The following is a 47,412-nucleotide window of genomic DNA, read 5'->3' as shown; positions in this document are numbered from 1 at the left end:
TCAAGAGGATTTTGAGTTATTTCAGTTTCGGTTTCCATCACACACGCGAGGGCTGCTTAGCCTAAGAATATCAATAATTTTTTGCTCTTCTTGATTGCAAAAAACAAAATCTCATGGTATACTTATCTCATAAAACTTTACCAGAAGAGGAAGTAAATCATGGCAAAAGTACATATTGAAAATCCCCCTGCAATCATGGAGTTCTTGAAATCTGATCTTATTCTGGAGGATCTTTCTTCATGGAGTTGGCCAAAGCAGAATGACAGTACCAATGGAGTAACTAATCTCAGTTATAGAGAATTTATGCAGTTTTTGCGCAACCTTGAAAAAGAGAAATTAAAGAAAAATCCTCCTAAGAGTAAAGATGAAAAAAAATTTGAAGGCATAGGTGGTCTTTTTCGTATTCGCTGGAATCTCAATAAACCATATAATTTTTCTTTGCGCACTGCAATTGTTACTGTCGCATATGGGCTCAAAGGCAATATAGCTGATAAAATGAAAATAGAAAGTTACCCTAATGATATTTTGTATATAGGAAAATCCCGAGATGTAAGAAAGCGAATAGATAGAATGTTTTCCTCTCAAAAAGGGGCTAATCTGGTTACGAGAAAACTTACAGCCTTGCTTAGCCGCAAACAACCAGGCGAACAGCCCGATAATGTAAGATTTGATAAATTGAAAGAGGTTATGCCTGAAATTATTTTCGACTTTGTGCTAGAGGAACATCCCGTCAAACGTGACTTCATGAAAGCGTATGCAGTAAGCAACGAAAAGCCTTGCTTAAACATTGGACTGGAACATTAGGATCGCAAATAGTTTCAGGTTCCCTGAAGAATTTTACGAAATATGCCCGTTCTCTACCGAGGTACCACAGCCACGCCCGGAAAGGCATCCGGAAGTACCACCGAGTACCATTGGAAATCATTTGGAATTATATGGAACAGAGTTTCATTGCACAAAAACTTGATATCCACCTGTTGCTTCCTGAAATTCACAACACATTCAGTATTCTCATCCGGGCAAAGTACCATCAAGTACCATTGAAATATATTCATCGGTACCGTTTGAAGTTAGTTACGAATGCTACCGGAAGTTTGCTTCAGGCGGGAGAGGTCGTTTTTACGCCCGGATTTAGATACCCTTCTGTTTTTCTCCCGGGTACCAATTTTACGCCCGGAAACGCCCTTTGAGGTACCACTGAGTACCACTCGAAAATTTCTCATCCCCCTGTTTTCGGCTTTCTCCTGCTGCGGAGATGTCGGAACGTTACCGCGCTTTCCGCCGTTTTTTCCCCTCAGTGACTTTGACTGGAAAAGGGTTCTTCCCCGGTTTGAGCCGTGATTTGCTTCAAAACCGGCTTTGAAAATCTGAATAGCATGGAAAAAGATCGACCTTAGCCTTATCGTTTTGTCTCATCACGCGCAAACCCGGGAGGCAAAATGTCGATCACATTGCTTCAAAAAAACAGAAAGTCCGTGGATTTCAACATAACCGAAGGATTCAACAACAAGATTCGATGGCTCATTCGCCTGGCATATGGCTTTCGAGACCTATTTTATCTCAAATTGAAGATATTTCAGCTACCCTCAATTCAACCTCAGAAAGAGCTATGATTTATGGCTCAAAACGGAGAAGTGGTAAAAAAATGGCTCCGGCAGCTGGATTCGAACCAGCGACCAAGTGGTTAACAGCCACCTACTCTACCGCTGAGCTATGCCGGAGCGTTTCAATGTTTCATAAAATAACCCGCTTCTCCGAAAACGCAAATCAAAATTGAAAAAAAATCCCTTTTTTTCCTGATTTTTGAACTCAGACTGCCGGAGGAGGCCGGCCCATCCGTCATGTTTCGCCTCCTGAATCGAAAAAAAAGAAAAATTCCAACCTCCGGGGGTGAAAAAAAACAAATCCGGTGTATATTATTCCAATTTCCCGTTTCTAAAACAGTAACTTCGCAAGGAGAACCAACATGAGTTGTCCGTATCAGTGCTCGCACGAAGTCGAGCAGATGTGCCGCGTCGCCAAAGGCGTCAAACACGGCCCGGCCCCGATTCCCGAAGAAGGGAAGTGGGTCAAATCCAAGCAGATCACCGATATTTCCGGCCTGACCCACGGCGTGGGCTGGTGCGCCCCCCAGCAGGGCGCCTGCAAACTTACGCTCAATGTCAAGGACGGCGTCATTCAGGAAGCTCTCGTCGAAACTCTCGGCTGCTCCGGCATGACCCACTCCGCCGCCATGGCGTCGGAAATCCTCCCCGGCAAGACCATTCTTGAGGCTCTGAATTCCGACCTCGTCTGCGACGCCATTAACGTCGCCATGCGCGAACTCTTCAAGCAGATCGTCTACGGCCGCACTCAGACCGCCTTCAGCGAGGGCGGTCTGCCCATCGGCGCCGGCCTTGAAGACCTCGGCAAAGGACTCCGCTCCCAGGTCGGTACCATGTTCTCCACCCTCGAAAAGGGACCGCGTTACCTCGAAATGGCCGAAGGCTATGTCCTCGAACTCGGACTCGATGAAAACAGCGAGATCATCGGCTACAAGTTCGTCCACCTCGGCAAAATGATGGAAGCCATCCGCAAGGGCGTCGAACCCGCCGAGGCATTCAAGTCCAATGTCAAGAGCTACGGCCGTTTCGACGAGGCCGTCAAGAAAATCGACCCGCGCAAAGAATAAGGAGTTCATGACAATGAGCGTGAAATTTGAAGGATACGAGCGCCGGATCGGGAAAATCGAGAAAGCGCTGAAAGAGTACGGCCTCGAATCTCTCGAAGCCGCCCGCGACCTCTGCCTCTCCAAGGGCGTCGATGTCGACAAAATCGTCCGCGGCGTCCAGCCGATCGCGTTTGAAAACGCCGTCTGGGCCTACACCCTCGGCGCCGCCATCGCCATCAAGAAGGGATCCAAAGATGCGGCTGAAGCCGCCGAGAACATCGGAATCGGACTTCAGGCATTCTGCATCCCCGGCTCCGTCGCGGATTCCCGCCAGGTCGGCATCGGCCACGGCAACCTCGCCGCGATGCTGCTGCGCGAAGAGACCAAGTGCTTCTGCTTCCTCGCCGGTCACGAGTCGTTCGCTGCGGCCGAGGGCGCGATCGGCATCGCCAAAACCGCCAACAAGGTCCGCAAGGAGCCGCTCCGCGTCATCCTGAACGGCCTCGGCAAGGATGCCGCCTACATCATCAGCCGCATCAACGGTTTCACCTACGTTGAGACCGAGTATGACTACTTCACCGGCGAGCTGAAGGTTGTGGAGGAGAAAGCGTTCTCCAACGGCCCGAAGGCGGCGGTCAAGTGCTACGGCGCCGACGACGTTTCCGAAGGCGTCGCGATCATGATCAAAGAGGGCGTCGATGTTTCCATCACCGGAAACTCCACGAATCCGACCCGCTTCCAGCATCCGGTCGCCGGCACCTACAAGAAGTGGGCGATCGAGAACGGCCGCAAATACTTCAGCGTCGCCTCCGGCGGCGGCACCGGCCGTACGCTGCATCCGGACAACATGGCTGCCGGGCCGGCCTCCTACGGCATGACCGACACGATGGGCCGTATGCATGGCGACGCGCAGTTCGCCGGTTCTTCCAGCGTTCCGGCGCACGTCGAAATGATGGGTCTCATCGGCATGGGCAACAACCCGATGGTCGGTGCTTCTGTCGCCGTCGCGGTGGCGGTTTCCCAGGCGAAGTAAGATCTTTCGCTGCAAAAAGCTGCGTCCCGTTGAAATATTGACGGGGCGCTTTTTTTATGTCGATCATGCGTCAAGCGGGGAGCGATTGCAGCATCCGGATAACGTGGTGGGCAGTTTGTGGCGGGATCGTCACACTCCGCGTCCGTGATCGCATCCGGAGAGAACGGGGCTGGAGAAGTTCGATGTCTGTTCTCCGCCCCGTTCCGAGCGGGAAAGCTACTGGCGCGTCAGGATCATAATCGGCCACAGATGCGGCTGATAATCGCAGTGCTGCCCCTGAACCACCGAACTCGAAAGCCCCTTCTTTCCCGAAGCCAGTTTCGGATCATCGCGGTCATGCAGAAAGATGGCGAATCCGGCCAGGGTTCCTTCGGTGAGTTTCAACGGTTCCAGATACCGTTGCGGGAAGATCATCGTGTAGCGGTAACCTTCCGCCGTTTTCCGGAAAGTGCATTTGACGTTGCGCATCGCCTCTTCCTTCGACGGCATGTTCAGCGCTCCCATCAGCTGCATCGTCGGTTCGCGGAGCCGCCAGACGGAACCGGAACCGTCCGCGCCGTCGACGGCCTGGCCGAAGTCGTACCGGTAATCGTCGAGGTCATAGCCCCGTGTATCCTTGAGCAGTGCGTTGGCGCCGGTGTCGAAGTAAAGTTCCGCGCAGCCGTCGAGCAGGTAGAGTACGTCGCGACGGCCGTTTTTGAACGCTTCGGGATAGAACTGGAACTTATCGTCCTTCGCGTCGATCATCACGTAAAAGTTCTTCTCGTCCCATGCGGCGCGGAAGGTCGCTTCGAGGTCGCCGGGGTGGCCGTGCGGAATGTTCTGCAGGGAAAACTGCACATAGCGACTGGTCAGCGGGATTGCCGGAATGGCGTTCCACTCCGGTGCATCCGGATTTTCCGGCAGCGGCCGGGCGGTGCAGGGCACTCGGAAGAAGGTGATTTTCCACTCCAGTTCAACCGATTCCCCGTCCGGTGCGGTCAGGCGGATCGGTTTGTTCCAGTGATACATCTTTCCGAACTCCGTGGCAGATTCTTTCGGCAGGCGAAACGAACTTTCTCCCGGAGGAAGCGTGACATCGCGTCTCCAGCTGCCGATCTGCACCCGAAGTTGGCGGGACTGTGTGGAACGGTTCGTGAGCGTCAGCGTCAACCCGCCCGACGCATCCGGAAAGACCGAGGCGCGAACCGCGTCGGCGAGGCGGCTCAACCCCGCTTCCCGGAAGCCTTCCAGAATCGATTCCGGCTTGCCGATCAGAAAGAGCGGCGCGGGGGAGAGACGAATCTTCACCGAGCCGTCCGGAGCAGATTCCGGAGTGCGGACGTTGTTCATGAGGTCGCGGAATTCCGGCAGCTCCGGGAAGCGGCACGCGAGTTCCGGGCCGCGCACCAGTCCCGACTCAACGTTCTGAATGGTGCACCAGACCGCTGCGACCGCCGTCCCGTCCGGATAGTCAAAGAGATAGCCCCGCATTCCGGCCGGGAGCGGCAGATCGGCGCGGAATTTCGCCTTGTCCAGCAGATGACCGAGCGTGTTGACTGCCGCAGGGGCCGACATCATGTCAAGATTGGCGCCCAGAAACATATCGTCGGAAATCCAGCAGTTCGCGTGTTTGACCTGTTCATATTTGGAAGCGATGATGTAAAGCCGCGTCAGCCATGCCGCCTGCAGGAATTCCGTGAGCCCGAAGTCATAGCTCGGACGCAGGCCGCGGAAGTTGTCCGCCCACAGCCCGGCGTTCCAGGCGGAGCAGCGGAAGTTTTTGGCGTTGAAGCACTCCGTGAAATAGATCGGCGTTTTTTCATCATATCCGTACCGTTTCATGGTGCTGACCAGATGGGAGACGGCAGCATCGAGTTCCCCCCAATTGTTCGTCCCATCCAGCAGATGATAGGGATGAATCGAGACAGCGTCCCACTTCACCTTGCCCTGCGTGCTGCGCAGATATCCTTCGATCTCCCGGTATCCGCGCAGCTGAGTGTAGCCGGCCGCGCCGGTATCGGGCATGAGCTTCACTTCGGGGCGGGCCCGTTTCGCTCCGCGGGCGAACGCGGTGAGCACCTTCGCCCATTCGTCGAACTGACCGGATTTGATGAGCGGGGAGTGGGACTCGGTTTCATTGGAGAAGGCCCATACGTCGCTGGTGCGGTTGTTTTTCACGGCTTCATAGGCCAGCGATTCGACTTCCTTCTCGATTTCCGGCGTGATTTTGTTTGCGCGGATGATCTCCCAGACCCGTTTGTATTTTTCCGGCGAGAACACCTGCGAGCTGTTGTCCAGCATCGCGCCGTAGCAGTGGAAGCCCGCCCGGATCGGCAGCCAGGCGCCGGGCTCGCGCTGATCGAAACCGCCGTAGGTGTAGGCGCCGAAGCCGCAGCGGGTCAGCTGCTTCATGAACTCCTCCGCCCGGATATGGCGGAAATTGATGGATGTTCCCAGCAGATCCCGGTTCGAGTGTTTCCCGGAGAGCGGTTCAAGGATCGACATGCGAAAGTAATCCGTGAGGACCGGCCGCCCGGCAGGATGATACTCCGCCTGCAGGACAAAGACCCCTTTGCCGATCACGGCTCCGTCCAGATCGAGCGACAGAGTTTCTCTGCCTTCCTGATCCAGCGTGAAGGAGCGCTCCGCCTTCCAGACTGTTTCCCGGTAATAGTTGAACAGCTTGAACGTGATGGTCCCGGTGAGTCCCGGCATTCCGGTGAGTTCGAATCTTCCGTCGATCGCGTTCCCCGCGTCAAGGTTGTTGTCCGGGGCGGCGGTTGAGAGCCACCCTTCGACCGGCGGCGCTTCGAATTCACCGGCAGTGCGCCCTTCTTCGAGCTGGATGTTGTCGATCAGCGCTTCACTGCCGTCTTCGGGCATGCCGATCAGCAGACCGATGCCGGAGTTGTCGGAGCGGAATCTTATCTCATATCGTTTCCATTCGGTGGTCAGGATTTTTGTCGCTCCTGGATTTTGCTTATAATGATTGTGGGTGTTGTAGATTGCGCCCCAGATGCCGGAGGTGACTCCGACGTAGAGCTTTTCGCCTCCTTTTTCGCCTTTTGCATAATAGCTGATGGTATAATCCGTTCCGGATTTCAGCGGAAGCGGCATGGAGCGCAGCCAGGAACCCTGCGGCTGCACGGTTCCGTTGATTCGCAACGCACGTTTCCCGAAAGGGGTCTCGCTGCTGATCGTGTACCGGCAGGGATCGCCCGCGGTGTAGTGGTTGAACGGCGGTGGCGAGATGCTTCCCCAGTAACGCAAACCCTGTTCAAAACCGGGATTCGGAAGGCGGTTCCTCCCGGGAAGGTTCGGAACGTGCATGGCGTCTTCCCCGTAGAAATCGATTCCCCCGGTCGGAGGGCAGGCGGCTTTCCGGGAGACGGCGGATCTGCCGAAATCGATCAGCAGCGAACCCTGCGTTGCCCTGCGGTCGGAGAAAAACTCCAGCTTGACCGCACGCATCCGGTAAAGGCCGTTGAAATTCGTTCTCAACATCTCGCTGACATGCGTGTCGATTCCCGGGGTTTCGATTACGAAGGATTGTTGCGGCGTATCCGGTGCGTAAACGGTTTTTCTGCTGCGCAGGCGATAACTGATGGTGCGGTTCGGCGCTTTTTCCAGCTCTTCGGCCGAATATTTGCGCAATGGAGTCCGGTCGAATTCAATCCCGTATTTCAGATGGCATTCGGAAGCCCAGGTGGTCTCGAACTGCGGATACAGCAGGAAATCGGGCAGTTGATCCGCCTCTTTCCGGGAAATACCTGCATCCCAGAAGAGTTCGATTTTACCGTTTTTCTCTTTCAATATCCATTGAAACGTTGCGCTTCTGCCGTCCGGCAGTTTCCACGGCCGGGAGCCGGAGATCGTATTGGCCGCAGGATCGATCCGGATTGTAAACGGAGTATTGTTGAAGGGAAAACCGTAACTGCCCCTGTAGTGACCTTGAAACAACAGAGATCCCACATGCTCGGAATCGATGTAGATGCGGATGGTTCGATCATCGGCTTCTTTGCGCATGAAAATGCCGATTTGTTTGTTTCCTGCCTGAAATTCCCCGCGAAACAGGTCATGGCTGCCGTCTTTGAACGTTTCTGTATGCAACTCCGGTTTCAGCGAGACGATTTCCGCCTTCTGCTCAAACGGCGGTTCCCAGTCGGGCAGGGGGGCGGCCGATGTTTCGCTGCAAAGGTGACAGAGTATTGCGATTGTTACAGGCAGTAGTTTGCGAACCATGTTATTCCTCTTCTTAAAAATCCATGAGCGTGAAATAATCTTTGACGAACCGGACAAAATTGGCTCTTGCCGCATTCAACTCTGTGCCACTCTGGCTTTTCGCATGACCGTCCGCATATGCGATATTGGCACGGCCGGAATGAATCAGGTGGATCACGCCTTCGTCTCCTTCAAAATCAAAGTTAGGCCGTCCCATTCCCGGAGTGGAGGAGGTTGGCGGGCAGACCGTATCTCCAACCAGCGGCAGTTCGGAGAGCAGTTTCATGCGCTTGGTTGAGTGCAGGTGCGTCCGGTAGGAATCCGCGATGACCGCAAAATCTCCGAAGCCGCGCGGATTGGTCTGCGACAGAGATTTGCCGTAGTCCTTGAGGACCCCGTAGACATTTCTCATGACCGATGCGGAGGCATTTCCGAATGGAGCCTTCAGACCGAACGGTTTTCCGGCATCGTACTGGTTGGAGGGACATCGCAGGAGTTTGACGGGAAGATAGCGCGCGCCGGTCAAATTCACTGTACTGTCGCATTGATAATCTCCACCCGTGAGAACCTCCATCCAGTACGCGGTCGCATGGTTGTTGGAGGCAACGGAAAAAACCATGAATTCATCGCTGTCGTTCGCATATTGCTGCTGTGCCAGCGCAATCTGCTTTACCTGGTTCAGACAGCTGGTTGATCTCGCTTTCTCGCGGGCATGATTCAAGGCGGGCAACAGCATGCTTGCCAATATTGCGATGATCGCAATCACCACGAGGAGCTCGATCAAGGTAAACGCCGCTTTGACCGTTGCATGGCTGTGGGAGGCGGGGGGCGTGTCCGCCGCCCCCCGCACCCCCTGCGTCCGGCAAGGTGCCGGTGCCGCGTACGGGGCGGAGCCGGACGTGGCCGCGGTCGGCCGGCGCGAGGGGAAAGAGCCGCAAAAACGCGAACAGCTCTTCCCGCTTTTCTGCGGAAAGACCCATTCGCGTTTTTGCTCCACTTCGCCGCTTGCCGAGCGGAGACTTTGTTGCGGGGCGATGACTGGCCGATGGGGAGTTTGATGGTTGTTCGGTACGGGGAGAGACGCGGCTGCCATAGCCGCTTTCTCTCCCCCGAACCCCTCTCTTGACTGCCCGGTGCAGACAAGGAAAGAATGGTATATTTGACAAATTTTCACAACAGGAAATTCTATTTGTGTAAATCTAACTGTTTGCATTGCAACGTTGCTGAGCGGGCGGGAGGGGACTGCTGCCTTTTTTTTGCTTCGTGTCGAACGGAGACCTCTTGCGGGAATTGAGATTGTTTTCATGTTTCATCTCTCCTATTTGACTGGTTAACTATATATATAGCTACTTTAATTATACTATAAGACAGGAGGATTGTCAAGGAGAACAGCAAAAAAAAAATGTTTTTTGTATCAAAATGTTCAAAAACGGGAAAAGGCTCCATTCAGCCAGTCATCATACGGGGAAACGGGATTGGAAAGAAAACGGGATTTTTTTCTGATCCATCCGGAATGCGGTCTCTTCTTCTGAGGCCTGATAGAAACAATAATTCTCCAGCAGCAGGCTCAGTTGATGAATCTGCTCCGCATTGAACAGAAACAGAGGCGTGTAGGTGAACGCATCCGGAGTCGGAAACAGGCTGTCCCATCGACCGTCCCGGTTCCAGCAGTAATCGGTCGGCGCAATGTCTTTCCGGGGAGAGATCATGCCGGTCATCGAACAGAATTCGAGTTGAAACGGGCGCGAGAGCAGGATTTTCATAAGTTTCCAGACCCGTTCGCGTTCGTTGAGCGTCAGATCGTGGCGCAGAAACGCCTTGAGGCAGTCAAAGCCGATGTTGCAGATTTTCCGGCCGTCCGGCATGTGGTAGGGAAGAAATGCGAATTCCGGAATCCGTTTCTCCGGATGGGCGGGACTGAAGTTCTGCAGAATGATCCAGGAGGGGAGATTCAGGTGAAACAAGGCCCCCCCAAGGAAAAAGTTCTCCGGGGAATCCTCCGGGATGTTGCGCAACTCCCGGACGATTTCGAAGAAACGGTGTCCCCCCTCGGACTGGAAAAGCGGAGCTCTGCCGTGAAAAAGTTCCTCCGAATAGGAGATCTGCGACAACAGCACATCGGCAGTATGGGGAAATAACGTTGCAAGCTGCGGCTGAATGGTGCAGTTGCACAGCATTTTATGATGCTTCCGGGTCTGGTCGCGCAACTCCTTCCAGCGTTCCAGCGGGTTGCCGAGCGTCTCAAGCGAGAGCCCGAGCTCGCGGAGAAGCCGGACATTCACCCCCATCTGCTTGGAGATTCCGACAAATGGCAGCGCACAACCGTAGTTGCGGACGGTCACTGGCTGCAGTTCCTGGAGAATCGTTTGATATCCTTCAAATTGCATCAGTTGCGCCGGCAGCATTTCACAGATGCTGTCCTGGTTTGGCAGGACGGAAAGCGCGGCCTTGTAGTTTGCCTGTCGCTCCCGTCGCACGGAGGGGAGCCCCAGATCGTCCACTTCCGCAAATTCAAAATCCAGATGCAGTTCCGCGCCGCCGGTATGTTTTTTCAGCAGTTTCGCCAGCTTAGGAAAGGGCAGTGTGGAAGATTTGAAGTTGATCAGCACGGTCAGAGGATGGCCGCCGGAGATGTAAGTCCCCGTCCCGTTGCGGATCTCGACAAGTCCCTCCGCCGCAAGTTTTTTCAGAGAGGTGGAGACCGTGAGATAACTCAGGCTGAATCGATCTGCCAGCTCCAGATAGCCGGGCAGCCGGGAGCCGGGGCGGAATGTGCCGTCGGCGAGCTTCTCCCGGAGATAGGATCGAATTCTGTCTACTGCTTTCATTGGCGCGTTCCGTGTGTTGCAGATTTTGATTCCGCTGTAAAATATAGACGATTTCGCCGCAATTGCAAGTTGTCGAAATATCCGCGCTCTCCCGGTCGGGGAGGCCGCAGGGACGTCGATGTGGATGATGATTCAGGCGAGGAGGTGGGCGCCGCAAATGAATGCGGCTGATTTTTCCGGAATTTCGCCGGAACGGAGGTTGCAATCAGTGGAAACGGGATTATCTTAACGGGAAAGTTGACGATTGTCACTGGTGCGCGGTTCCGCGTATCGGGATCACGTCGAAGATCATAACCTCAGGAAAGTGAAACAATGAAACGATCACTCAAACTCATGATGCTGATCGCCGTCATGGCGGTCGTCGCCGGGTGCCGGTCAACAGGCGGGGGAGCCGTGGATTCCAGAACCTCCTTTGCGAAGGATGCACTCATGCCGTATGTCGAAAACGGTCAGCTTCCCGGCGCGATCAACGTCTTTTACAAGAACGGAATTCAGGAGACCGCCTGTGTGGGGTTTGCCGACGTTGCCGCCAGGCGCCCGATCACGATGGATGATGTTTTCATGCAGTGCTCGCAGACCAAAGGCTTCTGCGGCGTTACCATTGCCATGCTGGTTGAAGAGGGGAAGATCTCCCTTGATGACCCGGTTTCGAAGTATCTGCCGGAATTCCGCGAACTCTGGGTCCTGAAATCCAACAAGGATGGCGTCAAGACGCTTGAGAAGGCGAAGAACACGCTTACGATCCGTATGGTCATGAACCATACCGGCGGTTTCCCGTTCGAGATCAGCGCAAAACAGGGGAACATCAAGGGCGGCGGCTGGAGCGGCGGCGCCCCGCTGCGGCAGACGGCCGCGATTGCGGCGGCATCTCCGCTGATGTTCGAACCCGGCACGAAGGTGCAGTATTCCAACACCGGCATCGACATCGGCGCGGCGATCGTCGAGGTCGTGACTGGGCAGAAGTGGGAGAATTTTCTGAAGGAGCGCGTTCTCGATCCGCTCGGGATGGCGTCCACCTGGTTCTGGCCGACCGATGAACAGCTTGAAACCCAGGTCGAAATGTATGACTGCGTGAAGGACGCTCCCGCGAAGTACCGTCTCCAGAATGACATGCAGCAGCGTCCCTACAACGACTCCCATGTGTTTGCCTCGGCTGGCGCGGGACTCTGGACCACCGCGAACGACCAGCTCAAGTTTTACAAAATGCTGATGAATCTCGGCGTCGGCGACAACGGCGTGCGGATCCTCAAGGAGGAGACGGTCAAGGAATTGCTGGCGAAGTCGACCCGCCCGAAGGGGATGGGCGGTTACTCGCTCGGACTCAACGCGCCGGAAGTGGACAGTGAGGAGTCCTGGTTCGGCCATGGCGGCGCATGGGGCACCAACTGCATGGTCAACTGGCATCGAAAGGAACTGAAGCTCTGGGTTGTCCAGCTCTGCGGCAATCCGCGTCCCTGGGACAAGGCTCGCGGCGAGGCGGAGAAGAAATTTTTCCAGTATGTGATCGACAACAGCGGCGCGGAGGCCTACACCAACCGGGTCAACTGAACAGTCGTCTGAAACGTTCACGGTATTTTGCGGCGTATCTGCTGCAAAGTACCGTTTTTTCGTTCGGTGGCGGACGTTTGATTTTTTCTGTTTCGCGCATTATATTGCTTCATGGCAATCGCTGTGACTGGAGGGCAATGAGATGAAGGAGTTTCCGCTTTCGAAGGTTTTCACGTTGATCGAACCCGGTCCGGTTCTGCTGGTGACGACCGTGTCCGGGCGCAGGAAGAATATCATGACGATCTCATGGAGTACGGTTCTGGACTTCAACGCGAACTTTGCGATTGTGACCGGTTCCTGGAATCACTCCTTCGAGGCGTTGATGACGACCCGCGAGTGCGTCGTTGCCGTTCCCGCCGTCGATCTGATGGAGAAGGTCGTCGATATCGGCGCGTGCTCGGGCGCGGATGTCGACAAATTCAAAAAGTTCGGCCTCACCCCGAAAAAAGCCCGGGATGTCAAGGCTCCGCTGATTGCGGAATGCCTTGCCAACATCGAATGCCGGGTGGCAGATTATATCGAGGCGCACAGTATTGTCATTCTCTCGGCGGAACGGGCCTGGATCAATCCCGACAAAACGGAGAAACGGACTTTCCATGCGGTGGGAGACGGTACGTTTATCGTAGATGGTGAACATGTTACGAGTTTGCGTCCCCGCATGATTTCGAAACTTCCGCCTGCCTGACCGAGGGGTCTCTTCCCCTCTGGTTGTGGTGCACGCCATCGGATAAGCCGGTGGGTTTGATGGAGGAGATCTATTTCCGATGGAGTTCCTGAATCCAAAATGTCCTCAATCGATGGAATCGGGAACTGTATTTCAAGTAATTTCTGAGCCTCGCAGCTTTGCTCGATTCCCTCAAACAGAGAGTCGAGAAGATTAATACTGAATCGGCACAGTTGCTGATGTTGACTTTCGATGAATCATTTATCTCTTTGAACAGAAAAATAAAGATAAAAAAAGGACGGGATATATTTTTTCTATATTCACCCTTTGAAACAGGTCGGCGTACTCTTTGCGTAATCGACTAAGATCGCATGGCGACTCTGGATTGCAAAGCAGAATTTCCTCCTCTGCCGATGAAAAAATCTTTTTTCGATTGACAAAACGGCAACATCATGCTAAGTTTGTCCGGTGCTGATTTCCCCTTGATGTCGAATCTCGAGCTGATTCGAAATAAAGAGTAGATGCACCCTGTTAAACAACTTATCCCGTCGCAAAATTCGGGACGCGATCCAAACAGAATAAGGAGTCGGAATTTCATGGAAAAGGCAAAAGTCTATTTTACGAATATGCGCGTAAAGCCGGAAGGACGGAATCTTCAGGGGAAACTGGAGCTGCTGATGCGGAAGGCGGGAATGGAACAAATTGATTTCAAGGGGCGCTTTACCGCAATCAAAATCCATTTCGGGGAAACCGGCAACCTTTCGTTTCTGCGTCCGAATTTCGCCCGGACCGTGGTCGACGAGGTTCGCCGACTGGGCGGAAAGCCCTTTTTGACCGACTGCAATACGCTGTATGTCGGCTCACGCAAAGATGCTCTTGAACATATCGAGACCGCATACCGAAATGGATTCACTCCCTATACCGTCGGATGTCATGTCATCATCGGTGACGGGCTGAAAGGGACCGATGATGTCACCGTTCCCGTTCCGAACGGTGAACTGGTCCGGGAAGCAAAGATCGGCCGGGCGATCATGGATGCCGACATCATCATCTCCCTGAGTCACTTCAAAGGACACGAGATGACCGGATTCGGCGGCGCTCTGAAGAATCTGGGCATGGGCTGCGGTTCCAGAGCAGGAAAGATGGAACAACATTGCGACGGTAAGCCGACGGTCAATCGCAATCTCTGCATCGGTTGTCATGCCTGTGCCCGGATCTGCGCTCATGGCGCACCGGAGTTCACGGATGGAAAAGCGACGATCAATCATGACAAATGCGTCGGTTGCGGCAGATGCATCGGAGTTTGTCCGAAAGACGCCGTAGAACCCTCCTGGGGACAGAAAGAGGGGCTCGTCGACAAGAAAATGGCGGAATATGCAATGGCCGTTGTCCACAATCGTCCGCATTTCCACATCAGCATCGTCATGGATGTCTCGCCGTTCTGCGACTGTCATCCGGAGAACGATGCTCCGATCATCCCGGATGTCGGCATGTTCGCATCTTTCGATCCTGTCGCTCTCGACCAGGCTTGCGCGGATGCGGTGAACCGCCAGACTCCGATCGCCTCAAGTCTTCTCGGCGATCACGGAGATCATTATCACGACCATTTCAAAGACGTTTCTCCGATCACGAATTGGGAAATTCAGCTGATCCATGCACAGAAAATCGGACTCGGAACCCGGGAGTACGAGCTGATCGAATTCTGATTCCATGAGAAAATGGAGAGGGGGGGGGCGCTGCTCAACCGTGAGGTTTGGCAACCGCCCCCCCCTTGTTTGCGGCGTCGCGTCAGGAGAAGCTGACCGGTACCCGGCAGCGGGCCGCGATGCGGGCGCGGAAAGGTTCCAGCTGCTGTTGGGAAGCGAATTCTCCGGCCAGTCCCGGTTTGCGGCCGAGCCGTGCCAGTTTCGACTCTCCGAGCGGATGGTAAGGCATAAGGTTGATTTCCCGCACGTGAGCGAGGGTATTCGCGGTGCGGGCGATGCCGTCGGCGTGGTCGTCGCGGTCGTTCAGCCCCGGAATGACGGGACAGCGCAGGATCGACTCTCCTCCCGCGGCGTCGAGCCGGGCGAGGTTTTCCAGAATCGGTTCGAGCGGGACGCCGGTGTATTGCCGATGACGTTCCGGATCGCTCTCCTTGAGGTCGTAGAGGAAGAGGTCGACGTTTGGGAGCAGTAGCTCGAGTTTGTCCCACGGGGCAAAACCGCAGGTGTCGAGGCAACTGTGCAGCCCGGCTTTCCTTGCTGCGGCAAGGAGTTCCGCCGTAAATTCCGGCTGGAAGAGCGGTTCGCCGCCGGAGAGGGTCATGCCGCCGCCGGAGTTCTCATAGAACACCCGGTCTTTGAGCACTTCCTCGATCACCTCTTGCACGGAGGCGGTGCGGCCGATGAGTTCACGTGCTCCGGCATAACACTTTTCGGTACAGCGGCCGCAGGAACGGCACTTCGAGCGGTCGAATGTGCCGTTTTCGAAGCAGCCGTTCGGGCAGGCTGAAACGCAGTACCCGCAGCCGATGCACTTCTCCGGCAGGAACGAGAGTTCCGGTTCCCTGCGCTGCGACTCGGGGTTGTGGCACCAGAGACAGCGCAGCGGACACCCTTTGAGGAACACCGCCGTCCGGATTCCCGGTCCGTCGTTGATGGCGAACCGCTTGATGTCGAAGATCATTCCGGTCATGGTATCAGAACATCCGGTTTCCCGTTCGCTCAGCGGTAGGACTCCTCAAGGATCGAGAGGGATTCCTCGCGGTTCATCTTCACGCGGTCGAGTTCGAAGAGCCCGCCCATGGTCTCCCATGCGTTCTCATTGATCGCGGGGAGTTCTTCGCGTGTGATGCCGTAGTCGGACATTTTGAGTTCGTCGACACCGCAGTCGCGCTGGAGCTTGTCGAGTGCGCCGAGAAAGTCGCTCTGACCCGCGGCCTTCGCGAGCGCGGCGAACTGCTTCGGGGCGCGCAGCGCGTAAAATTTGAACCACGCCTTCGAAATCATGATCAGCGCCGCTCCGTGCGGAACGTTCGGATGGAATCCGCCGATCGCATGGGCGAGCGAATGCTCCGAGGTGCAGCACGAGGTCGCTTCAGCCATGCCGGAGAGCGTGTTGGCCAGCGCCACGTCGGTTCTTGCCGCGAGATCCTCCCCGTCGCGCACCGCCCGCGGCAGCGACTTGCAGATGAGCTCGACGCTCTTGAGGCAGTAGAGGTCGCTGATCGGCGTCGCACAGTTTGCGAGGAAGCACTCCGCAGCGTGAAAGAAGGCGTCAAATCCCTGGAACGCGGTCAGCTGCGGCGGGACGGTCAGCATGAGTTCGGGGTCGACGATCGAGATCTTCGGGAAGGTCATTTCACCGCCGAATCCGATCTTCTCATTGCCGTTCGTGACCACGCTCCACGGATCGGCTTCCGTTCCGGTTCCGGCGGTTGTGGTGATCGCGATGATCGGCAGCGCAGGGTTCGGAATCGGCAGCGCCTTTCCGGAGCCGCCGGAGACGTAGTCCCAGTAGTCGCCCGGATTTGCGGCCATGATCGCGATCGCCTTGGAGGCGTCGATCGGGCTGCCGCCGCCGAGGCCGATCACGAAGTCGCACTGCTCCTGTTTCGCGAGCGCCGCGCCCTCCATGACCTGTTCCCTGGTCGGGTTGGCCTGCACCTTGTCATAGACGACCGCCGAGACATGGTTGTGTTCGAGGAGCTTGACGACCCGGTCGAGCGTTCCGGAGCTGCGCATCGACTTGCCGCTGGTGATGACCACAAGTGCGCGTTTTCCGGGCATCGGCAATGTGCCGAGCATGCCGAGCTGGCCTGCGCCGAAGTAGAGTTTGGTCGGAATGTGGTTGACGAATGGTTTCATGAGCCTCTTTCTCCTTCCGATTGAATCGTTGCAATACTATATGGCATGTTCCGTTCTTTTCAAGACTTCAAGCTGCAAATCCCGTGAGAGACGGTTGTAATATTCGCTGTAACCGCCGATCCGGACGATGAGTTCCGGGTGGGCGTCCGGATTTTCACAGGCTTTCTTCAGCGTCTGCTGATCGATGAGCGTGGGCTGGAGCTGAAGTCCCCCCTGCGCGAAGAAGCCGCGGATCAGCGATTGCAGCTTCGGACGTTTATCCGGAGAAGCCGCGAGTGAACGCTCAAGCCGCACATTCAGCACGAGTGTCCCGATCCCGAGAGAGGACGGGAGCCTGGCAACGGAGTTCAGGAGTGCGGTCGGACCCTTATGGTCGGTTCCGGAGACCGCGCCGATCGAGTCGACGACGGGGGCGCCCGCCTTCCGCCCGTCCGCCGAGGCGTCGACATAGGAGCCGTGCCACGCGTATCCGGTCAGGAGGATGACGGCGGGATAGGCGGGACCTCCGAGCCGCATCTTGTGTTTCCGAATCTCCCGGAAGGTGAATTCCGCGAGTTTGCGGGCGATCTCGTCGACTTCGGACGAATCGTTGCCGAAACGTTCCTGGAGTCCGCGCATGGCCGCGAGGCTGTTGACCGCGTCGGTCATTCCCGCGACGTTTACGATGCTGCCGCGGCAGCGGGCGCCGCCGGCATTGTATTCGGTCTCCCGGTCGATGCAGTCATCGACGAAAAGTGTGCGGATCAGCTGTGGCCGGTAGCGGGCGGCGAATTCGCTGTTCATCCGGACCGATTCGGCGAACTCCCCGATTTTGCAGCGGATGTCCGCATGAAATTTCGCCGGGGTGCTGTTGTTCAGGATGTCCAGCAGGTGGATTCCCCCCTCGGTCGAACCGACGTTCGAACACCCTTCGAACATGAGTTCGGTGCAGCCGCCGAATACGAAGTGTTCCCGGTCGAGGCCTCGGGCGTCGGTCATGCGCGGAATCGCGTCGCGGTAGGCGGACGCGTTGTAGAGACTCGGGCATGGGATGCCTTTCCCCCAGAGGTCGAGAATCTCATCCCAGAGTTCCTGCGGAGTGTCGGGTTCGATGAGGATTCCCGCGTTCGGGCGCCGGAGTTTCTGGGCGCGCAGGCAGAGCTTTGTGAAGGCCGGATATTTCCCGGTATGAAGAAAGTGCCAGCCGTCATGCAGATCGACGGCACGGTAGAGTTCCTCGATCCAGGCCTGCGCGTCCGGTTCGCCGCGGAAGTATTCGCCCATGCAGTCGTCGAAACGCCCAGCCGAATCGTACTGGTCGAGCGCGAAGAAGAAGTTGAAACTGCGCATCGCGCTGTAAAAGTCGTGTGCCGGAGAGAAGGCGCACATTTCGATGTCGCCGGGGGCGCGGCGCAGGAAATCCGCGATTCCGGCGAGTGTGTCCGAGAGCGCATGCCGGAGCGGGGAGGGGGACATTGCGTCGACCCGCTCGCAATACGTTTTCAACCCTTCGCGCAGGATGCGGCGGTAATTCAGCACGGTGTGGGTTCAGCCGTCGCCGCCGATCCGGTAGCGTGGTGGAATCGTGCTGCTGCGGAAAAATTGCAACTCCTCGATTATTCGGTCGAGCAGATTGCGTTCGAAGGGGTCGTTCAACAGTTTCCCGCCGTATTCCCGCAGTCCTTCGTAATCGCATTCGAGGCTGAACGAGTAGTGAAACCGGACGAAACGCCCGGCCAGTCTCCAGATGTCCTGTTCCGGGGCGGGATAGAGTTTTCCCGTTTCCGGCGGGGGGACGGCATGCTCGAAATAGCGACGCAGTCCGAGGCCGTACCGTTCGACGATGGAGGCGTTTTCGTGTTCGAACATCCCGGCTGCGAGCGGTTCTCCGAGGCGATAGAGAATGTCAGCTTTGCGGTTCATGAAACACTCCTTGTTTCGTCAATATTCACTCCTGCGTCATCATAATTGCTGATTCCGTTGAGTTTCAGTTGTGCGTCAAGCGCACGTTCCCCTGCATTCACCGTCAGCCTCCTTGTAACCGATCGAATTGGAAATCTGTTTTGCGCATTCAAGTACACGGTTCTGTATTTCAGGAAGAGAGGCCCGGTTGAGCCGTGAGGACAGTCCGGTGATGCCGATTCCGGCGACTGCCCGGCCCGTCGCGTCGAAAACCGGCGACCCGATGCAGTAACTGCCGACCACGTATTCATCGAATTCGGAACTCATGCGGGTGTGCCGGATCTGTTCGAATTCCCGCCGCAGCTCATCGGGATCGATGATCGTATGCGGTGTGAGCCGCGGAAGCGGTCGCGCGAGAAACATCGCAATCTCCTCCGCCGGCAGAAACGCCACGACCGCCTTGCCGAACGCGTTGCCGTGCAGATGCAGCCGGATTCCCGGCCTGACGGCAAGGTAATAGTCGGCCGGGGGCGGAACAAAATCGAGTTGAAGCATGTGATCCCCTTCAAACACCTGAAGCTGACAGCTTTCGCCGCACTCCCCGGCCAGCGCTTCCAGATGCGGACGTGCCTGTTTGCGCAGATCAAAGTTGTTGTGCAGTCTCATCCCGAGCGAAAAGAGTCCCGAGGTCAGTTCATATTGCCCCGCCGGATTCCGCTTCACGTAACCCTTCTCCTGAAGCACATTCAAAACCCGGAATGTCAGATTCGGCGTGAGTCCGAGCCGTTTCGCCAGCTCCGACGGTCCTCTCGCCCCCGGATTCGCGGCCATGAATTCCAGAACCTCCAACGTGCTGGCCGCCGCAGGCGCACTGTATGTCTTTCGTGACATCAAGATGAATTCCGTTTTAAAAATAAAATATCGTTTTGTATATAGAATAGCTTGCGGGATTTTAAATGCAAGAGCATCGGCTGAAAAAAAGTGGAAAATTTTCCGTGTTGAGCAGCCGGGCAATCTGGTTTGTCGGATATTCCCGGCTGCGATTTGCACTCGAAGGGGAAAGGGATTATATTAAAAATTGGAATCAAACCGCAGGAAAGGGGAATTCAATGAGGAATCAACCGCGTTTTTATCTGGCAACCAATCTTCTCGCCGGACACTCCTGGAAATTCATGCTCGTGCAGTCGATTCTTTCGATTCTGCTTGGGGTGTTTTTCATGATTCATTACGGTTCGGCGCTTATTGCATTTGCTCTGCTGCTGGGCGTGATGCTGCTCGGATGCGGGGTTCAGGGGTTTGTACTGATGGCGCTGAATCGTCGATTCAAGTTCGGCTTCGCGCTTTATTCGCTCTTCTGGTTTCTGGCGGGGATCGTGCTGGTCAGCTGGCCGCTCGCGAGTGCGGCGTCGTTGCTGGTGGTGCTCGGGATCTGGTTCGTCATTCACTCGATCGAACTTCTGACCGGAGCGCTGGTCGACCGGATTCACACGCCGGGATTCCGGATGCTTGTGGCGCTGAACGGCATTGTGACACTGGTATTCGGAGTCATGATTGCGGCGATGCCGGTCGCGTTGGTCGGCTTCGTCAACTTTCTCTTCGCATTCTTCCTGATCTTCTACGGGTTCGTCACGCTCGGCGTGGCGCTCCGTTTCCGCCGGATCACCCGGAGCATGGAACAGGACAATCCGGTTCCTCCCGACCTCGGGACGGAATAAAAGCCTCTCCTTTTCATGATAGACCGTGTCCCGGAGGAATGGAGGGCGAATTCCGTTCGTGGGTCGGCTTTTCTTCTGCGCAAATCGCCCTCGCGGAAGAGAAAATGGTATCGGGTAATTGCTGAATGAAAGCAGAAAGAGGGGGAGCCATATGTTGCGGCAGCTGCGTTTTTTCCTCAAAAATAACCTTCAGAGCAAGAACTTTTTGTTTGTTCTGCTCGTTCAGCTGATTTTTTCGATTCTGGCCGGAGTGTTGTTTTTTGTATTGCTCCGAAAGATTTCCGCCAAGAGTGATGAGTGGCAGATACGTTTCCAGGACTCCGGTTTGTTTTCTCTCGAATCGATCCAGAATGGGTCGGTGCTCATCGCAGTGGCGGTGCTGCTTGTCATGTTGTTGCTCGGGTGCGGGATTCAGGAATTTGCACTGATTCTGCAGAACCGGAGATTCCGAATCGGAATTTCCTGGATTTTTCTGCTCATTCAGTCGGTGGCTCTGATTCTGCTCGAACTGTTTTTTTTGATCTACCACCACTCCGCTTTTATTTCGTTTGTGGCGCTGCTCGGAGCCATATTGCTCTGGCGCGGGGTGCAGGGATTTCTGCTTGCCGCGTTGACGTTGAGATTCCGACTCCATTCCATATCCATCGCTCTCTTCTGGTCCCTGATAGGAGCGCTGCTCATCTCTTATCCAGTGTTTTTCTTCTGGATGCTGGTGTTATTTGTCGTCCTTTATCTGATCGACCGGATAGGACTTTTCAACCTGATCGACCTGTTGGATCTGCTTGATGATTGGCTGGACTGGTCGAGCTGGTTGGACTGGTCGAGCTTGTTCGACTGGAAGAAATGATCTGAAACTTTGCATTTCCGGCGGTGCGGAATAACGCATCGGACGATTAAAAAGCGGGAGCCTGGACGGCGGCTCCCGCTTTTTCCTTTCCTCAGAGCCGGTTTTTTTTTACTGCTTCTGACCGTTTTCGAAGTAGCGCACAAGTTCCGGTGGAAGCGGCGGAACATCCTGCGGCGTGTTGCCGTTGCGCATCGATTTGTGACCGAGCACGCCGGCGGCGACCGCATCGCGGGCGGCCAGCGGCGAGGCGTTCGTCGGAGCCCCGTCCCGGACGAACGCAAGGAAGTTCGCCACGATCATCGGGTCGGAACCGCCGTGCGAACCGCTCTCCGGCTTCAGATGGTAGATGATGTCCGGTGTCGCGCGCGGACCGCGCCGGGTCCAGACGTGAATCCGGCAGTCGCCGCTGTCGCCGATGTTTTCCACTCTTCCCTTTGTTCCGATGAACGTATAATTGCGTTCCGCGTCCGGCGCGTAATGGCACTGCATGTAGACCGCCTGCGCCCCGTTCTCCAGCTGCAGCAGAACCATGTTGTGATCCTCCACGTCGATGATCGGGGAGAATCCGGTCTGCTCCAGCGGAGGATACTGTTCATCGGACCACTTTGCGCAACCCGGTTCGTCGGGGGAACGGCGGGCGCAGCGGTTGTAGACCGAGAGCATCCCCATGCCGACCACCCGCTTCGTGTGCGACCCCATGAGCCAGTGCATCACGTCGATGTCATGTGCGCCCTTCTGAAGCAGCAGTCCGCAGGTGTTCTTCTGTTCGGAGTGCCAGTCGCGGAAGTAGGCGTCGCCGCCGTAGTTGATGAAGTGGCGGCACCAGCCGGCCTGCACTTCGCCGATGAGTCCGGAGTCGATGACCTCCTTCATCTTCAGAATCGCCGGGAAGTACCGCATGTTGTGGCCGACAAAGAGCTTCGACCCGGTGCGCATGGCGGTTTCCAGGATGCGGTCGCACCCCTCGATCGAGATCGCCATCGGTTTTTCGAGATAAACCGCCTTTCCCGCTTCAAGAGCGGCAACGGCCATCTCCTCATGCAGAAAATCCGGCGTCATGATGAATACGACGCTGATCTCCGGATTTGCCAGAACATCCCGGTAATCCTCCACCGCGGTGGCGTTCGGGAATTTTTCCGTAAACTCCCTGCGGGCGGCGGGGGAAACATCCGCGCCCATCACGATTTCCCACCCCTCTTCCGGATGATGAGCGTTCCAGGCGTGGTGGCCGCGCCCGCCGGTCCCGATGACTCCGATTTTCGCAGTTTTCATGACAATTGCTCCCAGTTGGTTTGCATCTTTTTTTATTATGCGTTAATTTAAATGAGAATTCAATGGAAAATTCGATTTTTTTGCGGAATTTCGATGTGAGAAATCAAAAGAGGATGAGGAATATTGATCGATCAGACACAGCTCTGCCGGGAGGAAACGGTCTTTCCGTTTCGGCTGAACCACGCCGGATGGGGAATTGCGACGACGCCGGACTGCGGTTTTGAACTTGTCGATTACGAATTCTGCACCGTCGAATACGTCGTGAGCGGTCGCGGCGTGCTGGAAAGCGACGGCCGTCGATTCGTCTGCGGTCCGGACAGCATCTATTTTCTGCACCGTCACGGCAATCACAGCTATCGGACCGATCCGGTCGATCTGTGGCACAAGCTCTTCTTTATCGTGGACGGGGCGCTGGTCGATACGCTCATCGCGTGTTACGGGCTTTCGAACGTCTGCCAGATCAACGGTGTTCCGCAGCTGCGGCCCAGCTTCGAGGCGATGATGGAACTCGGTTACGCCACGCCCGCGGTCCATCGGCGCGCGGCCGTGATTTTCCACCAGTTCGTGGAGTCCTGCTCGGAGATCCTCCATGAGCGGACGCTCTCCGCACGCCCGGAAGCACTGGAGTTGAAGAAAACCATCGACGGAAGCATCGGAAAACGATTCCGACTCAATGCGTTCAGTCGCCAGGTCGGTTACTCTCCCGCCCATCTGATCCGGCGGTTCCGGGAGGCGTTCGGCTGTTCTCCCTACGAGTATCTGATGCAGCGGCGGATCGAAACCGCCAGACAGCTGCTGAGTTTTTCCCGCAAATCGGTCAAGGAGATCGCCGAAATGCTCGGGTTTGCCGATCAGTACAGCTTCTCCGGCAGCTTCAAGGCGCGGACCGGGGTGAGTCCGAGCCATTACCGCCGGCGCGGCTGATGAACTCCGGGCTGCGCAGAACGTGGAAGTAGGCCGCCGCCAGCAGTACTGTCGCGCCGATCCACGCCGCGGGCGTCGCCCAGAACGCTCCCGCGTATCCGAAGAGCGGGGCAAGTGTCAGCGAGGCGACGATGCGGACGACCAGCTCGACCGCTCCCGCCAGAAGCGGTACGAACGAGCGGCCGATTCCCTGCAGCACATTCCGGTAGATGAAAAGCTGTCCGAGCACGATGAAGAGGGAGGAGACCATGTAGATGTAATACTGTGCCCGTTCCGTCTCGACCGGCATCTCATCCGTATCGAGAAAAATTCCGACCAGCGCGCGACTGAATACGACCAGTGCAATGCCGCTCAAAATGCACCAGGCGACCGAGATCATCGTGGCCTGATTCACTCCCTGCCGGATCCGGTCGGTTCGTCCGGCACCGTAGTTCTGGGCGGAGAAGGTTGCGATCGCAATGCCGATCGTGAACATCGGCTGAACCGCGAGCTGTTCAACCCGGGCGCCGACCGTGAACGCCGCGACCGTCGAGGTTCCGAATGCGTTGATCTGCTGCTGCATGACCATGACGCCGATTGCCGTGATAGAGAACTGGAACGCCATCGGCAGTGCGACCCGCAGATGCCGCCAGGCCCAGGAGTTGTCCCATTTCCAGTCGCTCCACTTCGGCCGCAGCATCGGGAAATAGCGGTACATGTATCCGAGACAGAGCAGCGCGGAGAGCGCCTGCGAGGCGACCGTCGCCCAGGCCGCGCCCGCGATTCCCATTCCGAAGGTCAGGATGAAAAGAAAATCCAGAACAATGTTCAGAATCGTGGCGAACGCGAGAAACCAGAGCGGTGTCCAGCTGTCGCCCAGTGCCCGGATGAAGCACGAGAGCAGATTGTAGAAAAGCGTTGCACCGGTTCCCCAGCAGAGTGCGACGAGATAAATGACCGCGTCTTCGTGGATGTCCGCAGGAGTCCGCATGAGCCGCAGCAGCCAGTCGGCGGTCGGCAGCGAGAGCAGCATCCCGATGGCGGTTGCGGCCGTGCCGAGCAGGATCGAAATGGCAACCGAACGGCGCACTCCCTCATAATCCTCCGCGCCGAACCGCTGCGCAGTGATGACCGCAAATCCGTTGGTCAGACCGAAATAGAATCCGAAGATCAGAAATGTGATCGCTCCGGTCGCGCCGACTGCCGCCATCGCCTCCGGACTGATCGTCCGGCTCACGATCGCCATGTCGGCCATGAAATAGAATTGCTGAAGGATGTTTCCAATCAGCAGCGGAACGGAAAAACGGGCGATTTGTCTGGCCGGAGTCCCGGTTGTCATGTTGCAAATCATCGTACACCTGCCGGAGATCAGAGAAAGGAAAATTGTTGTTTCAGGGCGGCGAGCACGCCGTTTTCATCGTTCGAAAGCGTTTCGAACCGGCACCGTTTTTTCAGCTCCGGATGGGCGTTTGCGACCGCATAGCTGCGGAACGCCCTCTCCATCATCGGAGCATCGTTCAGATAATCGCCGAACGCCATCGTTTCGCGCGGAGAAATACCGAAATGCTCCTGTATCTTCGCAAGCCCGACCCCCTTGTTCACGCCCGGATTCATGAGATCCGTCCAGCATTCCCCCGAGAGAGTCACGGTGAACCGCTCCTGAAAAATCTGCAGCCGGGCATAGCTGTTATGCTCCGCCGTGCGCCGGTCAAATACGGCGAGTTTGCAGATCCGGTCGGATTTTGCGGCTTCGAGGACATCGGGAACGATTTCGTACCGTGCATAATATTTTGCGGTGTTTTCCACGAGAAGCGGATCGTCGCTCTCGATGAGGGCGCTGCGCGCTCCGCAGAGCACCGGGTCCGTTCCCTTCTGAGACCGGATGAATTCCGTTGGCGCGGCAAGATCCGCAAACGGGATCGCGTCGAGAAAAAGATCGTTCCCGCGGTATGTGACCCGAGCCCCGTTTTCGCTCAGAAACACGATCCGGTCCCGGAGATCTTCAAAGTGATTCAGCAGATTGTAATACTGCCGGCCGCTCGCGACCGCGAAGAGCACGCCGTGCCGGTCGAGAAGGCGGATCACTCCAGAGTAGACCTCCGGCAGCTTTCCCGCGCTGTTCAACAGCGTTCCATCCATATCCGCGGCGACCAGCCTGATCATCGTTTCCCTCCGTCGATTTATAAATCTTGTTTATAAAATATATATCCGGAAGCGCGATTTTCAAGGAGGCAAAACGCGAAAAAAGGCAATTCGACGAAATCGGTCGATAAGGGGTTGAAAAAACGGGAGTTGGACGGTATATTAACCGGATACCGGAAAAGACTGACAGTTTATACGGAACAGAGAGAATGATTATAAGAACCATCGCGTATCCCCGCGCCGCGCTGGTGGGGAATCCCTCAGACGGATACCACGGCAAAACGATCGCATTTGTGTTCCGAAACTACCAGGCTTCGGTGGAGTTGTATGAGACGCCGGAACTGGAACTGCTGCCGGCGAAGCGGGACAACAATGTATTTTCCTGCATGGAGGCGTTGTGTGCCGACGTCGGCCTGTACGGCTACTACGGCGGCATCCGGCTGCTGAAGGCGGCGGTGAAGACGTTCTGCGACTTCTGCCGGAACGAACGGATCCGGCTGGAGAAGAAGAACTTCACGATCCGTTATTCGAGCACGATCCCGAACCGTCTCGGTCTGGCCGGTTCGTCGGCGATCATCACTGCGGCGATTCGCGCGATGATGGAGTTCTATCATGTGAATCTCCCTCCGGCGATTCTGGCGAACGTGGTGCTGGCGACCGAGCGCGACGAACTCGGGATTCCGGCCGGACTGCAGGATCGCGTGGCCCAGGCGTACAATACGCCGGTTTACATGGATTTCGACCGGGAGTTCATGGCGGCAAACGGAATCGGGCGCTACCAGCCGATCGAAATTCCGGAGACGCTGAACCTCTATGTGGCTTACCGCACCGATCTTGCCGAGGGGTCCGAAGTGTTGCACAGCCGGCTGCGGGAAGATTACGAGGCCGGGGTGCCGAAGGTGCTCGCGGCGATGGAGGAGTGGGCGAATCTGACCAGCGCCGTGAAGGCGGCGCTGGAGCGGCATGCGTTTTCGGAGATTCCGGCGCTGCTCGACCGCAACTTCGATCTGCGCTGTGAAGTCTGTCCGAACGCGGTCAGCGCCAAGAATCGGCGCATGGTCGAGCTGGCCCGCTCGGTCGGAGCGTCGGCGAAGTTCACGGGATCGGGAGGGGCGATCATCGGGACGTATGAGAACGAGGCGATGTTCCGGGAACTTGAGCGTGTGCTCAAGCACGGAGAGATCAATGTCATCAAGCCGGAGATCGTCAATACGGGGTGCGCGCGATGAGCAGGCCGGTTCGCAAGGCGGTCATTCCCGCGGCCGGGTTCGGTACGCGGTTTCTGCCGTTCACGAAGGCGGTTCCGAAGGAACTTGTCCCGCTGGTGGACAAGCCGGTGATTCAGTATGTGGTTGAAGAGGCGGTCGCGGCGGGAATCGACCGGATTCTGATCGTCACAAGCAGCGGGAAGAATGCGATTCAGGAGCATTTCAACCGCTCGGGCGATCTTGAGCGGCGGCTGGAGGAGACCGGGAAAACGGCGCTTCTCGCGGAACTTCGCGCGATCAGCGGCCTTGCGGACATCCACTACATCTACCAGCAGGAGCTCAACGGGCTGGGGGATGCCGTGCTGTGTGCGAAGTCGTTCGTCGGAGATGATCCGTTTGCGGTGCTGCTCGGGGATACGGTTCTGGATTCGTCGACGGAGGTGACTGTGACCGGGCAGCTGGTGGCGGCCTTCGGCGAGGTGGATTCCCCGGTGACGGCGCTGGAACCGGTTCCGATGGAGCGCGTGAGCCGCTACGGCGTCATGGACGGCATCGAAGTGGGGGAGGGGCTCTACAAGGTCCGCGACTGGGTCGAGAAACCGGCGCCGGAAGAGGCGCCGGGTAATCTGGCGATCGCTTCGCGCTACGTGTTCACCCCGGACATTTTTGATTTTCTGGGCCGGACGCCGCGCGGCAAGGGCAATGAGATTCAGTTGACCGATGCGATGCGCCTGATGCTTGCGGAGCGGCCGATGTACGGGCTCCGGATCGCCGGGAAACGGTATGATCTCGGCAGTAAACTGGGGTTCCTGACCGGAACCGTCGAATTCGGGCTGCGGCGTCCCGAATTTCGCGAAGCGTTCGCCGCGTTTTTGAAGGAGATCACCCGGGAGTTGTGAGGTGCGAGTGCCCGGGCCGGGTGAAATGGAGTCTGGATATGCTCAAAAAGTTGAAAAAAGCGTTGAAGTCGCTGCTCGGTGTCGACGAGCGGCACAAGGTGATTGTCAAGATCGAACCGAAGTCGGAGAAGTCCGAAGAGAAGAAGAAGAACCGTCCCGCGAAGGATTCTTCTCCGCGCCGGGAGCGGGAGAAATCGAAGGAGAAGCCGAAGAATTCAGCCGCGCGCGCCGCTTCCCCGGAGAAGTCGAAGCGCGAACGTTCTCCGAAACGGAACCGGGCTGAACGTCCCGCTCAGGTTGAGACGCCGGAAACCCCGAAATCGCCGCGCCCGGAGCGGCCCGCCGCCTTGAAGGAGGTCCCGGCGGCGGAGGGGAAGGTGCGTTTTCTCGATCTTCCTTTGCATGAAGATGTACAGTACGGTGTGCAGCACGCCGGCTTCGAATACTGCACGCCGATTCAGGCGATGGCGCTGCCGGCGCTGCTGGAGAACCGCGACCTCGCGGGCAAGGCGCAGACCGGAACGGGCAAGACCGCCGCGTTTCTGCTGGCGATCTTCACGCGGTTTCTGAATCAGCCGCTCACGGGAGAGCGGAAAGCCGGACAGCCGCGGGCACTGATTCTCGCGCCGACCCGTGAACTTGCGATGCAGATTCACAAGGACGCCGAGAATCTCGGAGTCTTTACCGGATTGAACAACGTGGTGGTGTTCGGCGGGATGGATCATGAGAAACAGCGCCGGTCGCTCGGGAAGACGGTCGATCTGCTGATCGGCACGCCGGGGCGGGTGATCGACTATTCGCGCTGCGGAGATCTCGATCTTTCGAAGGTGGAGGTACTTGTGATCGACGAGGCGGACCGCATGCTCGACATGGGATTCATCCCGGATGTGAAGCGGATCGTCGCGCAGCTGCCGAAGAAAGGGAAACGGCAGACGCTGCTTTTTTCCGCGACGCTGGACGATCACATTCTTCGTTTCACTTCCGACTGGCTGGCCGAGCCGGTCATCTACGAGAGCGAACCGGAGAAGATGGTCAGCGAGAACATCGAACAGACCTTCTACTCGGTGTTGCGCGACGAGAAACTTGCGCTTTTGCTGTACATTCTGCGCACCGAACCGTATGAGCGGATCATCATCTTCGGCAACCGCAAGGATGTGAATCTGCGTTTGCAGTACGATCTGGCACGGTTCGGCTACGAGGTTCCGGTTCTGTCGGGAGATATTCCGCAGGACAAGCGGATCAAGATCCTCGAAAAGTTCCGGGCCGGAACCGAGAAGATCGTGATCGCGACCGATGTGGCTGCGCGCGGGATTCATGTGGACAACGTTTCGCTGGTCATCAACTACGATCTGCCGGAGCGCGCGGAGGATTACGTCCATCGCATCGGACGGACCGGGCGGGCCGGGCACAAGGGGAAATCGATCAGCTTCCTGTGTGAATACGGCGCATATTTCCTGCCGGACATCGAAAAACTGCTCGGCGTCCAGTTCCCGAGCACGCTGCCGACCGATGAGATGCTCCAGATGCCGGAGCCGGTTCCGGGGGCGAAGCCGGCCCGCCAGGCGGGACGCCGGCCGGGCGGCCGTACCGGCGATTCCCGCGGACGCGGCTCCTCCCGCGGCCGCAGGTAGCCGCCAAAGAAAATCGCAAAAAAAATCCGGAAGGGGTTGATCTTTTCCCAATACGGCATATTTTATACTGGAAACGGAGCCGATTTCAAAGCAGGGGGTTTTGAGGTCGGCTCTCTCTTCAAAATAAAAAAGGGGGAGCTTCTGAGAGCTGAGACGGATTATGTCCACGGGAGACAACACGCATAAGTTCAAGGAACTGTACCGCTTCGTCAAACCTTACCAGAACCTCCTCGGCGTCGCCGTCGTATTTCACGTGGTGTGCACCTGCCTGGGGCTGTTGATGCCTCTGGTGCTGAAGGTGATCATCGACAAGGCGCTGGGCGGCTCGGATCTGAGTCTGCTGTATGTCCTGCTTGCGGGCGTGGTGCTGCTCTACTGGGTCCGGGCGTTCTTCTTTTACACGTGCAACTATCTGACCTACTACCCGATCCACCGGATGCTGCTGGATCTGCGTGTGAAGCTCTTCAAACATCTGCAGAGTCTTTCGCTGCGCTTTTATCAGGAGTACCGGACGGGGAAGCTGATTTCGAACATTCTGACCGACGTTGCGGCGCTGCAGTCGATGTTTTCGACGGTGATTGTCGGTGTGGCTTCGAATTTTTTCGCATTGATTTTCGTCGGTCTGATGCTCGTGATTTTAAGTCCGACCCTGTCGCTGATCTGCCTTGTTGTGCTGCCGGTGGTTTATCTGGTGTTCTCGCGCTTCCGGAAGGTGCTGCGGGACCGTTCGATGATCCTGCGCGAGCACATGTCGGAGGTTTCTGCGAATCTGGCTGAGGTCATCAACGGGATCAAGGTGGTGAAGTCGTTCGGCAAAGAGCGCTCCGAAAACCGGAACTTCATGGAGCGCCTGAAACCGACCTTCGACATGTCGCTGACGCTCTCGATGCGCGGTTTCATGCTGAACATCGTGATGGACCAGATTTCGATCTACACGTCGGTTGCGGTGCTCGGATTCGGCGGCTACATGGTTTCGCGCGGGCGGATGACGCTGGGTGAACTTGTGGCGTTCTACACGTACATGCAGATGTTCTTCGGGCCGGTGGTGCAGCTCACGGGGTTTGCGCCTGCGATCAGCGAGGGGGCGGTCAGCGCGGAACGGCTTCTGACTTTGATGTCGTTCGTGCCGGAGATCAAGGAACGCGATCATGCGATTCATCTCTACCGGGCGACGGGGCATGTGTCGTTCGAGTCGGTTTCGTTCGGCTACACGCCGAACCGGATGGTGCTGAAGGATTTCACGCTCGATGTGCAGCCCGGGCTGAAGGTGGCGCTGGTCGGTCCGTCGGGATCGGGAAAGTCGACGATCGCAAGTCTGCTCATGCGTTTCTTCGATGTGACGAACGGGCGGATCCTGCTCGACGGAGAGGATATCCGGGATCTGTCGATCGATTCGCTGAGACGGAACATCGGAATCGTACTTCAGGAGTCGTTCCTTTTTTCCGGAACGATCGAGGAGAACATCCGCTACGGCAAGGAGGATACGAGTTTCGAGGAGGTTGTGGAGGCCGCGAAGATGGCCAACGCCTACGAGTTCATCCGTGAACTTCCGCTCGGTTTCCGGACGGAAGTCGGGGAGAACGGAGTGTCGCTTTCGGGCGGACAGAAGCAGCGTCTGGCGATTGCGCGGACGGTTCTGCACAATCCTTCCGTGCTGATTCTCGACGAGGCGACGAGTGCGCTCGACACCATTTCGGAAGCGGTCGTGCAGCAGGCTCTCGACAAACTCATGGCGGGTCGTACGACGATCATCATTGCGCACCGGCTTTCGACCGTGCGCAACGCGGATCTGATCGTCGTGCTCGAAGACGGGCGGATCGCCCAGCGAGGCCGCCACGAGGAGCTGCTCTGCCAGGATGGTCCGTACCGGAGACTTTATGCGATGCAGCTCAAGGAGCAGCATGAACACGATTCGCCGAATTACGGGGAGGGGCGGTTCGGCCTTGAGGAGGATCCGGAAGAATGAAGGTGCATCAGGGCGGTTTGCGGGGAAAACTCCGGTTGCTGACGATCATCGGTTTTTCGCTGGTTCTGCTGGTGATCGGCGGGATCGTTTCGCTGTTTCTGATCGAGATCGAGGATGTGATTTATGCGAAGGGCAAGATCGCTTCCGAGATTACGTACGACGTCATCAGCCATCTGGACGGGCGGGTGATACACCTGTACTTCGATGAGGGAGACGACGTGAAGAAGGGCGATGTCATCGCTCAGGTCGACGCGCTCGAATATGAGGAGGAGCGTGTGCGCATCGAATCGGAGATCCGGGAGTACGAAGCGGAACTCGAGGTGAAGAGGGCGGAGCTCGAAGCGCTGCGAACCAATCCGCTGCCGAAGGAGCTCTGGTACGCCGAGACGAATCTGCGCGAAAGCACGGACAAGGCGCAGCGCACGCAGGCGCGGTTGAACCGCTCGCTGAAACTTTCGAGCAACAACGCGATTTCGAAACGCGAGTTTGAAGACGCCGAGATTGAGAACATCAAGGCGCAGGGGGAACTTGCGCGCGCCCGGGAGAATCTGGAGATGGTGCGGCGCGGGGTCGGCGAGCGGAACATCGAGAAGGCCGAGCGCGACATCGATCTTGTGGAAGTGAAAATCGCGAGCCGCCGGGCGGCGTTGAAGCTCGTGGAGCGGAGAATCAGCGATTGCCGGATCGTGGCGCCGAGCGACGGCAGGCTTGTGACGCTTCCGTGCAAATATTCGACTTACGTGCAGCGGGGAGAGCTTGCCGCGCGAATGTCGGCGGGGACGACGCTCAAGGGAATCGCCTACGTCGACGAGACGGTTGTGCGCAAGGTGCGGATCGGTCAGAATGTCCGGATTTCCAGCGGAGTATTCAACCGGCTGGAGTACGGTTCGTTCTATGGCAGTGTGGACAGGGTGTACGATACGCCGATCCAGGATTCGGACACGAATGCGACGCGCTACCCGGTCGAGGTGACGATCGACAGCCAGGGGCGTCCGTTGAAGCTCGGTTCGAGTGCGGATTTTGCGATCGTCACGGGGCGTGAGCCGGTCATCTACACGATTCTGAATATGACCACGGAGGAAGATGCCCGCCGCGAACCGCCGCCGCGGGAGGGGGAGGGCGGCTGAATTTCGTTTCGTTTCCGTTCCAGAGACTTGCAATCGGGCGTGCGGGGAGTATATTCAGAGAATGTTGATGAAACCTGCATGGAGAGATTGTCATGATGATGGAATGGAAAAAACTTTTATCCCCGCATCGGGTCGGCAGTTCACGGCCCGGGGAGATTTCGCAGGCGCGTTCGCCGTTTCAGCGTGATTTCGACCGGATCGTTTTCTCCGGTTCGTTCCGGCGGCTTCAGGACAAGACGCAGGTGTTTCCGCTGGCGAAGACCGACTACGTCCGCACGCGGCTCACGCACAGTCTGGAGGCGAGTTCGGTGGGGCGTTCGCTCGGCAGCGCGGCGGGGGTGTTCCTTCGGGAGAACTTCGATCTCGGTGATGCGCAGCCGAGCGACGTCGGTGCGGCGGTTGCCGCGGCGGCGCTTGCTCACGACATCGGCAATCCTCCGCTCGGGCACGCGGGCGAGGAGGCGATCCGCCACTGGTTCACGCACTCTCCGGTCGGCAGGTCGATGCGGGATGTGATGAATGAGAACGAGGCGGCCGACTTTGAGTTTTACGAAGGCAACGCGCAGGGTTTCCGGGTGCTGACCCGGCTGGAGATGCCCGATCAGACCGGCGGTATGCAGTTGACCTGCGCGACGCTGGCGGCGTTTGCGAAATACCCTTGCGCGTCGCGCGTGGCGGTGAAGCCCGGCGGCGTTGCGGGCAAGAAATTCAACTTCTTCCGTTCCGAGGAGGCTCTGTTCCGGGAGATGGCCGAACATACGGGGCTGATTCCGGTCGGGGAGGACGCGTGGCTGCGGCATCCGCTCGCGTATCTTGTGGAAGCGGCGGACGACATCGCGTATCGCATCGTCGACTTCGAGGATGGGCAGCGGCTCGGGCTCGTGAGCTATCAGGAGCTGGAACGGCTGTTTCTGGAGATCATCGATTCGGAGCGTTCGGCGGAGTATGTCGCCACGATCGACTCACCGCTGCGCAAGGCGGAGTTTCTGCGCGCGCAGGTGATCGGCAGACTGGTCAGGGAGTGCACGAAAGTGTTCATCGACCATCACGAGGAGCTGTTGAACGGGACGCTCGAAAAGCCGTTGCTCGCGTACATCGACTGCCAGGAACCGCTGCGGAGCATCGAGCGCCGCAGCACGAAGGACATCTATCAGCACCGGGCGGTGGCGGAGGTGATCGGGGCGGGGTTTGAGATGGTTTCCGGCATGCTGGACATCTTTGTCCCCTGCGTGAACGAGATGGCGCTTGAAGCGGACGGCGGCAAGAGTGCGTCGTTCCGCAGTCGGCGGCTGTCGGCGCTGCTGCCGGATATGGATGCGAATCTCGCGGACGGGATGTGGCGGCGCAGCTCTTACCTGCGGCTGCTGCGGGTGCTCGATTACATCTCCGGCATGACCGACTCCTACGCGGTCAGCCTCTACCAGAAACTCAAGGGGATTTCGCTGTGACGCATGCCGGGCGAAATGCTGGAATGATTTTGTTTTGAAGGAGATTTGATGGAACTTCCATATTCGATTTATCTCTCTCCGCGCCGCATGTGCGAAGGGATCGAAACGGTGATCCCGCCGGAGGGCGGGCGCATCGTGCGCCGTCCGTTCAACCACTACTCGCCGTCGTTGACGGACTGGTGGATCGTGCCGTCACTGGAGCTGCCGTTCTTCAAGTTCGGGAAATATTTTTTCACGTGGGATGAGAAAGTGCGCAATCCGATCCGGTGCGGGCTCTATCTGGCCAAGGGACTCGACCCGATGCTGAAGAAGGTCTATCCGACGAAGAAGGGGCGGCGGCTTCTGATGGATGAGTCGTGGGGGTGGCACACCTTTTATCCCGCGGTGGAGTCGGGCATGCTGCAGGAGAAGGTTCGCGCGGGCGCAGCTGCGCTCGGACGGCCGGTGGAGCTGATTTTCGAGGGGGGGTATGTCGATGATCCCGGACTCTTCAATCCCGATTCGGAGCTGCGGAAAAAAGATCGTTACACGCTCATTCATGATCCCGCGGACAATTCGATCCGGGTGCAGAGCGCGCGGCGTGATGCGATGAGCATGAAATTTTTGAACAAGGTCCGGGACTGGAAAAGTTTCAAGGAGGCGATGAAGTTTCTGAACGAGGAGCAGTTCATGTGGGTCGACCTCTTTCTCGCTTCGGCCTGGAGCGTGGCTCCGGGCGTGGAAGCGCCGCCGGGAGCGGCGGGGGCGGAGGAGTTGTGGACGAAGTGGCTTTCGCTCTTCCGGGAGTTCGTGCGCTGAAATGCTGCTTGCCGGGAAAATCTTCGTCCCCGATTCGGAGTTGGAGTGGAGCTTCGCGCACTCCGGCGGTCCCGGCGGTCAGAACGTGAACAAGGTGTGCACGGCGGTGCGTCTGAGCTGGAATCTGCGGAATTCGACGTCGATTCCGGAGCCGTTCCGGGAACGGCTGCTTGCGCGGCTCGGCGGCAGGTTGAGTGCGGCCGGTGAGCTTGTCGTGACTGCGCGCGAAGAGCGTTCGCAATATTTGAACCGGCGCGCGGCGGCGGCGAAGCTCTCCGCGCTGGTCGCGGAAGCGCTGACCGTCCGGAAGATGCGCCGCGCGACGAAGCCGACGAAAGCTTCGATCGCGCGGCGGCTCGAGTCGAAGGAGCGCCGCTCCGCAGTCAAGACGCTGCGCCGTCCAGTTCAGCCGGACGATTGATCGAGGCCGTCTCTTCGAGGGAGTTCTGTTTCAGCACGAAGAGGCAGTATCGTTTGTGCGTTTTGAAGTTCTCCGCGTTGCGGGAGCCGCTGAAATATTTGTAATCGAGCTTGTCGAGTTTGCGGCGCAGGAAGAATTTTCCGAACCATTTCCCCGGCAGCCAGATCCAGCGGTGACGATTTGAGAGTTCGTCGATGACAAGGTCACGGATCGGAACGGCCACCTGTTGAAGCGCCTCGTTGACGAGCTGAAGATTCGGGGCGGTGTTTTCCGTGATGTCCTCCTCGCGGAGCAGATGGAAGGGGGACGCGGCGAGTTTTTCGCGGAAGCGGCTCAGGCGGTGGCCGCCGCCCATGGCGCTCGTCCCTTCGCCGGGGATCCGGAAGAAGTCACTGATGATGACGTATCCGCCGGGATTCAGGAATTCCGGCATTCGCGCAAAGACCGTGTCAAGATCGATATATTGGAAACTTTCGCTGAAGAGCAGGCAGTCGTATTTCCGTTCCGGCGGAAGCGATTCGAAGGTACATTCATAGAGGGTTCCGCGGTCCCCGAGCTTTTTCCGGACGATTTCGGAGAGATAGGCGCTCGGGGAGACGCAGTCGACTCGATAACCGTTTCCCAGCAGCACTTCCGCGTTGTGTCCGGTGCCGCAGCCGATGTCGAGGATGCTCGATACTCCTTCCGGAATGCTGCGGCGGAGAAAATCCGCATAAAGCTCCTGCGCCTTCGGCAGGTTTTCCAGCGTGACCGGCAGGTCGCCGGGCCAGTAGCCGTAATGGAGATGGTCGGTTTTCAGGAAATAGCGTCCGAAAATATTGGCAATGCGCAGTCCGATTTCCTGCGAATTCGGATTCCTGCGCGGTTTCAGTGCGAAATGTCTGTGTGTCATGCTGAATCTCTTTCACCTGAATCAAAAAACAATAACGGGAGCGGCGAAGAACCGGAAATCCGTTCTTCGTCGCGCAAAAAAAAGAGTGGTGAAGAGCCGTCAGCAGCGCAAAATCTGAAACAGCCGGAACGCCGGCCCCGCGCTTCGGCGCGGAAAATGAGACGTGCAGACAATCGGCCGGAACGCGGCCGGTCCAAAGCGGAAAAACTGCGGTATATCAAGGTCCGGAATGAAATCGTGAAAGGCTTTCGGGATGACCGCTTCGTCGAACTCATTCTCCTGGAGTTCCGCATCCTGTGTTTCGCCCGGCCGGGAGGTGTGCTCCCTGCAGATGTGATGCTCCGGGAGATCGATCGAGACAAAACAGCCCGAGTTCACATGGTTGATCACATATGCGATCAACGGCAGTGTGAACGCCAGAAGAAAAAGAAGAAGCCGGAATCCGACTCCTCCGGACGATTTAACCAGTTGTGTCTGCATTTTCTACTATACCACGAAAAACGGCGAATTGCAAACGGGAATGAAACCGGAAAAAATCTTTGTTTTCACACAATAAAAGGTTCCGGCGAACCGTTAACAGCGATATAAAATCGATGCATGCGCAAAAGCTGCGATTTTGACAAATGAAACATGGAGCTGGGCAGATATGAAAAGATTATTGCGGTATGTTCTGACTGTGGTGATTCTCGCCGCGTTGATTGCGGGAGGAGTCTGGGGGTATCGACGCTGGTTCGGTCAGAAGACGAAGACCGTTTTCAAAACCGAGGCCGTCGAAAAATGCGATCTGGCCAGCACGATCAGTGCGACCGGGACCGTGGAACCGGAAGAGCTTGTGAACGTCGGCGCCCAGGTGAGCGGCAAGATCGCCGTGTTCGGAACCGATGCGAACAACAAGTCGGTCGATTACGGTTCGCAGGTCAAACAGGGGATGATCCTCGCGCGGATCGATGATGCGGTCTACGCCGCGGAAATGCGCGCGGCCGAGGCGAGCAAATTCCAGGCCGAGGCAAACATCAAGGAGGCGAAGGCGAACATCGATCTGGCCAAGGCGCAACTGCTTCTGGCGCAGAGCAACTGGGAGCGTGCGCAGACGCTGCAGACCAAGGACGCGATGTCCAAGAGCGACTACGACAGCTATAAGGCTGAATATGACTCGGCCGTCGCGACGATTTCGGTTCGCGAGGCGAATCTTGCGCAGGCCGAAGCGGAATTGGCGAGTGCCCAGGCGTCCTACGACAAGGCCAAGCAGAACTATGATTACTGCATCATCAGTTCGCCGGTGGACGGAGTCATCATCGACCGCCGGGTCAGTGTCGGACAGACGGTTGTCTCGAGCATGAGCGCGTCGAGCATCTTTCTGATTGCGAAAGATCTGACGAAGATGCAGGTGTGGGTTTCCGTGAACGAGGCGGACATTGGTCAGATCAAGCCGGGGATGCCGGTGACCTTCACGGTTGATGCGTTTCCGAACGAGTCGTTTGTCGGCGTGGTGCACCGGGTCCGGTTGAATGCGACGATGTCGCAGAATGTCGTGACCTACGTGGTCGAGGTCAGCACCGACAATTCGAGCGGGCGTCTGCTGCCGTATCTGACCGCGAATGTGAAGTTCATTCTGGCGGAACGGAAGGGGGTCCTGGCCGTCTCGAACGCGGCGTTGCGCTATCTGCCGGACGATTCGCTCGTCGCACCGGAATATCGCGAGATGGCTGCCGAAGCCTCCGCCGTGAAGCGCAACAGCGCCGAGCGTTATGTCTGGGTGCTTGAGAACGGGAAGATCCGGCCGCTCAAGGTCACGGTCGGTTTGAATGACGGCGTCTCGACCGAGATCGTCACCGGCGGGCTTGAAGAGGGCATGCAGGTCGTGACCGGCGCGACGCAGGTCGCTGCCGCCGAGGCGCCGGAAACGGAGGCGAACGCCGGCAGTCCGTTTCTGCCGAAACCGCCGAAACGCCGGTGAGGCGCGGGGGAGGTTGCCCATGAAACTCATTGAATTGAAGGATATTACCAAAACCTATTTCCTCGGCGAAATCGATGTGCCGGTTCTGAAGGGAATCACGCTTTCGATCGAGAAGGGGGAGTACGTCGCGCTGATGGGAGCTTCCGGCTCCGGGAAGAGTACGCTCATGAACATTCTCGGCTGTCTCGACCGGCCCACTTCGGGGGAGTATCTGCTTGAGGGCGAGGAGGTCGGCAGCGCTTCCGGTGATCATCGCGCCCTGGTGCGGAACAAGAAGATCGGCTTCGTGTTTCAGAGTTTCAATCTGCTGCCCCGGACGAGCGCGCTCGACAATGTGATCATGCCGCTCTCGTACACGGCGGGCGGACTCTCGCGGCGCGAGTGCCGCCGGCGCGGGATGGAGATGCTCGAACGGGTCGGTCTTGCGGAACGCATGCACCATTATCCGTCGCAGCTCTCGGGCGGGCAGCAGCAGCGTGTGGCGATCGCGCGGGCGCTCATCAACCACCCGCCGGTGCTGTTTGCGGACGAACCGACCGGCAACCTCGACTCGCGTACGAGCGAGGAGGTCATGCAGATGTTCGGAAAACTGAACGAAGAGGGAATTTCTGTGATTCTTGTGACCCACTCCGCCGAGCTGGCCGGATATGCGAAGCGGCAGATTCACGTCCAGGACGGCCGGATCGTCGCGGGCACATACGAAGGAAAGGCGGTGTCGGCATGAATGTGACCAGTACGATTGTTGTTGCGCTCAAGGCGCTGCTGCGCAATCCGACCCGGGCGCTGCTGACCACGCTCGGGATCGTGATCGGCATCGCGGCGGTCATCACGATGATGGAGATCGGGACCGGTTCCTCGCAGTCGATTCAGAGCTCCATTGAGAAGATGGGGGCCAATACGGTTCTGATTCTGCCGGGAGCTTCGCGCCGCGGCGGTGTGAATCAGGGATCGGGCAGCCGGATGTCGCTCACGCCGGATGACTGCGAGGCGATTCTGCGGGAATGCGTCGCGGTTGGAACGGCGGTTCCGGTGGTGAATGCGGGCGGGTATCAGGTGATCTCGGGAAACATCAACTATGCGCCGAATCAGATTACCGGAACCGCGCCGGATTTCCTTTCCATTCGGAACTGGGAGATTGCGGAGGGGCGGAACTTCACGCTGCGGGAGACGAACTCCCGGGCGACGGTCTGCCTGGTCGGTTCGACGATCGTGCGCGAGGTGTTCGGCGGCAACTCCCCGATCGACAGCGAGCTGCGGATCAAGGACACCGCCTTCAAAGTGGTCGGCGTGCTGAAGAGCAAGGGTGCGAATATGATGGGGGCGGACGAGGATGATGTCATCATTCTGCCGTGGACGACTGCGCGGCTGAGGCTGACCGGACTCAAGACCGGCGAGGCTTCCGATACGACCAGCACGGCGGCGACAAGCCCGAGTGCGCTCTATCCGGGGGAGGGGATCGCCCTCTATCCGGAGCCGGATGAGAATCTCGAAACCGATACGCTGCTGATTCCGAAATTCATCCATGTCGATATGATTCAGATGGTGGCGACATCTCCGGCGAAGGTCGATGAGGCGATCGACGAAGTGACGACGCTTCTGCGCGAGCGCCATCGCATCAAGCCGGGCGAGGATGACGACTTTCACATCCGCAATTCGGCGGAATTCATGCAGATGCTGACCGGAACCACGACGGTCATGACGAATCTGCTGCTCGGCGTGGCGCTGATTTCACTGATTGTCGGCGGGGTCGGAATCATGAACATCATGCTTGTTTCGGTGACGGAGCGGACGCGCGAAATCGGGCTGCGCATGGCGGTCGGTGCGCGGTCCCGGGATATTCTTCAGCAGTTTCTGATCGAGTCGATGGTGCTCTGCCTGGTCGGCGGGGTGGTCGGAATTCTGCTCGGGCACGGCGCGGCGCTGCTGGTGGAGCGCTATCTCGGCTGGCCGATCGCGTCGAGTCCGGAGGCGGTGCTTGCGGCGGTTGTCGTTTCGGCCGCGGTTGGAGTGATCTTTGGATTCTACCCCGCGTGGAAGGCGTCGAAACTTGACCCGATCGAGGCGCTGCGTTACGAATAATCATTGAAAAAACGGCGTGACTGTGGTATGTTATCCGGATTAAGGAAGGACATTCATCTTGAGTATGGAGTTAACGGTCACGCCGGACGGAAGGATCCTCGTTCGGGGGGATGCCGCTCTGGCCGAGGAGTTCGCCTCCGGCGCAGGAGCGGGGCTTCTCGCGCTGTTGAAGGGAACGGTTCCGGCGGATGCGCCGGGATCGTTTCATTTTTTCCGGCGGCTGGGGCGGGAGTACGTTGCCCGGCTCTGCCGGGTTTCCGAAACGGAGGCGAAATCCGGCGCACTTTTCGCCGCGGCGTTTCCGGACGGCGAAAGCGTGCGGAATCTGCTTTTCGACCGGCCGCCGATGAACGGAGGAGAATACCTGACGGCGGAGCGGCTCGAATCGCTGTTCCGGGATCTGGAGGAAACAATCCGTTCGGAGCTGGCATCTTCGGGGCTCGGACTTTCGGAGTATGTGCGAACGCTTTCGCCGGCGTGGGAGAGCGTCGGAAAGGTTGCGTTTCATCTTGCGGCGAACCGGAAGAACGAGGATGGACGCCATCCGTTCGCTTTTCTTGCGACCTTCATCCATCGCTTGAGCGAGAATGACCAGCCGCGTCATCTGCCGCTGGCGACCGCGCTGCGAACGTTTTCCAATGACCGCAAGGCACTGCTTGCACTGCTTCTGCCGATCCGGCGGGCGGCGGAGAAGAGCGGACTCGTCGCCCGGATGCTCGAGGACGGTTCGATCTATCGCCCCTGCGTCTGGACGCCCGCTGAAGCGCACACGTTCGTTCAGGAGATTCCCCTCTACGAGGAGGCGAACATCCTCGTGCGCTTCGCGAACCTCTGGAAGAAACGGCCGAAGAAACTCCAGGCGCAGGTCGCGCTTGACGTCGGCCGTCGGCCGGGGCGGCTGAATTCGGAGCTGCTGCTGAAGTTCTCCGTCCAGGCCGTGATCGGTGACGAGAAACTGACGCAGGAGGAGCTCGACTCCCTGCTGGAGAGCGGCGGAGGCCTTGTCCGCATCAAGGGGGAATGGGTCGAAGCCGATCCGGAAAATGTGCGCAAGCTCCTGACGCAGTGGGGCGCGCTTCCGCGCGAGATGCTGACGCTCACGGAAGGGGCACGGCTGCTCGCGGGTGCGGCTCCTGAATTTCCCGCGCCCGCCGTTGATCCGGAACAGCTCCGGGTCGTACCGACCGCGGAACTCGAGAAGTTGCTTTCCGGGGAGGAACTGCCGGCGGAGTTGAAGTGTCCGGCGCTGCCCGCCCGGCTTGAGAAGCTGCTGCGTCCGTACCAGAAACGCGGGGTCGATTTCCTCTGGCGGACGACTGCGCTCGGCATGGGGGCGTGCCTCGCGGACGATATGGGGCTCGGAAAGACGTTGCAACTCCTCTCCTTTCTGGAACTATTGCGGATTCAGGGGGCGCTCGTCCCGTGTCCGGCACTTCTGATTCTTCCCGCTTCATTGCTTGCGAACTGGCGCGACGAGGCGGCGAAGTTTACCCCGGAACTGCGATTGAAACTGCTGCACGGTTCGGAACTTGCGCCTGGCTGGATGGAGACGTTTGCGGCGCATCCGGCGGAGTTTCTGCACGACTGCGATCTTGCGGTCACGACTTACGCGACTGCGGTGCGGCTGCTGGCGGGATTGCGGAAACTCGAGTTCCCGGCGGTGATCGCGGACGAGGCGCAGGCGTTGAAGAACCCGGCTTCGAATCAGAGCCGGGCCGTGCGGAGTCTGCGCGCCCGGCGGCGGATCGCGCTTTCGGGCACGCCGGTCGAGAATCGACTGACCGACCTCTGGAGCATTTTCGACTTTCTTTCGCCGGGGCTGCTCGGGAGTCTGCCCCGTTTTCAGGAGAGCGTAAAATGGATGGAGGAGGCGGAGTGCTCCTATGCGCCGCTGCGCCGCTTAACTTCCCCGTATATTCTGCGGCGTCTCAAGAGCGACCGGTCAATCATCCGCGATTTGCCGGACAAGAGCGAGGTGAACGTGTTCTGCACCCTCACGAAAGAGCAGGCTCTCCTCTACCGCCGCGTGGTCGACGCGATGAAGCGCGATCTGGAACAGGCCGGAGAGGAGCGCCGCGCGGGCGTCGTGCTCGGCGCGCTGACCCATTTCAAGCAGATCTGCAACCACCCCGCGCAGTTTCTCGGGGGAGGGGATTTCCGGATGGAGTCGAGCGGCAAATTCCGACGCCTCGCCGAATTGGCGGAGCTGATCGCTTCGAGACAGGAGAAAATGTTGATTTTCACACAGTTCCGAGAAATGTGCGAGCCGTTGCATGAACTGCTTGCGCACAGTTTCGGCCGTCCGGGTCTCGTCCTGCACGGCGGCACGCCGGTGACGCGGCGTCCGGCGCTTGTGGCGGAGTTTCAGCGGGAGGGGGGAGCTCCCTTCTTCGTGCTGTCGCTGAAAGCAGCCGGAACCGGACTGAATCTGACCGCCGCGAACCATGTGATCCACTTCGACCGCTGGTGGAATCCCGCCGTCGAAAACCAGGCGACAGACCGCGCCTATCGGATCGGTCAGCACCGCAACGTGCTCGTACACAAATTTCTCTGCGTCGGAACGATCGAACAGCGCATCGACTGGATGATCCGCGACAAGCGGAAACTCGCCGATTCTCTGCTCGAAAGCGGCGTGGAATCGGCTCTGATGAAGATGACCCCGACCGAACTGCTGCGGTTCGCGAAACTTGACATAAACAGCATGGAGGAATCCGATGGCATACTTTGACGACGACGAAAGGCCCGTTTCGACCGCCGGCCTGCGTGCGTTCGCCCGAAAGATCGCAAAACAGGTCGAGAAGGAAGAGGGGCGGACGCTCTTTCCGGTCGAATCGGCCGGACGCTCCGTTGCAAAGAGTTTCTGGGGCAAGGCGTGGTGCCGCAACATCGAATCGTACCAGGATTACGAGAGCCGGCTGCCGCGCGGCCGCAGCTATCTGAAAAACGGCACGGTGATCGACCTCGAAATCGAACCGGGGATGGTGACGGCGCTCGTGGTCGGAGGCGAACTCTACCATGTTTCGATCGCGATCGACCCGGTGCGTCCGGAGCGGTGGGAGGAGCTTCGGCGGCAGTGCGCGGGACGGATCGAGTCGTTCGTCGACCTGGTCGCTGGAAAGCTCACGGAACCGGTGATCGAACTGCTCTGTTCGCCCGAGACGGGACTCTTTCCCGCACCGGATGAGATTCACTTGAACTGTGATTGTCCGGACTGGGCAGATCTGTGCAAACACCTTGCCGCCGTGCTCTACGGGGTCGGAGTGCGCCTTGATGCGGATCCGGAGCTTCTTTTCATTCTGCGCGGGGTCGATCCTTCCGAACTCTTCGGCGGGGATCTCGCCGCCGCTCTGCCGGAGGAGTCGGAAAACGGCCTGGACGACCTGGCCGAGACCTTCGGAATTGAGCTCGAATAAGGGTTTTCTTTCTGGAGAGGATTGTATTTTTCCGGTTTTCATGGTATCTTATACCATTTTAAAGTGGACCATTTCAATTGCAACAGGAGTGTGAAAATGGATTTTTCCCGTTACTTCCGTGATTATCCCACCCCGGACGGCCGGTTCGGACCCTACGGCGGCTGCTACCTGCCGCCGGAACTTGAGAAGGCGTTTCAGGAGATCAACGCGGCTTATCAGTCGATCGCGCATTCGGCTTATTTCATCAATGAGCTGCGCCGGATCCGCCGGGAGTTTCAGGGGCGGCCGACTCCGGTCTATCACTGCGACCGGCTGTCGCGCAAGCTCGGCAACTGTCAGATCTATCTCAAGCGCGAGGATCTGAACCACACCGGAGCGCACAAGCTGAACCACTGCATGGGCGAGGGACTGCTCGCGAAGGTCATGGGCAAAAAGCGGCTCATCGCCGAGACCGGCGCCGGGCAGCATGGCGTGGCGCTCGCAACCGCGGCGGCCTATTTCGGGCTCGAGTGTGAGATCCACATGGGGGAGGTCGACATCGCCAAGCAGGCGCCGAACGTGACCCGCATGAAGATCCTCGGGGCGAAGATCGTGTCGGTCAGCGCCGGGCTCAAGACGTTGAAGGAGGCGGTCGACTCCGCTTTCGAGTCCTATGCAAAGAACTACAAGGATTCGATCTACTGCATCGGTTCGGCGCTCGGGCCGCATCCGTTCCCGCTCATGGTGCGTGATTTCCAGTACTGCATCGGCGAGGAGTCGCGCGAGCAGTTCAAGTCGATGACCGGGCAGCTTCCGGACGCGGTCTGCGCCTGTGTCGGCGGCGGCAGCAACTCGGCCGGATCGTTTGCGGCGTATCTGAACGATCCGGTCGACATCTACGGCGTCGAGCCGCTCGGCCGCGGGTCGAAACTCGGGGATCACGCCGCGACGCTCGCCTACGGAACTCCGGGCAACATGCACGGATTCGACAGCTATGTGCTCAAGAACGACAACGGAGACCCGGCGCCGGTTTATTCCATCGCTTCGGGCCTTGACTATCCGTCGGTCGGCCCGGAACATGCGTTCTGGAAGGATCTCGGGCGCGTGAATTATGTGAGCTGCTCGGACGAGGAGGCCATCGACGCGTTCTTCAAGCTCTCGCGTTACGAGGGGATCATCCCCGCGCTTGAGAGTTCGCACGCGATCGCCTACGCGATGAAGTGGGCCAAGACGCATCCCTACGGTTCGATTCTCGTGACCTGCTCGGGGCGCGGCGACAAGGATGTGGACTACGTGGTCGAACACTACGGCTACGGCGAGAACTACGTGTTTGACGATGATAAGTGAAGCAATTGCCGTAGAAGGCGTTGAATTTTGTGGAATTCGGATCGCGACCGAACATGCCGCGATCCTGCTCCTTCAGGGGCGCCGGGCGAATCTCGGGTGCGGCTACTTTTCGCTCGCGCCGGCGGAGAAGCTCGGCGACCGGTTCGCGATCGTGACCGGGGTGAAGGATTTCGCGGATATGCTTGACGCCGCCGTGATCAAAGCAAGTCCGGCGGCGACGGCGTGCGGCGTCACTGCCGGAATGAGCGGGCGCGAGGCGTTGCTTTGCATGGAATGCAGGTGAGCGTTTCGCTGTCTTTCTCCTGAAGTGGAAATTACGAGGCCGTTCTCCCCATGATACGGGGAGAGCGGCGTTTTTATTCCATCGGAACTATTTGTACCGGACTACGACTGCGTTCGGGATCCCGAACGAGTTGCCGAGTTTGCCGTTGTGGGCGGGGATTTCGGCGACTCCGGCGGGGAAATCTTTCGTATAGATGGAATCGGTATAAGTTTCCGAGTTATTTTTCCAGGAACACTTCTCATCGATCTTCGTCCATCCCTCGGGGATGGCGGCGTTGCCGCGCTCCTGAACGAGGAGATAGAGTTTCGCCGGTTTTTTGAGCGTGATGGAGTAGGCTGCGCCAGGCTGATTCTGTGCTCCGCGCGGAATGGAGAAGCAGGGTTGCCCCTTGAGGGAGTCGGGGAACTTTACGAATGTGAATCTGGCGTCGGCGGTTCGCAGTCTGCTTTTCGGCATGAGACGGCTTTCGGTCACGCCGGAGGCGGCGGGTTTCTCCTTCGCGGTGATGACGAGAGCGTTGGGAATTCCGTAGGTACTTCCCTGTTTGCCGTTGTGAGCCGGGACTTCGATCGTGCCGGGGGCGTCGAGATCTTTCACATAGACGGTATCGGAGAAACCGTCACCCCAGGCGACGACCGCGTTGGTTTTCTTCCAATCTTCCGGAATCGTGACTTTTCCGCGGTTCTGGACCAGAAGATAGACCCGGGCGGGTTGATCGATCGTGACGGAATAAGCCGTGCCGGGTTGTGCGGACTGGCCGCGCGGGACGGAGACAATCGTTTCACCGACGAGAGCGGCCGGCATTGCGGCGATGGTGAAATTTCCTTTTGCCGTGCGGTTTTTCGCATAGAGTTTGAGGGTGTCGGTCTGGGCGTTTCCGGTCATGCCGGAGATTGTGACGTCGGCGGCATCCGCAGCCAGGACGGCAGCGGCGGCGATTCCGAGAATTCCGAAGATTTTCATGAGGCTCCTCCATGAGTTGGTTGACGGGAAGCGGCGGCAACGGTCCTTCCGGTTTCTGTCGAAAATATACGCCGGATTGTGAAAAAATGCAAATCCGCGGAAAAGTAAATCCCAAAATCCGGAAATTCCCGGAATTTGTGCTGGAACAGTGAATTTATTTGATCGATCTGTCAGAAACGCAATTGCAATTTCATTTCTCCGCGATACATTAATGCAGACAGTGAATTTTTCGTCCGGAGCGAAATCTCCGGCAATCACTCAATATCAGGAAAGTTGAGTCGGAATTATGAGCGGAAAAGTGATCGGCGGTGCCGTCATCGGCTACGGCGGAATGGGCAGCTTCCATTCCGAGAAAATGCAGAGCGTGGAGGGGATCAGACTTCTCGGCGTCTATGACATCGACCCGGAACGCAACCGGGCTGCAGAGGAAAAGGGAATTCATGCGTATGCTTCGCGCGAGGAACTTCTCGCTGATCCGGCGGTCGACCTCGTGACGGTCGCCACCCCGAATGATGTCCACAAGGAGATCGTGATTGCCGCGCTTGCCGCCGGAAAGAACGTCATCTGCGAGAAGCCGGTTTCGATGGATTCCGCCGAGCTCGAAGAGATGATCGCCGCCGCGAAAAAGTACGGCAAACTCTTCACCGTCCACCAGAATCGCCGCTGGGACGAGGATTATCTGACCATCCGGAAGATCGTCGAATCGGGCGACCTCGGGCATGTGTTCCGCATCGAGTCGCGCGTGCACGGTTCGCGCGGGATCCCCGGCGGCTGGCGCGAGGAGAAGGCGCATGGCGGCGGCATGGTGCTCGACTGGGGGGTCCATCTGCTCGACCAGATGCTCACCATGATGCACGATTACGAACTCGAATCGGTCTACGCTACGCTCGATCACCTCACGAATTTCGAATGCGACGAGGGATTTACGGCGCTGGTTCGCTACAAGAACGGCCCGGAGTGGCTGGTCGAGGTCAAAACCTGCAACTACATTGAAATGCCGCGCTGGTATGCGTTCGGTGACGGCGGCTCGGCGGTGATCCGCAACTGGGATTGCGACGGCGAAATCGTAAAGATTTTCAACCATGGAGAGGATGATGTCGCTCCGGTTCAGGCCGGAGCCGGGCTCACCCGCACGATGGCGCCCCGCAACGAGCAGACCATCGAAAAATTCCCGGTCGTCAAGGTCAAATCCGACTGGGCGGAATACTACAAGAACGTCATCGCCGTTCTGAACGGCAAGGCTGAGATCGTTGTAACTCACGACCAGCTCCGTCGTTCCATGATGTTCCTTGAAAAGGTGTTCGAGTCTGCCCGGAAGAACGCGGTCGTCTACTTCTGATCCGGAAAGAAAAACGATTGTTCCCCTCTGCCGCTGGTTGGCGGCAGGGGATTTTTTTATATTGCTTAAGCGCAAAAAAACTACCGGCTGCGCCGGTATGTAGCCGAATAGCTTCAGCTTAAAGGCGA

General features: G+C 57.8%; 40 protein-coding genes and 1 tRNA gene. 26 read left to right on the top strand and 15 right to left on the bottom strand.

Annotated elements, in window-relative coordinates; all coding sequences use genetic code 11:
* The first annotated feature begins 159 nt into the window (after positions 1-159).
* Positions 160-804, top strand: a complete 645-nt coding sequence (locus Q0K10_RS10235; RefSeq protein ID WP_294506609.1) for a hypothetical protein — start codon at positions 160-162, stop codon at positions 802-804.
* A gap of 635 nt (positions 805-1,439) precedes the next feature.
* Positions 1,440-1,613, top strand: coding sequence for a transposase (locus Q0K10_RS15630; RefSeq protein WP_366942992.1), 174 nt, complete (start codon positions 1,440-1,442; stop codon positions 1,611-1,613).
* Between the two features lie 33 nt (positions 1,614-1,646).
* Here the strand turns inward: Q0K10_RS15630 and Q0K10_RS10230 are convergent.
* Positions 1,647-1,721 (bottom strand) — tRNA-Asn (locus Q0K10_RS10230).
* A gap of 284 nt (positions 1,722-2,005) precedes the next feature.
* Here Q0K10_RS10230 and Q0K10_RS10225 point away from each other — a divergent pair.
* Positions 2,006-2,671, top strand: a complete 666-nt coding sequence (locus tag Q0K10_RS10225) for a hypothetical protein (protein ID WP_366942993.1) — start codon at positions 2,006-2,008, stop codon at positions 2,669-2,671.
* 13 nt (positions 2,672-2,684) lie between these two features.
* Entirely contained in the window at positions 2,685-3,683 is a 999-nt protein-coding gene (locus Q0K10_RS10220; RefSeq protein WP_294506605.1) for a GGGtGRT protein, read from the top strand.
* A 216-nt stretch (positions 3,684-3,899) separates the two neighbouring features.
* Here Q0K10_RS10220 and Q0K10_RS10215 read toward each other — a convergent pair whose 3' ends face one another.
* The 3 genes from Q0K10_RS10215 to Q0K10_RS10205 all read right to left on the bottom strand — a co-directional run bounded on the left by Q0K10_RS10215 (position 3,900) and on the right by Q0K10_RS10205 (position 10,714).
* Positions 3,900-7,907, bottom strand: a complete 4,008-nt coding sequence (locus Q0K10_RS10215) for a carbohydrate binding domain-containing protein (RefSeq protein ID WP_294506603.1) — start codon at positions 7,905-7,907, stop codon at positions 3,900-3,902.
* Positions 7,908-7,920: 13 nt separating this feature from the next.
* The gene (locus Q0K10_RS10210; RefSeq protein ID WP_294506601.1) at positions 7,921-8,979 is read right to left on the bottom strand and encodes a prepilin-type N-terminal cleavage/methylation domain-containing protein; all 1,059 of its coding nucleotides are present in this window, start codon (positions 8,977-8,979) and stop codon (positions 7,921-7,923) included.
* 364 nt (positions 8,980-9,343) lie between these two features.
* Positions 9,344-10,714 carry a GntR family transcriptional regulator gene (locus Q0K10_RS10205; protein WP_294506598.1) on the bottom strand — a complete coding sequence of 457 codons (1,371 nt, stop codon included), beginning with the start codon at positions 10,712-10,714 and terminating at the stop codon, positions 9,344-9,346.
* 312 nt (positions 10,715-11,026) lie between these two features.
* Here Q0K10_RS10205 and Q0K10_RS10200 point away from each other — a divergent pair, with 312 nt between their 5' ends.
* From Q0K10_RS10200 to Q0K10_RS10190, 3 genes are all read left to right on the top strand, one after another.
* Entirely contained in the window at positions 11,027-12,262 is a 1,236-nt protein-coding gene (locus Q0K10_RS10200; protein ID WP_294506596.1) for a serine hydrolase, read from the top strand.
* A 142-nt stretch (positions 12,263-12,404) separates the two neighbouring features.
* On the top strand, positions 12,405-12,947 hold the full coding sequence (locus tag Q0K10_RS10195) for a flavin reductase family protein (protein WP_294506594.1): 543 nt from the start codon (positions 12,405-12,407) through the stop codon (positions 12,945-12,947).
* A 575-nt stretch (positions 12,948-13,522) separates the two neighbouring features.
* Entirely contained in the window at positions 13,523-14,632 is a 1,110-nt protein-coding gene (locus Q0K10_RS10190; RefSeq protein WP_294506592.1) for a DUF362 domain-containing protein, read from the top strand.
* Between the two features lie 82 nt (positions 14,633-14,714).
* Here Q0K10_RS10190 and Q0K10_RS10185 read toward each other — a convergent pair whose 3' ends face one another.
* The 5 genes from Q0K10_RS10185 to Q0K10_RS10165 all read right to left on the bottom strand — a co-directional run bounded on the left by Q0K10_RS10185 (position 14,715) and on the right by Q0K10_RS10165 (position 19,546).
* Positions 14,715-15,602: a glycyl-radical enzyme activating protein gene (locus Q0K10_RS10185; protein WP_294506590.1), complete on the bottom strand. Its 888-nt coding sequence runs from the start codon at positions 15,600-15,602 to the stop codon at positions 14,715-14,717.
* Positions 15,603-15,631: 29 nt separating this feature from the next.
* A complete protein-coding gene (locus Q0K10_RS10180) occupies positions 15,632-16,774 on the bottom strand; it encodes an iron-containing alcohol dehydrogenase (RefSeq protein WP_294506588.1) in 1,143 nt (380 codons plus the stop codon).
* Between the two features lie 36 nt (positions 16,775-16,810).
* Positions 16,811-18,292: a pyruvate formate lyase family protein gene (locus Q0K10_RS10175; RefSeq protein ID WP_294506586.1), complete on the bottom strand. Its 1,482-nt coding sequence runs from the start codon at positions 18,290-18,292 to the stop codon at positions 16,811-16,813.
* A 9-nt stretch (positions 18,293-18,301) separates the two neighbouring features.
* Positions 18,302-18,676 carry a hypothetical protein gene (locus Q0K10_RS10170; protein ID WP_294506584.1) on the bottom strand — a complete coding sequence of 125 codons (375 nt, stop codon included), beginning with the start codon at positions 18,674-18,676 and terminating at the stop codon, positions 18,302-18,304.
* A gap of 75 nt (positions 18,677-18,751) precedes the next feature.
* A complete protein-coding gene (locus Q0K10_RS10165) occupies positions 18,752-19,546 on the bottom strand; it encodes an IclR family transcriptional regulator (RefSeq protein ID WP_294506582.1) in 795 nt (264 codons plus the stop codon).
* Positions 19,547-19,764: 218 nt separating this feature from the next.
* Here Q0K10_RS10165 and Q0K10_RS10160 point away from each other — a divergent pair, with 218 nt between their 5' ends.
* Positions 19,765-20,370: an HdeD family acid-resistance protein gene (locus Q0K10_RS10160; RefSeq protein WP_294506580.1), complete on the top strand. Its 606-nt coding sequence runs from the start codon at positions 19,765-19,767 to the stop codon at positions 20,368-20,370.
* 151 nt (positions 20,371-20,521) lie between these two features.
* A complete protein-coding gene (locus Q0K10_RS10155; RefSeq protein WP_294506579.1) occupies positions 20,522-21,217 on the top strand; it encodes a hypothetical protein in 696 nt (231 codons plus the stop codon).
* A 108-nt stretch (positions 21,218-21,325) separates the two neighbouring features.
* On the opposite strand, the gene Q0K10_RS10150 is transcribed toward Q0K10_RS10155, so the two are convergent.
* Entirely contained in the window at positions 21,326-22,489 is a 1,164-nt protein-coding gene (locus tag Q0K10_RS10150) for a Gfo/Idh/MocA family oxidoreductase (protein WP_294506578.1), read from the bottom strand.
* A gap of 123 nt (positions 22,490-22,612) precedes the next feature.
* On the opposite strand from Q0K10_RS10150, the gene Q0K10_RS10145 reads away from it, so the two are divergent.
* Positions 22,613-23,413: an AraC family transcriptional regulator gene (locus Q0K10_RS10145; protein ID WP_294506576.1), complete on the top strand. Its 801-nt coding sequence runs from the start codon at positions 22,613-22,615 to the stop codon at positions 23,411-23,413.
* Here Q0K10_RS10145 and Q0K10_RS10140 read toward each other — a convergent pair.
* The gene (locus tag Q0K10_RS10140; RefSeq protein ID WP_294506574.1) at positions 23,364-24,743 is read right to left on the bottom strand and encodes an MATE family efflux transporter; all 1,380 of its coding nucleotides are present in this window, start codon (positions 24,741-24,743) and stop codon (positions 23,364-23,366) included. The genes Q0K10_RS10145 and Q0K10_RS10140 overlap by 50 nt on opposite strands.
* 17 nt (positions 24,744-24,760) lie before the next feature.
* Positions 24,761-25,555 (bottom strand): HAD family hydrolase, encoded by a 795-nt coding sequence (locus Q0K10_RS10135; protein ID WP_294506573.1) that lies wholly within the window; start codon positions 25,553-25,555, stop codon positions 24,761-24,763.
* 188 nt (positions 25,556-25,743) lie between these two features.
* Between Q0K10_RS10135 and Q0K10_RS10130 the strand changes: the two genes are divergently transcribed.
* The 8 genes from Q0K10_RS10130 to arfB all read left to right on the top strand — a co-directional run bounded on the left by Q0K10_RS10130 (position 25,744) and on the right by arfB (position 35,032).
* Complete coding sequence (locus tag Q0K10_RS10130) at positions 25,744-26,763, top strand: hypothetical protein (protein WP_294506572.1); 1,020 nt, start codon at positions 25,744-25,746, stop codon at positions 26,761-26,763.
* Positions 26,760-27,641 carry a UTP--glucose-1-phosphate uridylyltransferase GalU gene (gene galU / locus Q0K10_RS10125; RefSeq protein WP_294506570.1) on the top strand — a complete coding sequence of 294 codons (882 nt, stop codon included), beginning with the start codon at positions 26,760-26,762 and terminating at the stop codon, positions 27,639-27,641. Before Q0K10_RS10130 ends, galU begins: the two co-directional genes overlap by 4 nt.
* A 38-nt stretch (positions 27,642-27,679) precedes the next feature.
* Complete coding sequence (locus Q0K10_RS10120) at positions 27,680-29,272, top strand: DEAD/DEAH box helicase (RefSeq protein WP_294506568.1); 1,593 nt, start codon at positions 27,680-27,682, stop codon at positions 29,270-29,272.
* Positions 29,273-29,432: 160 nt separating this feature from the next.
* Positions 29,433-31,238, top strand: a complete 1,806-nt coding sequence (locus Q0K10_RS10115) for an ABC transporter ATP-binding protein (protein WP_294506566.1) — start codon at positions 29,433-29,435, stop codon at positions 31,236-31,238.
* Positions 31,235-32,365 (top strand): HlyD family efflux transporter periplasmic adaptor subunit, encoded by a 1,131-nt coding sequence (locus tag Q0K10_RS10110; RefSeq protein ID WP_294506565.1) that lies wholly within the window; start codon positions 31,235-31,237, stop codon positions 32,363-32,365. The genes Q0K10_RS10115 and Q0K10_RS10110 overlap by 4 nt, the downstream gene beginning before the upstream one ends.
* A 92-nt stretch (positions 32,366-32,457) precedes the next feature.
* Positions 32,458-33,813, top strand: a complete 1,356-nt coding sequence (locus Q0K10_RS10105) for a deoxyguanosinetriphosphate triphosphohydrolase (protein WP_294506564.1) — start codon at positions 32,458-32,460, stop codon at positions 33,811-33,813.
* Between the two features lie 48 nt (positions 33,814-33,861).
* On the top strand, positions 33,862-34,611 hold the full coding sequence (locus tag Q0K10_RS10100) for a hypothetical protein (RefSeq protein WP_294506562.1): 750 nt from the start codon (positions 33,862-33,864) through the stop codon (positions 34,609-34,611).
* Position 34,612: 1 nt separating this feature from the next.
* On the top strand, positions 34,613-35,032 hold the full coding sequence (gene arfB, locus Q0K10_RS10095; RefSeq protein WP_294506560.1) for an alternative ribosome rescue aminoacyl-tRNA hydrolase ArfB: 420 nt from the start codon (positions 34,613-34,615) through the stop codon (positions 35,030-35,032).
* On the opposite strand, the gene Q0K10_RS10090 is transcribed toward arfB, so the two are convergent.
* Both Q0K10_RS10090 and Q0K10_RS10085 read right to left on the bottom strand, forming a co-directional pair.
* Positions 34,995-35,924, bottom strand: coding sequence for a class I SAM-dependent methyltransferase (locus tag Q0K10_RS10090; RefSeq protein WP_294506558.1), 930 nt, complete (start codon positions 35,922-35,924; stop codon positions 34,995-34,997). The two genes, arfB and Q0K10_RS10090, sit on opposite strands and share 38 nt — an antisense overlap.
* Before the next feature lie 99 nt (positions 35,925-36,023).
* Positions 36,024-36,404: a hypothetical protein gene (locus Q0K10_RS10085; protein ID WP_294506556.1), complete on the bottom strand. Its 381-nt coding sequence runs from the start codon at positions 36,402-36,404 to the stop codon at positions 36,024-36,026.
* 166 nt (positions 36,405-36,570) lie between these two features.
* Here Q0K10_RS10085 and Q0K10_RS10080 point away from each other — a divergent pair, with 166 nt between their 5' ends.
* From Q0K10_RS10080 to Q0K10_RS10050, 7 genes are all read left to right on the top strand, one after another.
* On the top strand, positions 36,571-37,881 hold the full coding sequence (locus tag Q0K10_RS10080; RefSeq protein ID WP_294506554.1) for an efflux RND transporter periplasmic adaptor subunit: 1,311 nt from the start codon (positions 36,571-36,573) through the stop codon (positions 37,879-37,881).
* Between the two features lie 19 nt (positions 37,882-37,900).
* Positions 37,901-38,605, top strand: a complete 705-nt coding sequence (locus Q0K10_RS10075) for an ABC transporter ATP-binding protein (RefSeq protein WP_294506553.1) — start codon at positions 37,901-37,903, stop codon at positions 38,603-38,605.
* The gene (locus Q0K10_RS10070; RefSeq protein WP_294506552.1) at positions 38,602-39,960 is read left to right on the top strand and encodes an ABC transporter permease; all 1,359 of its coding nucleotides are present in this window, start codon (positions 38,602-38,604) and stop codon (positions 39,958-39,960) included. The genes Q0K10_RS10075 and Q0K10_RS10070 overlap by 4 nt, the downstream gene beginning before the upstream one ends.
* Positions 39,961-40,024: 64 nt before the next feature.
* Positions 40,025-42,688, top strand: a complete 2,664-nt coding sequence (locus tag Q0K10_RS10065; RefSeq protein ID WP_294506611.1) for a DEAD/DEAH box helicase — start codon at positions 40,025-40,027, stop codon at positions 42,686-42,688.
* Complete coding sequence (locus tag Q0K10_RS10060) at positions 42,675-43,373, top strand: SWIM zinc finger family protein (RefSeq protein WP_294506551.1); 699 nt, start codon at positions 42,675-42,677, stop codon at positions 43,371-43,373. The genes Q0K10_RS10065 and Q0K10_RS10060 overlap by 14 nt, the downstream gene beginning before the upstream one ends.
* 96 nt (positions 43,374-43,469) lie before the next feature.
* Complete coding sequence (gene trpB / locus Q0K10_RS10055; protein ID WP_294480374.1) at positions 43,470-44,699, top strand: tryptophan synthase subunit beta; 1,230 nt, start codon at positions 43,470-43,472, stop codon at positions 44,697-44,699.
* Positions 44,689-44,982 (top strand): DUF1805 domain-containing protein, encoded by a 294-nt coding sequence (locus Q0K10_RS10050; RefSeq protein WP_294506550.1) that lies wholly within the window; start codon positions 44,689-44,691, stop codon positions 44,980-44,982. The genes trpB and Q0K10_RS10050 overlap by 11 nt, the downstream gene beginning before the upstream one ends.
* Before the next feature lie 87 nt (positions 44,983-45,069).
* On the opposite strand, the gene Q0K10_RS10045 is transcribed toward Q0K10_RS10050, so the two are convergent.
* Positions 45,070-45,945: a hypothetical protein gene (locus Q0K10_RS10045; RefSeq protein WP_294506548.1), complete on the bottom strand. Its 876-nt coding sequence runs from the start codon at positions 45,943-45,945 to the stop codon at positions 45,070-45,072.
* Between the two features lie 286 nt (positions 45,946-46,231).
* On the opposite strand from Q0K10_RS10045, the gene Q0K10_RS10040 reads away from it, so the two are divergent.
* Positions 46,232-47,284 carry a Gfo/Idh/MocA family oxidoreductase gene (locus Q0K10_RS10040; RefSeq protein WP_294506546.1) on the top strand — a complete coding sequence of 351 codons (1,053 nt, stop codon included), beginning with the start codon at positions 46,232-46,234 and terminating at the stop codon, positions 47,282-47,284.
* The last annotated feature ends 128 nt before the right edge of the window (positions 47,285-47,412 follow it).

Origin of the sequence: uncultured Victivallis sp. (genome assembly GCF_944391105.1) — a bacterium.
Classification (GTDB): Bacteria; Verrucomicrobiota; Lentisphaeria; order Victivallales; family Victivallaceae; genus Victivallis.
This window is presented reverse-complemented; position numbering and strand designations above follow the sequence as displayed.

Excerpts from the sequence above, each read along its gene's own strand:
- Q0K10_RS10235 (WP_294506609.1), top strand. The coding sequence starts at position 160 with ATGGCAAAAGTACATATTGAAAATCCCCCTGCAATCATGGAGTTCTTG.
- Q0K10_RS15630 (WP_366942992.1), top strand. The coding sequence starts at position 1,440 with ATGTCGATCACATTGCTTCAAAAAAACAGAAAGTCCGTGGATTTCAAC.
- Q0K10_RS10225 (WP_366942993.1), top strand. The coding sequence starts at position 2,006 with ATGTGCCGCGTCGCCAAAGGCGTCAAACACGGCCCGGCCCCGATTCCC.
- Q0K10_RS10220 (WP_294506605.1), top strand. The coding sequence starts at position 2,685 with ATGAGCGTGAAATTTGAAGGATACGAGCGCCGGATCGGGAAAATCGAG.
- Q0K10_RS10215 (WP_294506603.1), bottom strand. The coding sequence starts at position 7,907 with ATGGTTCGCAAACTACTGCCTGTAACAATCGCAATACTCTGTCACCTT.
- Q0K10_RS10210 (WP_294506601.1), bottom strand. The coding sequence starts at position 8,979 with ATGGCAGCCGCGTCTCTCCCCGTACCGAACAACCATCAAACTCCCCAT.
- Q0K10_RS10205 (WP_294506598.1), bottom strand. The coding sequence starts at position 10,714 with ATGAAAGCAGTAGACAGAATTCGATCCTATCTCCGGGAGAAGCTCGCC.
- Q0K10_RS10200 (WP_294506596.1), top strand. The coding sequence starts at position 11,027 with ATGAAACGATCACTCAAACTCATGATGCTGATCGCCGTCATGGCGGTC.
- Q0K10_RS10195 (WP_294506594.1), top strand. The coding sequence starts at position 12,405 with ATGAAGGAGTTTCCGCTTTCGAAGGTTTTCACGTTGATCGAACCCGGT.
- Q0K10_RS10190 (WP_294506592.1), top strand. The coding sequence starts at position 13,523 with ATGGAAAAGGCAAAAGTCTATTTTACGAATATGCGCGTAAAGCCGGAA.
- Q0K10_RS10185 (WP_294506590.1), bottom strand. The coding sequence starts at position 15,602 with ATGACCGGAATGATCTTCGACATCAAGCGGTTCGCCATCAACGACGGA.
- Q0K10_RS10180 (WP_294506588.1), bottom strand. The coding sequence starts at position 16,774 with ATGAAACCATTCGTCAACCACATTCCGACCAAACTCTACTTCGGCGCA.
- Q0K10_RS10170 (WP_294506584.1), bottom strand. The coding sequence starts at position 18,676 with ATGAACCGCAAAGCTGACATTCTCTATCGCCTCGGAGAACCGCTCGCA.
- Q0K10_RS10165 (WP_294506582.1), bottom strand. The coding sequence starts at position 19,546 with ATGTCACGAAAGACATACAGTGCGCCTGCGGCGGCCAGCACGTTGGAG.
- Q0K10_RS10160 (WP_294506580.1), top strand. The coding sequence starts at position 19,765 with ATGAGGAATCAACCGCGTTTTTATCTGGCAACCAATCTTCTCGCCGGA.
- Q0K10_RS10155 (WP_294506579.1), top strand. The coding sequence starts at position 20,522 with ATGTTGCGGCAGCTGCGTTTTTTCCTCAAAAATAACCTTCAGAGCAAG.
- Q0K10_RS10150 (WP_294506578.1), bottom strand. The coding sequence starts at position 22,489 with ATGAAAACTGCGAAAATCGGAGTCATCGGGACCGGCGGGCGCGGCCAC.
- Q0K10_RS10140 (WP_294506574.1), bottom strand. The coding sequence starts at position 24,743 with ATGATTTGCAACATGACAACCGGGACTCCGGCCAGACAAATCGCCCGT.
- Q0K10_RS10135 (WP_294506573.1), bottom strand. The coding sequence starts at position 25,555 with ATGATCAGGCTGGTCGCCGCGGATATGGATGGAACGCTGTTGAACAGC.
- Q0K10_RS10130 (WP_294506572.1), top strand. The coding sequence starts at position 25,744 with ATGATTATAAGAACCATCGCGTATCCCCGCGCCGCGCTGGTGGGGAAT.
- galU (WP_294506570.1), top strand. The coding sequence starts at position 26,760 with ATGAGCAGGCCGGTTCGCAAGGCGGTCATTCCCGCGGCCGGGTTCGGT.
- Q0K10_RS10120 (WP_294506568.1), top strand. The coding sequence starts at position 27,680 with ATGCTCAAAAAGTTGAAAAAAGCGTTGAAGTCGCTGCTCGGTGTCGAC.
- Q0K10_RS10115 (WP_294506566.1), top strand. The coding sequence starts at position 29,433 with ATGTCCACGGGAGACAACACGCATAAGTTCAAGGAACTGTACCGCTTC.
- Q0K10_RS10110 (WP_294506565.1), top strand. The coding sequence starts at position 31,235 with ATGAAGGTGCATCAGGGCGGTTTGCGGGGAAAACTCCGGTTGCTGACG.
- Q0K10_RS10105 (WP_294506564.1), top strand. The coding sequence starts at position 32,458 with ATGATGATGGAATGGAAAAAACTTTTATCCCCGCATCGGGTCGGCAGT.
- Q0K10_RS10100 (WP_294506562.1), top strand. The coding sequence starts at position 33,862 with ATGGAACTTCCATATTCGATTTATCTCTCTCCGCGCCGCATGTGCGAA.
- arfB (WP_294506560.1), top strand. The coding sequence starts at position 34,613 with ATGCTGCTTGCCGGGAAAATCTTCGTCCCCGATTCGGAGTTGGAGTGG.
- Q0K10_RS10090 (WP_294506558.1), bottom strand. The coding sequence starts at position 35,924 with ATGACACACAGACATTTCGCACTGAAACCGCGCAGGAATCCGAATTCG.
- Q0K10_RS10085 (WP_294506556.1), bottom strand. The coding sequence starts at position 36,404 with ATGCAGACACAACTGGTTAAATCGTCCGGAGGAGTCGGATTCCGGCTT.
- Q0K10_RS10080 (WP_294506554.1), top strand. The coding sequence starts at position 36,571 with ATGAAAAGATTATTGCGGTATGTTCTGACTGTGGTGATTCTCGCCGCG.
- Q0K10_RS10075 (WP_294506553.1), top strand. The coding sequence starts at position 37,901 with ATGAAACTCATTGAATTGAAGGATATTACCAAAACCTATTTCCTCGGC.
- Q0K10_RS10070 (WP_294506552.1), top strand. The coding sequence starts at position 38,602 with ATGAATGTGACCAGTACGATTGTTGTTGCGCTCAAGGCGCTGCTGCGC.
- Q0K10_RS10065 (WP_294506611.1), top strand. The coding sequence starts at position 40,025 with ATGGAGTTAACGGTCACGCCGGACGGAAGGATCCTCGTTCGGGGGGAT.
- Q0K10_RS10060 (WP_294506551.1), top strand. The coding sequence starts at position 42,675 with ATGGCATACTTTGACGACGACGAAAGGCCCGTTTCGACCGCCGGCCTG.
- trpB (WP_294480374.1), top strand. The coding sequence starts at position 43,470 with ATGGATTTTTCCCGTTACTTCCGTGATTATCCCACCCCGGACGGCCGG.
- Q0K10_RS10050 (WP_294506550.1), top strand. The coding sequence starts at position 44,689 with ATGATAAGTGAAGCAATTGCCGTAGAAGGCGTTGAATTTTGTGGAATT.
- Q0K10_RS10045 (WP_294506548.1), bottom strand. The coding sequence starts at position 45,945 with ATGAAAATCTTCGGAATTCTCGGAATCGCCGCCGCTGCCGTCCTGGCT.
- Q0K10_RS10040 (WP_294506546.1), top strand. The coding sequence starts at position 46,232 with ATGAGCGGAAAAGTGATCGGCGGTGCCGTCATCGGCTACGGCGGAATG.